At 47.3% G+C, this 49,320-nt stretch carries 53 protein-coding genes, 2 pseudogenes and 2 riboswitches; of the genes and pseudogenes, 49 read left to right on the forward strand and 6 right to left on the reverse strand.

Features of this window, described 5'->3' with window-relative positions; all coding sequences use genetic code 11:
- The 14 genes from A4E54_RS14380 to A4E54_RS14445 form a co-directional block, all read left to right on the forward strand.
- Positions 1–331: ArsR/SmtB family transcription factor (locus A4E54_RS14380; protein WP_286726516.1), on the forward strand; the 331-nt coding region annotated here is incomplete at its 5' end.
- A 1-nt stretch (position 332) separates the two neighbouring features.
- Positions 333–1,397, forward strand: coding sequence for an ACR3 family arsenite efflux transporter (gene arsB / locus A4E54_RS14385; RefSeq protein WP_240083979.1), 1,065 nt, complete (start codon positions 333–335; stop codon positions 1,395–1,397).
- A 246-nt stretch (positions 1,398–1,643) separates the two neighbouring features.
- On the forward strand, positions 1,644–1,874 hold the full coding sequence (locus tag A4E54_RS14390) for a hypothetical protein (RefSeq protein WP_240083980.1): 231 nt from the start codon (positions 1,644–1,646) through the stop codon (positions 1,872–1,874).
- Between the two features lie 36 nt (positions 1,875–1,910).
- A complete protein-coding gene (locus A4E54_RS14395; protein WP_286726519.1) occupies positions 1,911–2,705 on the forward strand; it encodes an arsenite methyltransferase in 795 nt (264 codons plus the stop codon).
- 375 nt (positions 2,706–3,080) lie between these two features.
- On the forward strand, positions 3,081–3,497 hold the full coding sequence (locus A4E54_RS14400; RefSeq protein WP_286726520.1) for a SoxR reducing system RseC family protein: 417 nt from the start codon (positions 3,081–3,083) through the stop codon (positions 3,495–3,497).
- A 334-nt stretch (positions 3,498–3,831) separates the two neighbouring features.
- Positions 3,832–4,131, forward strand: coding sequence for a PadR family transcriptional regulator (locus A4E54_RS14405; RefSeq protein WP_248286008.1), 300 nt, complete (start codon positions 3,832–3,834; stop codon positions 4,129–4,131).
- Positions 4,132–4,180: 49 nt separating this feature from the next.
- A complete protein-coding gene (locus A4E54_RS14410) occupies positions 4,181–5,101 on the forward strand; it encodes a permease (RefSeq protein ID WP_240083983.1) in 921 nt (306 codons plus the stop codon).
- A 24-nt stretch (positions 5,102–5,125) separates the two neighbouring features.
- On the forward strand, positions 5,126–5,317 hold the full coding sequence (locus tag A4E54_RS14415) for a hypothetical protein (protein WP_240083984.1): 192 nt from the start codon (positions 5,126–5,128) through the stop codon (positions 5,315–5,317).
- A gap of 485 nt (positions 5,318–5,802) precedes the next feature.
- Positions 5,803–6,090, forward strand: coding sequence for a hypothetical protein (locus tag A4E54_RS14420; protein WP_240083985.1), 288 nt, complete (start codon positions 5,803–5,805; stop codon positions 6,088–6,090).
- 219 nt (positions 6,091–6,309) lie between these two features.
- Positions 6,310–6,777, forward strand: coding sequence for a C-GCAxxG-C-C family protein (locus tag A4E54_RS14425; RefSeq protein WP_286726547.1), 468 nt, complete (start codon positions 6,310–6,312; stop codon positions 6,775–6,777).
- 162 nt (positions 6,778–6,939) lie between these two features.
- Entirely contained in the window at positions 6,940–7,146 is a 207-nt protein-coding gene (locus A4E54_RS14430) for a 4Fe-4S dicluster domain-containing protein (protein WP_240083987.1), read from the forward strand.
- A 146-nt stretch (positions 7,147–7,292) separates the two neighbouring features.
- Complete coding sequence (locus A4E54_RS14435) at positions 7,293–8,636, forward strand: aminotransferase class V-fold PLP-dependent enzyme (RefSeq protein WP_240083988.1); 1,344 nt, start codon at positions 7,293–7,295, stop codon at positions 8,634–8,636.
- 34 nt (positions 8,637–8,670) lie between these two features.
- Complete coding sequence (locus A4E54_RS14440; protein ID WP_240083989.1) at positions 8,671–9,072, forward strand: iron-sulfur cluster assembly scaffold protein; 402 nt, start codon at positions 8,671–8,673, stop codon at positions 9,070–9,072.
- Positions 9,073–9,470: 398 nt separating this feature from the next.
- Positions 9,471–9,869, forward strand: a complete 399-nt coding sequence (locus tag A4E54_RS14445; RefSeq protein WP_240083990.1) for an iron-sulfur cluster assembly scaffold protein — start codon at positions 9,471–9,473, stop codon at positions 9,867–9,869.
- A 115-nt stretch (positions 9,870–9,984) separates the two neighbouring features.
- Here A4E54_RS14445 and A4E54_RS15960 read toward each other — a convergent pair whose 3' ends face one another.
- On the reverse strand, positions 9,985–10,305 hold the full coding sequence (locus A4E54_RS15960; RefSeq protein ID WP_240083991.1) for a 4Fe-4S binding protein: 321 nt from the start codon (positions 10,303–10,305) through the stop codon (positions 9,985–9,987).
- Between the two features lie 101 nt (positions 10,306–10,406).
- Here A4E54_RS15960 and A4E54_RS15830 point away from each other — a divergent pair, with 101 nt between their 5' ends.
- The 3 genes from A4E54_RS15830 (at position 10,407) to A4E54_RS15970 (ending at position 12,475) form a co-directional block, all read left to right on the forward strand.
- A complete protein-coding gene (locus tag A4E54_RS15830) occupies positions 10,407–10,529 on the forward strand; it encodes a DUF2922 family protein (protein ID WP_312038098.1) in 123 nt (40 codons plus the stop codon).
- A gap of 151 nt (positions 10,530–10,680) precedes the next feature.
- A complete protein-coding gene (locus A4E54_RS15965) occupies positions 10,681–11,853 on the forward strand; it encodes a Tn3 family transposase (protein WP_286726523.1) in 1,173 nt (390 codons plus the stop codon).
- A 31-nt stretch (positions 11,854–11,884) separates the two neighbouring features.
- The gene (locus A4E54_RS15970; protein ID WP_282442351.1) at positions 11,885–12,475 is read left to right on the forward strand and encodes a Tn3 family transposase; all 591 of its coding nucleotides are present in this window, start codon (positions 11,885–11,887) and stop codon (positions 12,473–12,475) included.
- A 189-nt stretch (positions 12,476–12,664) separates the two neighbouring features.
- Here the strand turns inward: A4E54_RS15970 and A4E54_RS14475 are convergent, their stop codons facing one another.
- Positions 12,665–16,228, reverse strand: coding sequence for a Calx-beta domain-containing protein (locus tag A4E54_RS14475; protein WP_240083992.1), 3,564 nt, complete (start codon positions 16,226–16,228; stop codon positions 12,665–12,667).
- 233 nt (positions 16,229–16,461) lie between these two features.
- Positions 16,462–16,547, reverse strand: a riboswitch (cyclic di-GMP riboswitch).
- Between the two features lie 197 nt (positions 16,548–16,744).
- Here A4E54_RS14475 and A4E54_RS15840 point away from each other — a divergent pair.
- The gene (locus A4E54_RS15840) at positions 16,745–16,918 is read left to right on the forward strand and encodes a sigma factor G inhibitor Gin (protein ID WP_353681847.1); all 174 of its coding nucleotides are present in this window, start codon (positions 16,745–16,747) and stop codon (positions 16,916–16,918) included.
- Here A4E54_RS15840 and A4E54_RS14480 read toward each other — a convergent pair.
- Positions 16,870–17,154: a hypothetical protein gene (locus A4E54_RS14480; RefSeq protein ID WP_240083993.1), complete on the reverse strand. Its 285-nt coding sequence runs from the start codon at positions 17,152–17,154 to the stop codon at positions 16,870–16,872. The two genes, A4E54_RS15840 and A4E54_RS14480, sit on opposite strands and share 49 nt — an antisense overlap.
- 276 nt (positions 17,155–17,430) lie before the next feature.
- Between A4E54_RS14480 and A4E54_RS14485 the strand changes: the two genes are divergently transcribed.
- The 6 genes from A4E54_RS14485 (at position 17,431) to rsmI (ending at position 22,809) form a co-directional block, all read left to right on the forward strand.
- Positions 17,431–18,888, forward strand: coding sequence for an aminotransferase class I/II-fold pyridoxal phosphate-dependent enzyme (locus tag A4E54_RS14485; protein ID WP_240083994.1), 1,458 nt, complete (start codon positions 17,431–17,433; stop codon positions 18,886–18,888).
- A 33-nt stretch (positions 18,889–18,921) separates the two neighbouring features.
- Positions 18,922–19,602: a dTMP kinase gene (locus A4E54_RS14490; protein WP_502687946.1), complete on the forward strand. Its 681-nt coding sequence runs from the start codon at positions 18,922–18,924 to the stop codon at positions 19,600–19,602.
- Positions 19,603–19,689: 87 nt separating this feature from the next.
- Positions 19,690–20,715 (forward strand): DNA polymerase III subunit delta', encoded by a 1,026-nt coding sequence (gene holB / locus A4E54_RS14495; RefSeq protein ID WP_240083996.1) that lies wholly within the window; start codon positions 19,690–19,692, stop codon positions 20,713–20,715.
- Positions 20,706–21,581, forward strand: a complete 876-nt coding sequence (locus tag A4E54_RS14500) for a PSP1 domain-containing protein (protein ID WP_240083997.1) — start codon at positions 20,706–20,708, stop codon at positions 21,579–21,581. The genes holB and A4E54_RS14500 overlap by 10 nt, the downstream gene beginning before the upstream one ends.
- Positions 21,582–21,923, forward strand: coding sequence for an initiation-control protein YabA (locus tag A4E54_RS14505; protein WP_240083998.1), 342 nt, complete (start codon positions 21,582–21,584; stop codon positions 21,921–21,923). It abuts the gene before it with no gap.
- 25 nt (positions 21,924–21,948) lie between these two features.
- On the forward strand, positions 21,949–22,809 hold the full coding sequence (gene rsmI / locus A4E54_RS14510; RefSeq protein ID WP_240083999.1) for a 16S rRNA (cytidine(1402)-2'-O)-methyltransferase: 861 nt from the start codon (positions 21,949–21,951) through the stop codon (positions 22,807–22,809).
- Positions 22,810–22,917: 108 nt separating this feature from the next.
- Here rsmI and A4E54_RS14515 read toward each other — a convergent pair whose 3' ends face one another.
- A complete protein-coding gene (locus A4E54_RS14515; protein ID WP_240084000.1) occupies positions 22,918–23,172 on the reverse strand; it encodes an AbrB/MazE/SpoVT family DNA-binding domain-containing protein in 255 nt (84 codons plus the stop codon).
- A 299-nt stretch (positions 23,173–23,471) separates the two neighbouring features.
- On the opposite strand from A4E54_RS14515, the gene metG reads away from it, so the two are divergent.
- The 6 genes from metG (at position 23,472) to A4E54_RS14545 (ending at position 29,364) form a co-directional block, all read left to right on the forward strand.
- Positions 23,472–25,022 carry a methionine--tRNA ligase gene (gene metG / locus A4E54_RS14520; protein WP_240084001.1) on the forward strand — a complete coding sequence of 517 codons (1,551 nt, stop codon included), beginning with the start codon at positions 23,472–23,474 and terminating at the stop codon, positions 25,020–25,022.
- A 6-nt stretch (positions 25,023–25,028) separates the two neighbouring features.
- Positions 25,029–25,814 carry a TatD family hydrolase gene (locus A4E54_RS14525; RefSeq protein WP_240084002.1) on the forward strand — a complete coding sequence of 262 codons (786 nt, stop codon included), beginning with the start codon at positions 25,029–25,031 and terminating at the stop codon, positions 25,812–25,814.
- A 38-nt stretch (positions 25,815–25,852) separates the two neighbouring features.
- Complete coding sequence (gene cobO / locus A4E54_RS14530; protein WP_286726528.1) at positions 25,853–26,386, forward strand: cob(I)yrinic acid a,c-diamide adenosyltransferase; 534 nt, start codon at positions 25,853–25,855, stop codon at positions 26,384–26,386.
- A 280-nt stretch (positions 26,387–26,666) separates the two neighbouring features.
- Positions 26,667–27,650, forward strand: a complete 984-nt coding sequence (locus tag A4E54_RS14535; protein WP_240084004.1) for a resuscitation-promoting factor — start codon at positions 26,667–26,669, stop codon at positions 27,648–27,650.
- 198 nt (positions 27,651–27,848) lie between these two features.
- Positions 27,849–28,733, forward strand: a complete 885-nt coding sequence (gene rsmA / locus A4E54_RS14540) for a 16S rRNA (adenine(1518)-N(6)/adenine(1519)-N(6))-dimethyltransferase RsmA (protein WP_240084005.1) — start codon at positions 27,849–27,851, stop codon at positions 28,731–28,733.
- Between the two features lie 160 nt (positions 28,734–28,893).
- Entirely contained in the window at positions 28,894–29,364 is a 471-nt protein-coding gene (locus tag A4E54_RS14545) for a ribonuclease H-like YkuK family protein (protein WP_240084006.1), read from the forward strand.
- A 171-nt stretch (positions 29,365–29,535) separates the two neighbouring features.
- On the opposite strand, the gene A4E54_RS14550 is transcribed toward A4E54_RS14545, so the two are convergent.
- Positions 29,536–30,339, reverse strand: coding sequence for a glycosyltransferase family 2 protein (locus A4E54_RS14550; RefSeq protein ID WP_240084007.1), 804 nt, complete (start codon positions 30,337–30,339; stop codon positions 29,536–29,538).
- 133 nt (positions 30,340–30,472) lie between these two features.
- On the opposite strand from A4E54_RS14550, the gene yabG reads away from it, so the two are divergent.
- From yabG to A4E54_RS14640, 18 genes and pseudogenes are all read left to right on the forward strand, one after another.
- Positions 30,473–31,366 (forward strand): sporulation peptidase YabG, encoded by an 894-nt coding sequence (yabG, locus tag A4E54_RS14555; RefSeq protein ID WP_240084014.1) that lies wholly within the window; start codon positions 30,473–30,475, stop codon positions 31,364–31,366.
- A 72-nt stretch (positions 31,367–31,438) separates the two neighbouring features.
- Complete coding sequence (locus A4E54_RS14560; RefSeq protein WP_240084008.1) at positions 31,439–31,930, forward strand: hypothetical protein; 492 nt, start codon at positions 31,439–31,441, stop codon at positions 31,928–31,930.
- Positions 31,931–32,826: 896 nt separating this feature from the next.
- Entirely contained in the window at positions 32,827–33,474 is a 648-nt protein-coding gene (locus A4E54_RS14565; RefSeq protein ID WP_286726530.1) for a hypothetical protein, read from the forward strand.
- Between the two features lie 70 nt (positions 33,475–33,544).
- Entirely contained in the window at positions 33,545–34,429 is an 885-nt protein-coding gene (locus A4E54_RS14570; RefSeq protein ID WP_240084189.1) for a prenyltransferase/squalene oxidase repeat-containing protein, read from the forward strand.
- A gap of 35 nt (positions 34,430–34,464) precedes the next feature.
- Positions 34,465–35,394, forward strand: a complete 930-nt coding sequence (locus tag A4E54_RS14575) for a prenyltransferase/squalene oxidase repeat-containing protein (protein ID WP_240084190.1) — start codon at positions 34,465–34,467, stop codon at positions 35,392–35,394.
- An 806-nt stretch (positions 35,395–36,200) separates the two neighbouring features.
- Positions 36,201–36,605 carry a hypothetical protein gene (locus tag A4E54_RS14580; RefSeq protein ID WP_240084191.1) on the forward strand — a complete coding sequence of 135 codons (405 nt, stop codon included), beginning with the start codon at positions 36,201–36,203 and terminating at the stop codon, positions 36,603–36,605.
- A 25-nt stretch (positions 36,606–36,630) separates the two neighbouring features.
- Positions 36,631–37,023, forward strand: a complete 393-nt coding sequence (locus A4E54_RS14585; RefSeq protein WP_286726531.1) for a transposase — start codon at positions 36,631–36,633, stop codon at positions 37,021–37,023.
- A gap of 1,341 nt (positions 37,024–38,364) precedes the next feature.
- Complete coding sequence (locus A4E54_RS14590; RefSeq protein WP_286726532.1) at positions 38,365–39,354, forward strand: zinc-dependent alcohol dehydrogenase family protein; 990 nt, start codon at positions 38,365–38,367, stop codon at positions 39,352–39,354.
- A 138-nt stretch (positions 39,355–39,492) separates the two neighbouring features.
- A complete protein-coding gene (locus A4E54_RS14595) occupies positions 39,493–39,666 on the forward strand; it encodes a hypothetical protein (protein ID WP_286726534.1) in 174 nt (57 codons plus the stop codon).
- Positions 39,663–41,327 (forward strand): recombinase family protein, encoded by a 1,665-nt coding sequence (locus A4E54_RS14600; protein ID WP_286726536.1) that lies wholly within the window; start codon positions 39,663–39,665, stop codon positions 41,325–41,327. The genes A4E54_RS14595 and A4E54_RS14600 overlap by 4 nt, the downstream gene beginning before the upstream one ends.
- Positions 41,327–41,923, forward strand: coding sequence for a chymotrypsin family serine protease (locus A4E54_RS14605; protein WP_286726537.1), 597 nt, complete (start codon positions 41,327–41,329; stop codon positions 41,921–41,923). The genes A4E54_RS14600 and A4E54_RS14605 overlap by 1 nt, the downstream gene beginning before the upstream one ends.
- Positions 41,924–42,011: 88 nt before the next feature.
- Complete coding sequence (locus tag A4E54_RS14610) at positions 42,012–42,422, forward strand: hypothetical protein (protein ID WP_286726539.1); 411 nt, start codon at positions 42,012–42,014, stop codon at positions 42,420–42,422.
- Positions 42,423–42,449: 27 nt separating this feature from the next.
- The gene (locus tag A4E54_RS14615) at positions 42,450–42,839 is read left to right on the forward strand and encodes a hypothetical protein (RefSeq protein WP_286726540.1); all 390 of its coding nucleotides are present in this window, start codon (positions 42,450–42,452) and stop codon (positions 42,837–42,839) included.
- Positions 42,840–43,105: 266 nt separating this feature from the next.
- A riboswitch (cyclic di-AMP (ydaO/yuaA leader) is annotated at positions 43,106–43,310 on the forward strand.
- 5 nt (positions 43,311–43,315) lie between these two features.
- Positions 43,316–44,323, forward strand: coding sequence for a CAP domain-containing protein (locus A4E54_RS14620; protein ID WP_286726541.1), 1,008 nt, complete (start codon positions 43,316–43,318; stop codon positions 44,321–44,323).
- 181 nt (positions 44,324–44,504) lie between these two features.
- Positions 44,505–46,049, forward strand: a complete 1,545-nt coding sequence (locus A4E54_RS14625; protein WP_240084200.1) for a DUF3794 and LysM peptidoglycan-binding domain-containing protein — start codon at positions 44,505–44,507, stop codon at positions 46,047–46,049.
- 27 nt (positions 46,050–46,076) lie between these two features.
- Entirely contained in the window at positions 46,077–47,195 is a 1,119-nt protein-coding gene (locus tag A4E54_RS14630; protein ID WP_286726543.1) for an SPOCS domain-containing protein, read from the forward strand.
- Between the two features lie 129 nt (positions 47,196–47,324).
- A pseudogene (locus A4E54_RS14635) lies at positions 47,325–47,636 on the forward strand (YbaB/EbfC family nucleoid-associated protein); the annotation flags it as partial.
- Positions 47,637–47,671: 35 nt separating this feature from the next.
- Positions 47,672–48,268 carry a hypothetical protein gene (locus tag A4E54_RS14640; protein WP_286726545.1) on the forward strand — a complete coding sequence of 199 codons (597 nt, stop codon included), beginning with the start codon at positions 47,672–47,674 and terminating at the stop codon, positions 48,266–48,268.
- Positions 48,269–48,463: 195 nt separating this feature from the next.
- Here A4E54_RS14640 and A4E54_RS14645 read toward each other — a convergent pair whose 3' ends face one another.
- Positions 48,464–48,727, reverse strand: coding sequence for a hypothetical protein (locus A4E54_RS14645; RefSeq protein ID WP_286726546.1), 264 nt, complete (start codon positions 48,725–48,727; stop codon positions 48,464–48,466).
- A gap of 377 nt (positions 48,728–49,104) precedes the next feature.
- Here A4E54_RS14645 and A4E54_RS14650 point away from each other — a divergent pair.
- Positions 49,105–49,320 (forward strand): annotated as a pseudogene (locus tag A4E54_RS14650) (CRISPR-associated endoribonuclease Cas6); the annotation flags it as partial.

The following is a 49,320-nucleotide window of genomic DNA, read 5'->3' on the forward strand; positions in this document are numbered from 1 at the left end:
GGGGGCATGTGAGATTATTCAGGCCATCGGCTTGTCGCAGCCGGCCATTGCGCACCATTTAAAAATCTTAAAACAGGCGGGGCTGATTAATAGTGAAAAGGAGGGAAAAATTGTATTCTATACTTTGAATAAAGATGGTATCAGGGAATTTTATAAGCAGTTGGACTGTTTTCTTGATGAGCTTTCTTGTTTTTCCTGTTCCCTGCCGAAACCATCGCAGCTCAGACAAAATCCTAATCTTTGCACAGAAATGGGTTTCGACCCCGAAGTTTGCGAAAAAATGATTGATGAAGAAAAAATCATAATAAAGAGAAGAGGAGGTAAACAGTAGTATGTCGGAAAAAGCCTTAGGAAGGCTCTCCTTACTCGACCGCTTTTTAACAGTGTGGATCTTTCTGGCTATGTTTTTTGGCGTGGGATTGGGCTATGTTATGCCGGAAGTGGCGAACCTGCTAAGAGAATTCCAGGTTGGCACCACTTCGATTCCCATTGCCGTCGGCCTAATTGTGATGATGTACCCGCCACTTGCCAAGGTAAAGTACGAAGAAATCGGCAATGTATTTAGAAACGTCAAGGTTCTGGGACTCTCTTTGCTGCAGAACTGGATTATCGGGCCGGTGTTGATGTTCTTTTTAGCAATCATCTTTTTGCAAAGTTATCCGGAATATATGGTGGGCATTATTATCATCGGCTTGGCCCGGTGCATTGCCATGGTTATTGTCTGGAACTCCTTGGCCAAAGGGGATGCGGAGTACGCAGCCGCGCTTGTGGCCCTAAACTCAATCTTCCAGGTGCTTTTCTTCTCGGTTTACGCCTACTTCTTTGTCACTCTTTTGCCCCAGTGGCTGGGGATTAAATCAATGGCCATCCATATTTCCATGGGTGAAGTGGCTAAAAGCGTGATGATATACCTCGGTATTCCTTTCTTAGGTGGTGTGATTACCAGATTTACCTTGATGCCGGCCAAGGGCAAAGAATGGTATGAGAAAAAATTTATCCCCAAGATTAGCCCACTTGCTTTGATCGCCCTATTATTTACTATCATCGTGATGTTTTCTTTGAAAGGCAACTATATCATAACCTTGCCGATGGATGTGGCTAGAATCGCCGTACCACTACTTGTTTACTTCGTTATAATGTTTTTCCTGTCATTTTTCCTTAGTAAGTCATCCGGAGTCAATTACGGTCAGGCCACGACGCTCGCCTTCACGGCCGCCAGCAATAACTTTGAGCTGGCTATAGCGGTGGCCGTGGCGGTATTCGGCATTGATTCCGGCCAGGCTTTTGCCGCGGTCATCGGGCCTCTTATTGAAGTACCTGTAATGATTGGGCTGGTTAACATTGCTCTTGGGTTCAAACGCAAGTATTTTGCAAATGAAATGCAGGGGGCAAGGTAATTACCTAAAAAGATTCCAATGAACTGCAAAATAAATACATAAGTGTGGTTTTCATGAAGATCTAACCTGTCCAAATAGTGATGGACATGCTTCCGTCTCAATTTGCCAAAAATATTTTATTAATCATGGAGGGATTTGACAATGAAAAAAGTCAGTGTAGCCATATTCGGAACTAATGCGCCTATGCCTTCCGGCGGCTGCTGAGACCCATCACCGGAGGCCGCATGTTGCGGTCCTACAAAGACAATGCAAGAAGAAGCTGAAGATTTGAAAGAATCTCTTGTGAAAAATTTTGGCGAGGCCATCCAATATACTTACGTGGATGTGCAAAGTAAAGAGATGAAGAATTATCCCGATATTACTAAGATCTTGGATAGAGTAAGGCTCCCTTTGACTGTGATTAACGGTGAACCACGCTTCCATGGTGGATTTTCAATAGCTATGATTTCGGAAGTAGTAAGCGAACTTGTAGAATAACAAGAATTATTCATTAATGATTAATGGGGTGTAAATATGCCGGATAATAATGAAGAAATTAGAGAATTTATTCGGAAGAATTATGCTGATGTCGCGTTAAAAAACGCAGGTGGGGGCTGTTGTGGTGGCGGATGCGGTTGTGAAAGCATTCCATTGGACGTGAATGAAGCGTCTATTGACATCGGCTATACGGAAAGCGATTTAAAAAATGTACCGCCTGAAGCGAATATGGGATTAGGATGCGGTAACCCTATTGCAATTGCCGGCCTTAAAGAAGGTGAAGTCGTACTTGATCTCGGCAGCGGCGGAGGTTTTGATTGTTTCCTTGCCAGAGCGCGCGTGGGTGAGGCCGGGCTTGTGATCGGCGTGGATATGACACTGGAAATGATTAAATTGTCGAGAAAAAATGCTGAAAAAAGTGGCTATGCCAATATTGAATTCAGACTAGGAGAAATTGAGCATTTACCAGTAGCCGACGCATCTGTAGACGTGATTATATCAAATTGTGTAATCAACCTATCTCTTGATAAAATGCAAGTATTTAAAGAAGCTTTCAGGGTGCTTAAGCCCGGTGGAAGGCTGTCAATATCAGATGTTGTGGCCACTAAACAATTAACTCAAGAAATAAAACAGGATTTGGCTTTGATTGCGTGCTGCGTTGGTGGAGCTGAATACGTGGAAGACATACGAGCAAAACTTAAAAGCACAGGTTTTAAGGATATTAAATTACAGCCGAAAGATAACAGCAGAGAAATTATAGAAAAATGGATGCCTGGCAAGCATATTGAAGACTACGTCGCTTCTTTTATTATAGAAGCAAAGAAAGAATAAAGCTAACTGGTAAAGTAGTCTAAATGAGGTCATAAAGTAAGTAAAAGTAAATATGGTATCGTAGTTTTTTAGTTAATAATATGGCTAACAGTCATACTTGGGAAACATTGATTTTCCAGGTATGACTACCTTTTTCATAATCCCTTGATTCGTTAAATTATGCTGCAATTTATATTTTTGAGTTCTCCTACTTCTTTTGTACGTCACTCATCTAGGAAGGTCATTCGTAGTCTTACTTGCATAACAACTTTTTAAAACGGTCTCCATGCTCAGTGCCGTATAATGCCAGGTAATATCTAGTACGCTAGGATCAATATTGGAGATGGTACATTAGATACAAATATAACAAAAATTTTATTAAAGGATGGCGGGCAAGTGAAAAAGGAAGCAGAAGGCATCGTTATCGCTTTAGATGGTAGAATAGCGAAAGTAAAAGTGGGCAGGGACAGTGATTGTGAATGCTGCGAGGCATGCCTCGTAGATAGAGCCTCGGTCACGGATGTTTACAATCCGGTTGATGCTACAGTGGGTCAAAGGGTTATTATTGAGATACCTGAAGACAATATGTTAATAGCAGCCTTTATTGCCTTCTTGTTACCTCTACTAACAACGTTTATGGGTTTCTTGATCGGTGTATTGATTTCGCAAGAGTTTGGATTTCCAGCGTTATTATCTGAGGTTAGTACGAGTATCGTTGCATTTATTCTGACACTTTTATATATAAAATATTATGACAGGTCTATCAAAACCAAAATGATTCCGGTCATTACAGATGTTATATCTGAAAAGTAAACATCAAGACTGGGAACCTGAAGAACCCAAATTATCATATTTATCGGAAGAGGACTCATGCCGGGATAAAACTATTATCGTATATTTATCAATATGCATTACAACCTTGAAAATATTGTTTACAATACCTCACAGAGTCTCCAAAGTGAAGAGGATAAAGGTTTAGAGTGAGCTTTTATCTTAGTAATTTTCTTACTTCTTAACATATTTTTATTGACAAAAATTAATGCATAACCGTATAATGCATTTAGGTTATATGTATAGCCCTATTATTCATGCGGAGGTGTTTAATATAAAATACGAATGCCAGGAATACTGGGAAAGCTTAATTAGAATGAGTCTTTCCCGTTTCTTTATCTTGCAGGTACTTCATCGGCAACCACTACATGGTTATGAGATTACCAAACAAGTGTCTTGTCTTACTGATGGATGCTGTGCGCCTACTGAGGGAAGCCTTTACCCAGTCTTACGGGAGTTCACGGATAACGGATTAGTTGAATTGACTACCCAAGTTGTTTCCGGTCGCGAAAGAAAGATTTATACCCTAACACCTAAAGGAGAGAATGCTTATCAAGTAGCAGCTCAAGCCTGGGGGGTAACAGCTAAGTACATTCTTGAGGCTATAAAACAATAGCTTTCGAAAAGCAATCCTTGGTGTGTTTTATCAGAACGGGGGTGTCTTAATGTTTCAGTTAAATAATCTAATCACTGCCGGAAAGTATTTTCTTGTGATTTGTGGTGAACTGCTGGCATTATTCGTCGGTATCTCTTTCCTTATTGCCTTGCTCCAAGAGTTTATCACCGAAGAAACTATTCGGAAGTATCTTGCAAAACCCCAAAAATGGCTGGGGAATATCCTCGGAGCAACTTTAGGGGCAGTTACACCTTTTTGTTCCTGTTCCACTATTCCCATACTAGTTGGTTTACTAAATGGAGGAGCGCCTTTTGGTGCGGCTATGTCCTTTCTTATCTCTTCACCTCTTCTCAACCCCGTTATACTTACCTTATTTTTAACTATGATGGGATGGAAATTTACAATACTATACGGGATATTGACTTTTGTCGCATCAGTGTTTTTCGGTGCATTATGGGAGCGAGTGGGGCTAGCCAGCACATATAAAAATGTGCGGATACAATATGGTTGCTGTGAGGAAACTGAAAAAACTGATGGACCGTTAACCAATAAGGGAAAGGTAAAACGTGCCAGTTTACAAACATGGGGTTTATTTATACAGGTTGTTCCTTATTTAATTATAGGTGCCGGTATCGGTTCGTTTATTTACGGCTTTGTGCCTGAGGAATTTATTATTAAAGTTGCCGGACCAGGCAACCTATTTGCCATACCGGTCGCTGCCGCCATTGGGATTCCAATGTATATTCGAGTTGAAACCATGATTCCCATTGGTACGGTGTTGCTGGCGAAAGGCATGAGTTTGGGAGCGATAATGGCATTGATAATCGGTGGTGCCGGGGCCAGTATTCCTGAATTAACATTACTGGCATCCATTTTTAAACCGAAATTGGTAGCTACTTTTACAGTCACGATTCTCGTTGTAGCCATACTGTCCGGATTCATTTTTCAAATTCTGCAACCAATATTATAAAACGAAAGGGGGTAAGGTGTATAAATGGGCAAAAAATGTTGTGATCCCGATGCTCCCAAGATCTATAAGCTGAACGTTGGTGGTATAGTAGTGGGATTGACCGGAGTTGAACAGGCTTTTCTGGATGTAAGGGAGCTTAATTTAATGGGTCAAGAAGTTGCTGAAAAACTGTTGGAAATAGTGGAAGCGAAGAAATTATGTTCCGGAAAGTGCTGAAATTGAATACAGGGTAGCTCTCCTCAAGAATATAAAAACTATATAGCTAGAGGCTAATAACAAGGCGAACGCCGGAGGAGTTTTGAAAATGAGTAAAGAAAAAGAGGAAAAGAAAGGGTCGTTTGGCTTTTTAAAAAATCTTAAGTCATCTTCAGGATGATGTGACATGAAAATTGTCCAGGTGGACAAAGAAGATAATAATAAAAATGTTTCTAAAGATGACAAGGTAAAATCAAATTGTTAAAATAATCAGCTTATACTAGTATATAAAATAAGAATTAAAAAAGGATAGGATCAATACATGGGCAGTTGTTGTAATCTAGACGCATCAAAAGTTTATAAACTAAAAGTTGGCGACGACATGACGAGGTTGTTAGGGCTGGAACAGGTATTTTTGGACGTTAAAGAACTTAACTTAATAGATAAATAATGGCTGGATATTCCTTTAATTTGACATTTTAAAAAGAAGGGGGGGATAATCAGATATGAGCAGTAGTGTTCCTAATGCATCAAAAATATTTAAGATAGATGTCGGTGGAGATATGATAGGATTGGCTGGAGTAGAACGAGCTTTTCTTGAGGTATTGAAACTTGGCTTAAAGGGTGATCAAGCTTCTAAAAAACTATTGGAAATAGTCGGGAGAACAAACTATATCCCTAAAAGTGCGGAAAGGCAATACGAGTGGGCTCTATATTTGGCATATAGAAACTATATAGCTGATCCATCTACAGTGAAAAAGGCCATGGAATTTGATCAGAGCCTAGTATGTTGAGACACATGATAATAACCTCTTCTGTTTTGGTAAAACAGAATAAATTTGTTTGAGTGGTTTCGCTCAGAAAAAATAATCACAATAAGAAAGCGGTTTTCTAAGAAAAAAACTGTAGGGGACAGCATCACTCCTGCCTCATACAGTTTTTTAACAACCCGTAATATTAATTAACGGTAATTAATATTACAACTAAAAATAACAAAATTACAACAACCGAAGATTTTTTTTAGGAGGGTTTATTTTACGAGTAGATTAGAAACAGCTTTATCACTTTTTAGTAATGGATTTCAATGTTCTCAGGCTGTCCTTGCTTCATTTGCTCCACAGTTAGGTATGGAGGAAGAAAAAGCTATAAGGGTAGCCGGCGCTTTTGGGGGTGGAGTAGGCCATACAGGCGGCACATGCGGTGCTGTTAATGGCGCCTTCATGGTAATAGGGCTAAAATATGCGGACATAAACGCAAAAAATTATAAAGCTATGAAAAAGTCTTATGCTGTTGCGCGGGAATTTATTAAGAGATTTGAAACACTAAACGGATCTACAATTTGCAAGGATTTAATAAAATGTGACATTAGTACTTCTGAAGGGATAAAGTATGCTATAGATAAGAACCTCTTTACCTCCGTGTGCCCTAAATTCGTACAGGATTCTGTTGAAATCTTGGAAGAGTTACTTAAGGAAGACTGAGATCTTGGAAAGTTTTTGCGTAGCATTTGCAGCCACAAGCGTACATTCAGACCTACACATCAAGTCTGCCGATAAGGGGGACAAAGTAAGGTTATTTTTATGCCGAGGTTAACAGTAATAAAGGTTCAAATTGGTAAGGGCAGAAAAAGGGAGGTCAGCAATATGCCGCATGTTTGGGGTTACAGCATTTATCCAGTTGTAAATGGTGAGACGTGTATTGCTTGCGCAACATGCTATGAATTGTGTCCGGCAGAGCCCAAGGTATTTGAAATCAAAGAAATTTCGACAGTTGTCTACCCCGATGCCTGTCTTGATTGCGGCGCATGTGAAGAAAGTTGCCCAACTAACTCAATAATATTAACCGAGTAGAACATAATTAAATTACACAGCAACTGTGGGTTCCTTGGAACTCGCAGTTGCTGTAAGGGGCGGGGTGATACAGACTTAATGGCATCGCCCATCATCAGAGATCCTTCTATATAATTATCAAGAGTTACCAGGACGAGGTGGAAAGCATGGATAGCAGAAAATCCATTGAGGAATGTAGAGAAGACTTTCCCTCACTTAAGAGACAGCGAAAGGGGAAACCTCCCATTTACCTGGATAATGCATGCACAACCTTGGTGCCCAGACAGGTCATTGAGTCAATTCAAGAGTATTATATGGAATATCCCTCATGCAGCGGCACAAGAAGCCGTCACTGGTTTGCCCAAGAGGTTTCCGAACGAATTGAAGGAAATCCCGGAAAGGGCATAAAGGGCTCACGACAGATTATAGCCGAGTTTATCAACGCCGGTTCTGAAAAAGAAATCATCTTTACCCTCAATACAACTCATGCCCTCAACACGGTGGCGCTTGGTTTCCCGTTCCAGCCCGGGGATGTTGTTTTACTGACCGATAAGGAACACAATTCGAATTTGCTTCCCTGGCTGAAGTTGCAGAAAGCAGGACGTATCAAGGTTGATTTTACATTACCCAATGATCAGGATAACTTTGACCTCGATGCTTTCGAGCGGAAGATGAAAACTGGCCGGGTCAGATTGGTCAGTATTTCCTACACGTCAAACGTAACCGGTTATACCATTCCTGCAAGAGAAATAACCAAAATAGCACATCAATACGGTGCCCTGGTACTCCTTGATGGCGCTCAGGCCGTGCCCCACCAAACGATTGACGTTCAGAACCTGGACGTCGATTTCCTGGCTTTTTCACTTCATAAGATGTGTGGGCCACGAGGGGTGGGTGTGCTTTATGGGAAAAAAGAACTTCTTGGACAGAATCCCCATGAAGAGGATGAGGCAGATCATGTGGTCGCGCCTGTCATCCTGGGCGGTGGAACGGTCGCCGATTCGACATATCATTCCTACGCCCTTATGCTTCCGCCGTATAGATTCGAAGCAGGAATCCAGAATTACCCCGCCCAGATTGCCTCAGGAATAACTGTCCAATACCTGCAGCAGATTGGAATGGACAGGATAAGGGACCATGAGGCCGGTTTGAACCGTTTTCTGACCGAGGAACTGATGAACCGTTATGGGGATACGGGATGGTTCAGAATCGTCGGCCCACAAGATGCGTCACAAAGGGGCGGAATCTTGACCTTCGAGGTCAAACGGCCGAATGCGGTGGGGATGGCCGTTGATCTCAGCGAAAAGAATAACGTTATGATCAGGGACAGTGTTTTCTGTGTGCATTCCTATTTTAACGAGAAGTTCGGACCGGAATGGACCCGCCCCATATCACACAGTGAGCATAGAATGGTGTACCGGGTTTCCTGCTACTTCTACAATACCGTGGATGAGTGCAGGATATTCTTGGAAACGCTGGATGAGATATTCAAAGAGCGCGGCTATATCTAAGATTTAAGTCAAGTGAACAAAGGAGGAGAACGAAATGCACGAAAATATTATAGCGTATAACCAGAGATTAATAAAAACGGGATCCGAGTATACCGGTAGACTCGAAAATCCATCTATATTCCTGCGAACTTTAGGAGATGTCAGCGCCGCTTGTGGTGCAAGCACGGACGATTTCATGGATCTTTATATCCAGGTGGTCAACAACCTCATTTCTGATATCAAGTATCAGTGTATCGGTGATCCAACAACCAACGTAGCCATAGAGATTCTTTGTACATTGTTGAAAGGGAAGACTTTAGACGAAGCTGCCCTAATAAAAGAAGATGCGTTTTCTCGAATTCTGGGGTGCGAGGACGAAGGAATGCAAGAAAAAGCCAAGTTTTTGCTGGAATTACTCAACGAGGAAATCCTTCGCTATAAAACACAAGCAGAATAGATTTGATCAATTGCCCTGAAGCAATTTCTCATCTGCAGCATTTCTTAAGGGAAATATAGAAACTTTGTTCAAAAAGTCATTCGCTGATGAGCCCCGATGCGTAAACCGATCCCGGCATCAACACGTATAGCGGGGACAGGAAAATTCCTGGTATAGACGCCACATTCCATGCAGGCATTGAAATCGGTAGTTCGTCTATGCTGAAGCGGTTGATGGGTATCAACAGGAGTTGCATTTGCTGCAGCTCCTGCTCTGTTATATAGTTTTTGCTAAGGTTTCCTGCTACTTCTACAATACCATGGATGAATGTCGAATATTCCCAGAAACGCTGGATGTGATATCCAAAGAGCGCGGCTATATCTGAGATTTAAGTCAAGCGAATAAAGGAGGAGAACGAAATGCACGAAGCAGTTATGACTTATTACCATAGATTATTAAAAACGGGATTTGAATATATAGGTAAACTCGAAAATGCATCCATTTCCCTGAAAACTTTCGGAGAAGTCAGCCCCGTCTGTGGAAATACGGACGATTTCTTGTATCTCTATATCCAGGTGGTCGATAACCTTATTTCTGATATCAAGTATGAATGTATCAGCGATCCAACAACCAACGTAGCCATAGAGATTCTTTGTACATTGGTGAAAGGGAAGACTTTGGACGAGGCCGCCCTTATAAAAGAGGATGCGTTTTCTCAATTTCTGGGATGCGAGGACGAATTAATGCGAGAAAAAGCCAAGTTCTTGTTGGAATTGTTCAACGGGGAAATCCTTCGCTATAAAACACAAACAGAATAGATTGATCAATTGACCTGAAGCAATTTCTCATCCGCAGCATTTCTTAAGGGAACTATAGTAACTTTGTTCAAGAAACCATTCGTTGATGAGTCCCGATGCGCAACCGATCCCGACATCAATAGCGGGCAGGCAAATTCTGGCACAGGTGCCACATTCCATGCAGGCATTGAAATCGGTGATGTGTCTTATTTTTTACGAGTGGGAAGACCTGGTGTGGACAGACCTCTAAACACCAGCCACAGCCAATACATTTCTCTGGATACAACTCCAGCGTGGCAACATTGTGCAGGTAGCTGAAACCTTTAATAAATCTTCCCACCAGATCAATTTCCTTGACAAAACAAAGATCGCACTGACGATAAGAGCACACCCCATAGCCGGAATCGCGATCCGCATCTCGTTTTTGACCACGGAGCTTGAAGTGTAGGTCGTGCATCCGGTAAAATTGAGTGTATAAAAGGCGCTCACCGCCGGAAGTGCCAGGCGGGAACCCGGACCACCATTTCGCTGGACAAACCCAAGAATACCCTGACCGAGGTGGAGGTGGTGGCCGCGATGGACCTGATTATTGCCAAAAACATTTTCGGTAACGCCGACGGCGATCTGGTGTCCAAGTACAACGATCAAACAAAGAATAACAAAGCTTATACCACAACTTAAGTATATTAGGCAGTTAAATCTTAACTTCGATACCAAGGGGATTCACCCTAACCGTCTGCGTCAGTTGTCCCGGCTTGGGGCAAGGTATGAACCATTTCTTTTCCGGAGGTTCAAGGACTCTAAAAAATATGCCATGTTGGTTGCATACCTGATGGATTTAAGCCAGGATCTGATTGACCAGGCTTTTAAAATTCATGATAAGTTAATATCAAACCTTCAGAAGAAGGGCAAAAAAACTCAGGATGAAATACAAAAGAAAAATGGTAAATCCATCAATGAAAAAGTGGTTCACTTTGCCAACCTGGGCGATGCATTGATAAGGGCCAGGAATGAGGGAACAGATCCGTATGAGGCATTAGAATCCGTAATGCCCTGGGATAACTTCGTATCCTCGGTTGAGGAAGCCAAAAAACTGTCGCGGCCTATTGATTACGATTTCCTTGATTTATTGGAGAATAGTTTTTCCTACCTCCGGAAGTATACTCCCACTCTATTAAAAGCTTTGGAGTTTCGTTGCACGAAAGCTACAGAACCTTTACTTAGAGCTCTCGACGTGATCCGGGAAATGAATGAAACAGGGAAGCGCAAGGTTCCGGAAGACGCACCGTTAGATTTCATATCCTGCAGTCGATGGCAGAAACATGTTTATGATGAAGACGGGAACATTAACCGCCGTTTTTACGAGATGGCCGCGCTCACGGAGTTGAGAAATTCAGTCCGTTCCGGAGATGTTTCAATCGTGGGCAGCCGGCAGCATAAGGACTTTGATGAATACATTTTCTCACGGGAAGAATGGGAGATAGCCCGCACTGCCGGCACCAGGCTTGCTGTTAGCTTATCAGTTGACGAATATTTAGAGGAACGCACCAACGCTCTCCTAAGCCGCCTGAACTGGATGAGCAAAAACATCAAGGACCTTGAAGGAGTAAGTTTGGAAAAAGGCAAGATCCATGTTGAAAGGCTGGAGAAAAACGTTCCCGATGAAGCAAGGCAGTTCAGTTTAAGCCTGTACGGGATGCTTCCACGAATCAAGCTGACTGAACTGCTCATTGAGGTATCCAGTTGGGCAGGCTTTGAGAATCAATTTATCCATGCTTCCACCGGCAAGCCCCCTCATGAGGAAGAAAAACCGGTACTTATGGCTACTCTCATGGCCATGGGAACAAATATAGGGCTGACTAAAATGGCCGAAGCCACACCAGGCGTTTCATATCGCCAGATGGCCAATGTAGCCCAATGGAGAATGTATGAAGATGCGATGAACCGGCACAGGCCACGTTGGTCAATTTCCATCATAAGTTGGCCCTACCTCTTTTTGGGGTGATGGAAGCACATCGTCTTCTGACGGAATGAGAATGCAAATTGGTGTGTCGGCGCTGCGCGCCGATGCAAACCCTCACTACGGATCGGGCAAAGGTGCCACCATATACAGATTTACCAGTGACCAATTCTCCGCTTTCTACACAAAAATTATTAATACCAACGCCCGGGACGCAATTCATATTATTGATGGGCTACTGCACCACGAAACGGATGCTCTACAAGAAATGGGCTGCATTGAAAAGACTATTTTCATTCTCGATTACATTTCCAGTGAAGCCATGCGTCGGCGGATACAGAAAGGCTTAAACAAAGGCGAAGCCATGAACGCCCTGGCTCGGGCTATATTCTTCGGGAAACAAGGTGATTTTCGCGAACGTGCCCTACAGGATCAATTACAAAGAGCCAGTGCCTTAAATATACTGATTAATGCTATTAGCATTTGGAATACGGTTTATCTCACAGAAGCGACTAAGCAGTTAAAAACAGACGAAAGGGTTAAAGAACTACTGCCGCACGTTTCCCCTCTTGCATGGGAACACATTAACTTCCTGGGAGAATACACCTTTGATTTACGAAACACAACAACGCTGGATTCGTTGAGGCCACTGCAGACCACTATATAAAAATGGTAATATATATCTTAGAGTAAAGAAACCAGCGATTTAGCTGGTAATTTATGTCTTAGAGTATATTCTCGTTAAAATGTTGGCGATACCCCGATATGAGCTGCATGAAAGTTTAAAACCTGCCGTTCCTATTAGGAGCCGGCAGGTTTTACATTTTCAAAAACCAATTTCATAATATACTAATTGTTAGAATTCTATCTCGCCAGTTGCCGAGTCGTCGTTGGTAATTCTTAATAGCGCTGTTTTTTGGGAGCCGAGAGCGGCGCCCCCGGCTGGCCTGCTCAAGGTGAGCTTGACCGTTTCCGTAGGCTCATTCAAGTCGTCGTTATTAATATCTACCTCAAACGTCTGCGAAGTCTCTCCGTCGGCAAAATTCAGGGTGCCGTTGGCCGCCGTGTAGTCCGCGCTGGCGCCGGCTTTGGCCGTTCCGTTGCTGGTGGCGTATCTTACCGTGACCGCCCCGTGGTCGCCGCCGATCCGGTTGACTGTAATCGTTGCGTATCCGGTCGCTTCGTCTTCCGCCACCGTGTACGAAGCGGCGGAAAATTCAAACTGACCGTTGGACTCGTCGTCGTCGGTTATGCTCAAAACAGCCGTTTTCCGGGCTCCCAGAGTGGCGCCGTCTGTCGGTCTGCTCAAGGTAATCTTGACTGTTTCCGCAGGCTCGTACAAGCTGTCGTCTATAATAGGCACGTCGAATGTTTTGGAAGCCTCTCCGTCGGCAAAGCTCAGACTGCCGCTGGCGGCCGTGTAGTCCGCGCCGGCCTTGGCTGACCCGTTGGTGGTGGCGTAATTGACTGTCACCGCTCCGCTGGTGCTGCCGCTCCGTTCGACCGTGATTGCAGCCGTTCCGGCATCCTCCGCTGCTGTGTATGCGGCGTCGGATAATTCAAGTTCGCCTTTGCAGTCGTCATCAGTAATATTCAAGACAGCCGTTTTTTGGGGGCCCAGGATGGCGCCCCCGGTCGGGCTGCTCAATTTGAGCTTGATCGTTTCCGTCTTTTCATACAGGCCGTCGTCTGTGATAGACACGTCAAATGTTTTTGCGGCTGAATCTCCGTCGGCAAAGGTCAGGGTGCCGCTGGTGGCGGTGTAATCCGCGCCGGCCCTCGCCGTTCCGTTGGTGGCGGCGTAATCAACCGTCACCGCACCGCTGTCGCCGCCCTCCCGGTTGACCGTGACCGTCGCCGTTCCGGTGTTTTCCGCTACTGTGTACGTGGCGGCGGAAAAAGTAAGCTGGCCGTTGGAAGCGTCGTCGTCGGTAATATACAACACGGCCGATTTCAGCGCGCCGAGGATGGCTCCACCCGCCGGGCTGGTCAAGGAGAGTTTGACCGTTTCCGTTGATTCACACAGGCCGTCGTTTGTAATAGGCACGTCGAACGTTTCAGTAGTATCGCCGTCGGCAAAATTAAGAGTGGTGCTGGTAGCCGTATAGTCCGTGCCGGCCTTGGCCGTTCCGTTGCTGGTATAGCATACCACGGACACATCGCCGTTGGAGCCGCCGTTCCGGCTGACCGTGATCTCGGCTGTGACAACGTCCTCCGCTACTGTGTACGTGGCGGCGGAAAATTCAAACAGCCCTTTGTTATCGTCGTCGGCAATGTTCAAGACAGCCGTTTTCTGGGTGCCTAGGGTGGCGCCCCCGGTTGGATTTCTCAGGGTGAGCTTGACCGTTTCCGCCGGCTCGTAGGTGCCGTCATCTATGATAGGTACGTTAAATGTATTGGTGGTCTGTCCGTCGGCAAAATCCAGAGTGCCGCTGGCGGCCGTGTAGTCCGTGCCGGCCTTGGCCGTTCCGTTGCTGGTGGCGTAGTTAACCGACACCGCGCCGCTGGAGTCGCTCCGGTAGACCGCAATCGCAACTGTTCCCGCGTTTTCCGCAAATGTGTATGAGGCAGCAGTGAACTCAAGCTGGCCGGGAGACGCGTCGTCGTTGGCAATGTTCAAGACAGCCGTTTTCTGGGCGCCGAGGGTGGCACCGCCGGTCGGGCTGCTTAAAGTGAGTTTGACCGTTTCCGTCGGCTCATAGACGGTATCGTCTGTGATAGGCACGTCAAATGTTTTTGCGGCCGTGTCACCGTCGGCAAAGGTCAGAGTATCGTTGACGGCTGTGTAATCCACGCCGGCCTTGGCTGTTCCGTTGGTGGTGCCGTAATTAACCGTCACCAGCCCGTTGGAGCCGCCGGTCCGGTAGACCGAGACCGTTACGGTTCCCGCGTCTTCCGCCACGGTGTAGGCGGCGGCGGAAAATTCAAGCCGTCCGTTGGACTCATCGTCGTTGATGATGTTCAAGACAGCCGTTTTCTGTGAGCCGAGGGTGGCGCCGCCGGTCGGGCTGCTCAAGGTAAGCTTGACCGTTTTGGTCGGCTCATAGGTGCTGTCGTTTAAAATAGGCACGTCGAATGTTTTTGCGGCCGTATCACCGTCGGCAAAGGTCAGAGTATCGTTGACCGCTGTGTAATCCGTGCCGGCCTTGGCCGTTCCGTCGCTGGTGGCGTAGTTAACCGTCACCGGGCCGTTGTCGCCGCCGTTCCGGTTAACCTCGACGGTTACGGTGCCCGCATCTTCCATCACATTGTACGAGGTGAGGGAAAACTCCATCTCGCCGTTGGAAGAATCTTCGCTGGCGATCCGCAAGACAGCCGTTTTTGGGGAGCCGAGGGTGGCGCCGCCGGCCGGGTTGCTCAGGGTGAGCTTGATTGTTTCCGTCGGCTCGTAAAATTCATCATTTGTAATAGTAACCTCAAACGTCTGTATAGTCTCGCCGTCGGCAAAGGTCAGAATATCAGTGGCGGCCGTGTAGTCCGTGCCGGCTTTGGCCGTTCCGTCGCTGGTGGCGTAGTTAACCGTCGCCTCCCCGCTGGAGCCGCCGTTCCGGTAAACCTCGACGGTTACGGTTCCACCTGATACGTCTTCCGCAACCGTGTAAGTGGAAGCGGAGAATTCAAACTGACCGGGAGACGCGTCGTCGTTGGTAATGTTTAAGACAGCCGTTCTCATGGAGCCGAGGGTGGCGCCGCCGGTCGGGCTTTTCAGGGTAAGCTTGACTGTTTCCGTCGATTCATAGGCGGTGTCATTTATAATAGGTACGGTGAATGTTTTTGCAGCTGAATCACCGTCGGCAAAGGTCAGCGTATTGGTGGCGGCCGTGTAGTCCGTGCCGGCCTTGGCCGTTCCGTTGGCAGTGGCGTAGTTAACCGTTACCGCCCCATGGGAACCGTTGTTCCGGTTGACTGTAATCGTTGCGTATCCGGTCGCTTCGTCTTCCCCTACAGTATAGGCGGCGGCGGAAAACTCAAGCTGTCCGTTGGACTCGTCGTCATTAGTAATATATAAGACAGCCGTTTTCTGAGAGCCGAGGGCAACGCCGCCGGTCGGGTTGCTCAAGGTGAGCTTGACTGTTTTGGTTGGTTCCTTGGCGTCGTTATCTATAATAGGCACGGTGAAAGACTCATTGGTATCACCGTCGGCAAAGGTCAAAGTGCCGCTGGCGGCCGTGTAGTCGGTGCCGGCCCGGGCTGTTCCGTTGCTGGTGGCGTAATCAACCGTCACCGGTCCAGTGGAGCCGCCGTTCCGGTAGACCGTGATCGTCGCGGTGCCCGCGTTTTCCGCTACCGTGTACGTAACAGCTGAAAATGACGTCTGCGTAGCTGCGAACAACGGTTTAATTTGAAAAGGATTCAACCAGGCAACGCAGAACAAAAAGAAAAATAGTATGTTTTTTATAAGCTTCAGTTTTGGAATCATTCTTTTCAAGCCTCCTCAAACTTGGTAAAATAATTCGCTAATCAAATAGACCCTATATATATTAGTTCGTCAACTAATAAGCAATCCTTAAGGTCAAGTTTTCAAAGTATTTAGCAACGCTTTTATTAGATTATGGGATTGTTTGGCAATCCCCGAACTTGGTTAGATTGGAGATATATAATAAAGCCTCCGCACCGGTGAAGGATAAGAGGCTTGATCAGCTTGGATTATGTCACAGCAGCCTGGCAGTCATAGCCTTACCAGCCTTAGACCCATAGCTTTGCGCCCCAACTTTTCAATCGGTTTGCCATTTTATACTATAAATTGTATTATATCATATGATAGTGGCGGATAGTGTTGTAATATGTCGAAGCGGTTGTTTTTTTACAAAATTTACTTTTCTTATTTGCAGGCGACCTTAATAAGGTCACCCCGAAATGATTGAGCGCATAATCTAATGTTGAAATCTTTTAAAAAAATATTAGGTGATGAAGAAGGGTGAGCAGCATTTTTCCAGTGTGTATCATTTGCCGGCGGGCGCTGCAAGAGGGAGAGCAGGCGCTTTGGGTCGCCGGCCATAATATCTGTTGCGACTGCGAAAATAAAATCTTGGCTTTATCCGCTGATAACCCTGATTATGATTATTTTATTACAGGGTTGAAAAAAATTTGGTGTTTCCCAAGGGCTTGAGCTTCCGCCAGGGCTTGTTTTTTTTTGGCAAGCCGGATCCGCCTGTGGAGCATTTCGATGTCCTGCTTGATTAAATAGATGGTGGAAAGCTTGACACCGGTTCTTTCGGCAATTTCTTGATCGGAAAGACCGAGTTTAAACGCCCTGATTAATCTGCCGACATTAGTGCGATACTTTCTTGACAGGGATTTTTCATCGACCTTCTTATTAATATTTCCGGCCGTGGCTGTCCACACCCTTTCTTTAAGTATTCAGGAGTCAGGAGTCAGGAGTCAGGAGTCAGAATAATTCGGGACGAAAAAGTTCAATTACTGACTCTTGCATAAAAATATTTTGACCAGGAATCGGTTATCTATGAGTTAAAACTGCTGGCAATGACAATGCCTAAACTTGGTAGGTCGATGTCAGGTATGATAAAATATTTAATTAGTATAACTTGCATTTTTCTGAAATATAATGGACTCGATCTTGCCTAAGCAATTTATGGCATTTTAAAATAATGAGTCTGGAGGTTGCCGGCGATTACCAGACAGTGTGACGCTCCCCTTTTTAAGATGCTGCAAAATTATGCCGGGAAATGGGCGGCAAATTTTCATGTGCCGGGGCACAAGCAGGGCCGCGGTCTGCCCGTGGAATTGTCGTCTCTCGGCGGACAAGCTTTGTTCGCGTTGGATTTGACAGAAATACCGGAACTGGACGACTTGCATAACCCGCGGGGGGTGATTGCCCGCGCCCAGGAACTGGCGGCCCGGGCCTATGGAGCCGCCAAGAGCTTTTTTCTGGTAAACGGTACCACGGCAGGCGTGCATGCTTTACTGCTGGCGGTGGGAGGCCGGGGGAAAGTAATTGTGCCCAGGAACGCCCACCGTTCCGTAATGGGCGGTTTGATTTTGTCCGGCGCCGACCCTGAGTATGTCGCTCCCTGGACAATCAAAGAATTTGGGATAGCTGGGGGCGTTTCACCCGGGCAGGTACGTCGGGCGCTTGAAGCGAACCCCGGTGCCGGGGCTGTCCTGGCGGTCCGGCCGAACTACTACGGGGTGGCGGACGAGCTGGCCGGGCAGGTCCGGGCGGCGCATGATGCGGGCAAACCGCTTCTTGTTGATGAGGCGCACGGCGCCCACCTGCGGTTTCACCCCGGATTGCCCGGTGACGCCATGGCGGCCGGTGCCGACGCCTCCGTGCAGAGCACCCACAAAATGGGCGGCTCTTTGACCCAGAGTGCCCTGCTGCATCTGAGCGGCGGACTCCTTGACCCCGGCGCGGTGGCCGGCGCGCTGGATTTATTGCAGACAACCAGTCCGTCTTATATTCTGATGGCCTCTCTTGACCTGGCCAGGCGGCAGCTGGTCCTGACCGGCCAGGAATTGCTGGAAAAGACTTTGAGGCTGGCGGGCGAAACAAGAAAGCGGCTGGCCGGCGTCAGCGGGCTGAAGGTTCTATCGGAAGAACACCTGTCCGGCGGCAGCCGGGCTCTTGATTTGACTAAGCTGGTCGTGTCGGTTGACGGTTTGGGCCTGACCGGTTATCAGGTAGGCGAATTGTTGTTCAGCCGTTATAATATTGCTATTGAAATGGCCGACTTGGTCAATATTGTGGCGTTTTTGTCAACCGGCACCACCCAGGCGGAGTGCGACGCCCTGGTCTTCGCCTTGCGGGACATAGCGCGGCGGGACAGGCTGGCCGCGGCGCCTGTCCCATTGCCCGAAATACCGGCTTGCCCGGTGAAAAGAATGAAGCCCCGGGACGCCTGGTTTGCTTCTGCCCGGCGGGTCGCGCCGGCAGAAGCGCGCGGCAGGATATGCGCCGAGATGGTGGCGGTTTACCCGCCGGGTATTCCTGTATTGTGCCCGGGCGAAGAAATAACTCCCGCGGTTTATGAGTACCTGGCCGCGGTGGTGAAACTTGGATTGACCTGCCAGGGATTGTCCGGCCGTACGTTAAAAAGTATAAAAGTTGTGGTAGAATAGCATATGAGGAAGCAAGGGGGCTGTGCGGGAGCAATTATGAGAGGAAAACTCATTGCTTTAGAAGCGGGTGACGGAAGCGGCAAGGGCACCCAGGCCGAAAAACTGTACAAACGGTTGGCGGCCGAGGGGTATCATGTGAGAAAAGTTGAGTTCCCGAATTACGGAAGCGCATCTTCGGCCTTGGTTAAAATGTACTTGAACGGTGAATTCGGCAGTGAGCCAGGTGATGTAAATCCCTATGTCGCATCCACATTTTATACTGTCGACCGGTATGCTTCCTATAAAAAGGAATGGAAAGAATTCTATGAAAACGGCGGCATTATTGTCGCTGACCGCTACACGACGGCGAACATGGTTCATCAGGCGGCGAAAATAACCGGCGATATGGAAAGAGAAAATTATATCAACTGGTTGCTGGATTTCGAGTTTAACTTGTTTCAGCTCCCGGCGCCCGACTGCGTTATTTTTTTGGACATGCCGCCGGAGCACAGCAGGAAGCTGATCGACGGCAGGGTTAACAAGTCAGGCGAAGATAAAAAAGACATTCATGAGCGGGATTACGGATTTATCGTAAAATCTTACCGTAATGCCCGCGAGATCGCCGACCGGCACAAATGGCGCCGGATCGATTGTGTGGCCGGCGGGCGGCTGAAAAACATCGGGGAGATTCACGAAGAAATCTATCAAGTGGTCAGGGATATTGTTTCCGATTAGAATTTAAAATATATCAAGACAATTAACCATTCTTTTATTCTGACTTCTGACTACTGACTACTTTATTATGGTAGGAGTTTTATTTAAATGCGTCTCTTGAGGGAAATCGCCGGGCACGAACAAATTATCCGGGCTTTGCTTAACGCTCTGCTACATGACCGGGTGGGCCACGCTTATTTATTCGCGGGGCCGGAAGGGGTGGGCAAGGCGACAACCGCTCTGGCGTTCGCAGGGGCGCTGCTCTGCGAAGGTGCGGACCGGGGAGACGCCTGCGGGCGGTGCCGGGCATGCCGCCAGTTTGAGCACGCCAATCACCCTGACTTTCATTGGGTGCGTCCGGCGGGCTCGTCAATAAAGATTGAACAGATTCGCGGCATTCAGCGCAAGGTAATGTTTCGCTCATATCAGGGCGGCCGGAAAGTAATTATCATTGAGCAGGCTGAAGCCATGACGGCCGAAGCTGCCAATTGCCTGCTAAAGACCCTTGAGGAACCGCCTGACGAAACCGTTTTTGTATTGCTGACGGCGCTGCCGCAGGCATTGCCCGCCACCGTTTTGTCGCGCTGCCAGCAGTATATTTTCAAGCTGATTCCTTTTCATGAGCTGGCCTCGCTCCTGAACAAGCAGCATGGACTGGCGCGGGAGGAAGCCAGGCTGCTGGCCGCTCTATCCGGCGGCAGCCCGGGCAAGGCGCTTGCCTATGTTTCAGGTTCTTTTCAAAAAAGGCGGGACGCCGCTGTCCGGTTAACCGTTTTATTGCAGGAAGCGGGCGCCCTGGAGGCGTTGGCAGAAGCCGAAAGGATGTCCAAGAATAGGGATGAGGCTCTGGGTTTATTGGAAATGCTGGCCTGTTGGTACCGGGATCTGCTCATTTGGCAGGAAACGGGCGAAGCAGGACTATTATTTAACCCCGACCAGATTAATGCGTTAAAAAAAGGGGCTGGTTATTTTGAAACCGGGCGTCTTGTGGGAATAATAGAGATTATTGCCAAGGCCAAAAACAAGATCCTGGCCAATGCGAACATGAGACTGGTCCTTGAGGTGTTATTCCTGCGCCTGGCCGGCGGTATGAGCGGCACACAAACAGATTTGGAGGTTAACCAATGGGACTGATAGTGGTAGGGGTGCGCTTCAAAAAGGCTGGAAAAGTTTACTTTTTTGACCCTGACGGGCATATGTTGACCCTGGGTGACGGCGTAATCGTAGAAACTGCCAGAGGTATAGAGTACGGGCAGGTGGTGGCCGGTCCCCTCGAGGTGGAAGAAGATGAGATGGTTGCGCCCTTGAAAAAGGTGATCCGTAAGACTACCGACGCCGACCTGCACCAAGTATCGCTGAACAGAGAAAAAGAATGCAGGGCTTTTCAGGTCGGACTGGAGAAGATAGCCGCCCATAAACTGCCAATGAAACTTGTGGGTGTTGAGCAAACCTTTGATGGAAATAAAATAATTTTTTACTTTACCGCCGAAGGAAGGATCGACTTTCGGGAACTGGTTAAGGATTTAGCTGCTGTTTTCCGGACCCGGATTGAGCTGAGGCAGATCGGTGTGCGGGACGAGGCGAAGATGGTCGGCGGACTTGGCTGCTGCGGCAGGGAACTCTGCTGCTCGGCCTGGCTGTCTGATTTTGTGTCGGTATCGATCAGGATGGCGAAGGACCAAAACCTGTCTTTAAATCCGACTAAAATTTCAGGTATCTGCGGCAGGCTGATGTGTTGCCTGAAATATGAAAATGAGTGCTACGAACATGCCAAGGAGGAGTTCCCGGAAATTGGGACATGGGTTATAACCCCTGATGGCGAAGGAAAAGTGGCGGCCGTTAATATTATCAAAAAAGGCCTGAGCGTGGAATTAAAGGAAAGCAAAATAGTGAAGGAATACCAGAGCGAAGAAGTAACGTTGAAAAACAGTCCCGCCTGCAATTGCCTGACGGATGAGCAAAAGGAGAGCGCCGGAACACCGGGCGAGGAGAGTGTTTAGTTGCAATCTTTTTTTAAAATAGCGAAAGATATGGAAGCCAAACTGCATGCCCTGTTAGCGGAAATGCAGGATATAAAAAATAAAGCGCGTCAGCTGGAAGAAGAAAACGCCAGGCTGAGAAAAGGGCTGGCCGACGCCTGCCGGGAGAGAGGCATTGCCTGCGCGGGGCAGGGTGAAACGGGGAAAACGGGCGAGGGCTTCATAAATCTCCTGGAGCTTTATGATCAGGGTTTTCATGTGTGCAATTTAAACTTCGGGAGCAGGCGGACGGTGGATTGTCTGTTTTGTATGGCTTTTTTGAGAAAGGAGCATGAGCCGCGCGCGGAGCGAACGGAAGGCTGAACTGCCGCAGAGGTGAATTTTCACTATGGAACAAAAAGGGACGCTGTATCTTTGCGCCACTCCCATCGGCAACTTGGAGGATATCACGTTAAGAGCCTTGCGGGTGCTGCGCGAAGTTGACCTGATAGCGGCCGAGGATACGCGCCATACCCGCAAGCTGCTGAGCCGTTACGATATCCACACCCCGCTGACCAGCTACCACGAGCACAACCGTCAAAAAAAGGGAGGGTATCTCCTTGATCTGCTTGCTTCAGGCAAGCAGATCGCGCTGGTGACCGATGCCGGCATGCCTGGAGTCTCGGACCCCGGCACCGAACTGGTGGTGTCGGCGCTGAAAAACAATCTGAAGGTGGTTCCGGTTCCCGGCCCCAGCGCGGGTATCACCGCGCTAGTTGTGTCGGGGCTGCCCGCCGGCGCTTTTGCCTTCGAAGGTTTTTTGCCGGCGGCCCGAAAGGCGCGGCGGGACAAGCTGGCTGCTTTGTCGCGTGAGCCGAGGACGCTGATTTTTTACGAAGCGCCACACCGTTTGACGGCAACACTGGCTGATTTGCAAGAGGTTTTTGGAAACCGCCTGATGGCAGCCGCGAGAGAACTGACCAAACAGCACGAAGAGGTGGTAAGGGGTACGGTTGCCGAGGTGCTGGAGCATTTCCGGGGAAAAGAGCCCAGGGGGGAATTTTGTCTTGTTCTGGCCGGCGCCGCCGGTGAGCTGTTGGAGACGGCTGAAAAGACGGAGGTTTCCCTGGAACCGGCTGAGCACGTTGCCCGGCTGGAAGCGGAGGGCGCCGGACGAAAAGAGGCCATCCGTGCGGTCGCCCGCGCGCATGGCTTGCCGAGAAGGGAGGTTTACCGCGCCGTGGTGCTGAAAAAACAAAAAAGCAACTGAAAAGAGAGAGGTTTCTCTTTTTAGTTGCTTAGTTGTTAAACAGCTTGTACCATGAATAGGTATAGATTCGTTGAATAATTCCGCAGTTAAAGTATTGTTTCCCGGTTCTTAGATGGCCTTGGTGTTTTCGAACATGCTTACCGCACATTCACGGCAGACCAGCTTGCCGCGGTAATGCTGCACGTCAGACGCGTTGCCGCAGAAAACGCAGGCAGGCTCGTACTTTTTCAGGATAATCTTTTCCGCGTCGACATAGATTTCCAGCGCGTCTTTCTCGTCAATCCCCAAAGTACGCCTTAATTCGATAGGAATAACCACCCGTCCAAGTTCGTCAACTTTCCTCACAATCCCCGTAGATTTCATTGCTACCTCCTCCTTTTTTTCTATATAATGCAATAAAAAATAAAGATTGCATAACTAAATGGTACCAATGATGTCATTAAAAGTCAACTAAAAATTTATAATTTTTTACAATTTTTTTGCTTGGCGCCAGCATTGGCGCAAACTTGACAAATTGCTGTTCATCCTTTAAAATCAGTATAAAAATTCCGCCCTTGTCGTCTAAACGGGGTGCGGGTTTTTTTGTCGCCGCTCAGAGCAATAATATGTAGTATATGACTCATCAGGCGAATTAGCTATTGGAGAGTCAGGGAGGAAGGATCATGGGAAAAGGAACATTTTATATCACCACGCCAATTTATTATCCTAGTGACAACCTGCACATCGGCCATGCATACACCACCGTGGCCGCGGATGCGATGACCCGTTTCAAAAAAATGACGGGTTATGACGCCAGATTCCTGACGGGATCCGACGAACACGGCCAAAAAATTGAACGGGCAGCCATGGCCAAGGGGGAGACGCCTCAGGAATATGTGGATAAGATTGTCGCTGGATTTAAACGCCTCTGGAGCCGGCTGGAGATCAGCAATAACGACTTTATCCGCACCACCGAGCCACGCCATAAAAAAGTAGTTTCAGAGATATTTCAAAGGCTTTACGATCAGGGTGATATTTACAAAGCCGGCTATGAAGGGTGGTATTGCACCCCGTGTGAAACATTCTGGACGGAAGCGCGGCTGGTTGAAGGCAATTGTCCCGACTGCGGCCGGCCGGTGGAGATGGTCCGCGAGGAAAATTACTTTTTCCGGATTTCCAAATACGCTGATCAATTGCTTCAATATATTGAGGCGCACCCTGATTTTATCCAGCCGGCCTCCCGGCGGAACGAGATGGTGAGTTTTATCAAGAGCGGCCTGGAAGACCTTTGCGTATCCCGGACAACCTTTGACTGGGGCATTCCGGTGCCTTTTGATCAGAAAAATGTCATCTACGTTTGGATCGATGCTCTCACCAATTACATTTCCGCCCTCGGTTACGGGACTGAGGACGACAGCTTGTTTAAAAAATACTGGCCGGCGGATGTGCACTTGATGGCCAAGGACATCATCCGGTTCCACAGCATCATCTGGCCGGCAATTCTCATGGCGTTGGGGATCGAACTGCCGAAAAAGGTGGTGGGCCACGGCTGGATCCTTTTGGAGAGCGGCAAAATGTCCAAATCCAAGGGCAATGTGGTTGACCCGCTGGCGCTGATTGACAAATATGGCGTCGACGCCATCCGTTATTACCTGCTCCGCGAGCTGCCGTTCGGTTCGGACGGGTACTACAATGAGGATTTGCTGGTGGAGCGGATCAACAAGGACCTGGCCAATGACTTGGGCAACCTGGTCAGCCGGTCCGTGGCGATGGTGGAAAAATATTTTCAGGGAACGGTTCAGACGCCTGCCGCGCCTGAAGAACTGGACAGGGAACTGATCGACTTGGCTGAACAGACCCCCGCGGTTGTTGAAGAGCTTATGGACAAAATGGAGCTGTCCAACGCGCTGGCCGCAATTTGGCGTCTGGTCGGCAGGGCCAACAAGTACGTGGATGAAACGGCTCCCTGGGGATTGGCCAAGGACCCCGCCAAGCAAGAGCGGCTTGCCACGGTATTATACAACCTCGCCGAGAGCCTGCGGTTCATTGCCGTCATGCTCTCTCCGTTTATGCCGTTGCTGCCGGGGAAGGTCTGGGCGCAGCTTGGCATTGAGGACCGGCCTGAGCTGACGACTTGGGACGCGCTGGTCTGGGGCAAACTGCCTGTAGGTGCGGCGGTCCAAAAGGGGCAGGCTTTGTTCCCGCGCATCGACGTGAAAAAATTAAAGGAATGATTGTTTATGATCTTGTTTGATACGCACGCCCACATAGACTTTGAAGATTTCGACGCCGACCGGGATGAAATGATCGGGCGGGCCCGCGCCGCGGGAGTGGTGAATATCGTCAATGTCGGGTTTGAACTCGATTCTTCCCGCAGGGCCCTGCGCATGTCGGAAAAGTATGATTTGGTTTACGCGGCGGTTGGAGTGCATCCCCATGCCGCGGGCGAGACGGCGGCCGATTACCTTGAGCAATTGGAGAAGCTGGCGGCTCATCCAAAAGTCGTGGCGTTGGGTGAAATGGGTTTGGATTATTTCCGGAACCTTTCCCCGGTCCCGGAACAAAAAAAAGTGTTTAGAGGTCAACTGGCTCTTGCCAGGAGGCTTGACTTGCCCGTGGTCATTCACGACCGGGAAGCCCACGGCGACATGATGGATATTTTGCGCAACGACGGCCCTTTCCCCGCGGGCGGGGTTATCCATTGCTACTCCGGCAGCTGGGAGATGGCCAGAGAGTGTATGGCGATGGGGTTCTATATCTCCATCGCCGGGCCGGTGACTTTTCCCAAATCCGCGAGGCTGAAAGACGTGGCCGCGCGCGTGCCGCTGGACCGCCTCCTGGTGGAGACCGACGCGCCTTATCTTACCCCTGTGCCGCACCGGGGAAAACGAAACGAGCCTGCTTACGTAGGGTTTACATTGACGGAAATAGCCGCTCTGAAAAAGATGGAAGCTGACGAACTAGCCAAGATTTGCGTTGAAAACGGCCGGAGATTATTCCGTTTAGAGGAATGTCCCCATTTATAAGTATTAATTAAGTCCATTGCCGGAAGGGGATTTTAATAATGGACAGGGGGAAAGGGCTGCTTCTGGTTAACACCGGCGACGGCAAAGGCAAAACGACCGCCGCGCTGGGGCTGGCGCTGCGCGCCTGGGGTCAGGGCATGAAGGTGCTGATCCTCCAGTTTATCAAAAGCGGCCGGCAGTCGGGGGAGAGCAAGGCGGCGGAGAAGCTTGGGCCGGGTTTTGAAATACGGCCGATGGGGAAAGGGTTTATTCGCGGCGCGGGTGAAGAGTCTCCGGACCGGCACAGCCGCGCTGCCCGGGAGGCGTTGAACGCGGCGGCGAACGAAATTAACGCGGGTAAATACGACTTGATCATTCTGGATGAAATATTATACGCGCTGCATTACGGCCTGCTCTCCATTGAAGACGTGCTGGCCTTGGTCGCCGGAAAGCCGGAGCGGTTGCATCTGGTGCTTACCGGACGTCACGCGCCTCCCGAGATTATCAGACAGGCTGATCTGGTTACTGAAATGAAGGAAATAAAGCACCCCTTTACAGAAGGGCTCTACGCCCAAAGGGGTATTGAGTTTTAAAGTATAAATTTCCTTATGGAGTATAAATTTACTTAATATAACAAAAATAAGAAGTGGAACCACTGGGCGGATAACCCGGTTTTTTTGGCATTATTAGCTATAATCTTACAAAAAATAAATCTATCCAGGGCTTACTCCATATAGTAAAATAATACATGGCAAAATAAATTATATTGGAAAAAATAATCATGGCTGTCGCGGACGGCGTGCCGCAATCTGATAATGTTTCCAGCGTTTAAGGTCTGCATTATTGCCATACTATAAAAAAGGGAGGCAATTAATGAGTAGTAAAGAGAAAGAAGTAAACTATGACCGGGGGGCTTTGTTCAAGTGGCCTGTTTTGATTGCCGTGGCGGTTGTGTTCCTGTTGGGCTGTTATGCCTGGGCGAAGAAAACAGTGGTTGTGGATATTGACGGCAGCCAGACGGCAGTGACAACCTTTTCCCTAACGGTTGGAGGTTTGCTGAATTCGCAAGATATCGCCCTGCTGGAAAAGGACGAGGTGACTCCTTCTCTTGATTCCCGGTTGAAAAAGGGCATGGTGGTAACGATAAAGCGGGCCACGGATCTGACGATTGCCGTGGACGGAACCGAAATTGCCGCTAGAACGATGACCCGGAAAGTTGAGGACGCGCTTTTAGAATACGGGATCAGCCTGGGTCCGGAAGATGAGGTTGAACCGGCCAAAGACGACCCGGTCAGCCCCGGGATGACTGTAAAAGTTGTCAGGATTAAAACTGAAAATCAGGTGTGTGAAGCTCCAATTGATTACGAGACGAAAAAACAGTACACTATTTTGATGCCGGGCGGAGCCAGCCGCGTGGCGCAGGAGGGCAAAGAAGGGAAGGAGCGTCAGACCTGGCAGGTTACTTTTAAAGACGGCCAGGAGATTGACCGGCAGTTAGTTTCCCGGGAGGTGCTTGAACCGCCGACAGACAAGATAGTCGTATACGGGAGCACCATGGCTGTGTCCCGTGGCGGCGAAAATATCCGGTATTCCCGCGCCATGGATATGCTGGCTTCAGCCTATACCTACACCGGCAGCAACACTGCTTCAGGCGCCGCCCCGCATTACGGCGTCGCGGCTGTAGACACCAGCGTGATTCCGATGGGGACCAGATTATATGTTGACGGTTATGGTTATGCCACCGCCCTTGACCGGGGAAGCGCGATAAGAGGAAACCGCATCGACCTGTTTTTCGGATCATATGGCGAAGCTATGGGATGGGGCTTGAGGCGGGTAAAAGTATATGTGCTGGATTAGCTATATTAAAAGGCCGAAAGGCCTTTTTGTTTTATTTATATTAGGGCATAATAAAGAGGAAATAAATGTAGTATGTCGAAATTATGCTTTAATGGTTATTCGAGGGCTCACTCGTTCTTTGCATAATGGCTTAAGAAATCGCCCTCTAGGTAAGCGCCACGTCATCCTGGGCTGAGAGTTAACGCGGGAGGAGCCAGTTTGAAGGAAGTTGCGTCACCGGCGGTAGTGCGGGATCTGCTTAAGCGCAATAAATTATCCTGCCGGAAGAGTTTAGGCCAAAACTTTTTGGTAGACTCCAATATAATTGATAAAATTATCGAAGCGGCCGACTTGTCGGCCGGCGATCTGGCCGTGGAAATCGGCCCCGGGCTCGGCGCTTTGACCACGAGAATTGCCCGCGAAGCCGGCAAGGTGCTGGCGGTGGAAGTGGACCGGGGATTGCTGCCCGTGCTGGCGGAAGTAGTGGAAGGCGCCGGAGATGTGGAAATTATTCACGGCAACGCTCTTGAAATTGATTTTGACAAGCTGGTTCACGAAAAAACCGGTGGAAGATTTGGCCGGGGAAGCGGGCAGTACAAGCTTCTCGCCAACCTGCCCTATTATATTACCAGCCCGCTGTTAATACATATTCTACAGGAGCGCTATAATTTATCCCGCATAGTTGTGATGGTTCAGTCCGAAGTGGCCGCCCGGCTCGCCGCCGCGCCCGGCACCAAGGATTATGGCGTGCTGAGCGTGGCCGTGCAGTATTTTACTGAGGTAAAAGTTCTTTTCCGGGTTCCCAGAACTGTTTTCTTCCCGTCGCCGGCGGTGGATTCCGCTGTTGTGCGGCTTTTACCGCGGCCGCCGCGTGATCCTGTTCAGGATGAGAAAACCTTCTTCAAGGTTGTGCGGGCGGCTTTTGGCAAGCGCCGCAAGACATTGCTGAACTCTCTGGCGGATTCGGGATTTGGTATTGAGAAGGAAGTGTGGAAGGCGGTGCTGGAGAGTTCTGCTATCGATCCGGGACGGCGGGGTGAAACTTTGTGCCTGGCCGAATTTGCCCGTTTAACCGGTTGCTTGCAGAAGATCCGGGGGAGTTGAAAGTTAAGCCGCGCGGTATTTAGAAACAATATGTTTAGATATGATTATTATAGAAGTAGAGTAATCAGTTTATCGTCTTGAATTGTAAAATAGCGTAACTGCTTAAGGGTCAGGAAGCCCGAATGGGAGTCTTGAATTTGACAGGTGGGGGTTGGTTGCCATGTATTTTGTAAGCCCTTCGAAGGGCCGCATGGACTTTGATGAAATGATGAACGACATAATTAATTATATTAAAGGCATACCCACCTCGTCGTATAAAATCATTATCGGTTCGGATTCCCAGGTTAAAAGGGAAACTTCCTTTGTCACCGCCGTAATTGTGCATCGTTTGGGTAAGGGCGCCCGTTATTATTACCGGAAAAAAACACACCGGAAGATCAAAAGCCTCCGGCAAAAAATTTTTTACGAAACGGCGCTAAGCCTGGAACTGGGAGGAATGGTCAATAAATACTTCAGCAACAGCGGTTTTGATGAATTGAACGTGGAAATCCATATTGACGTGGGCAACCACGGTGAAACTAAGAGTCTCATCCGCGAAGTGGTGGGCATGGTCACGGGAAGCGGTTTCCGGGCAAAAATCAAACCAGACGCTTATGGCGCTTCCAGCGTGGCTGATAAACATACGAAGTGAACTCGTTTAGCTTCCGCTTAACCCCGCTTCCGCAAACATTCTTGCAGTAAATAGAATTCGGGCATACCTTCGCCGGTATTACCCGAATTGTTTTCATTGGCGTGATTGCGGCCGTTGATTTCCCTATTCCCCCCCCTGCCATTATAGAGATTAATTAAATTTATATGTTTGTCAATATAAACAAGGAGCGGCGGTGAATCCATCCAGGATGTCGAAGCGTCTTTCCAGGTGGTAGCCCGTATATTCAATACCCCCCCTGATTCTGCCCCGTTTTTTATTATTAAAGGCGCAGAAGGCTTCGATACAGTCCCCGATGATGGTTTCGGCGATGAGCCTGGAATGGTGCTCGTCTTTTTCGGGTGAGCCCAGGTATTTATGGCCGATTGTCGTGCCTATGTCAATTGTTAAATTGTTTTTTGCCGCCAGCGCCAGGGAGACCGGGGGAATCGCCAGTTCCCGCAGCGGCACGGTGTTAAGGAAGCGCCGGGACACAGCGTGCGGCCCGTGGGAAGGTGAAGCGGCGCCGACTTTTTTTTCCAGGCCGATTTCCCGGTTTAACCTGCGGCGCTCTTCCAGCAGGTGGGATGCCAGGGTTGAAAGGCCGTCTTTGCCGGTGGCCGGATAACAATCAGTTAACGACATGTCAAGACGGTGAGAGTTTACGCTTTCCAGCAGTTCACATATATTTTTTGATATATCTCCTTCCATGTCGCCATCCAAAAAAAGTATCGCCGCGGCGCCTTCGTCATATGCTATTTTAGCGCCTGCCGCTCTTGGCACGTCAATACCCAGCGGTTCAATAAAATATAGCGGCATTACCCGGGGGGACTTGAGCCGGCTGATGTAAGAAGGGGAATTGTCAGTGCATCCGTTAAGCACTGGGATAATCAGATCAACGGGTGTGTTTAACAGTGTGTCAATGGCTTTGATTAATCGCTTCTCTTCATTGCGGGCCGGCACTACGGCAGCAAGCATTGCTAACTCCCTTTCAATTTATTTAATCTAACATATGGAAGAAGCCGGGGAAAGTTGCTAGCGAATCACAAGTCACCTTGCAGCTGACATATTATATACCAAAGACACATGAATATTGAGGAGTCCAGGTATGATGGGAGAAATTAAACAAGGTGATATTGTAGGAAGAAAGTCCTATAATTCCGATGTTTTTTTTAAGGTAGTGGATCTGTTCAGGCACGAGGACGGCCGCAAGCTCGCTTATTTAAAAGGGCTGCATCTCAGGCTCTACGCGAACGCGCCGCTGGATGACCTGATCAAGGTCGAACCCGGTGTCCTCGCCAGGCACTTGATGGAGCAGGCCAAGAGCAACAGCGAACACATGAAGCGAATTTTCAGCCGCCGGGTAAAAGAACGGGAAATCATCCTGGGCAGGGCTGTTCCAGGGGACCGGAGCAAAGAACCGGAACAGGGTAAAATGGACGGTTATGATATTCCCGGCACTGTTTTACACATTGACGGCGACAATGATTACCTGGAGCTTTGTTTAACAACATACAAGCAGTTGAGCATCCCCGCCAACGGTTACTGCATTGATGAAGACAAACAGCCGGCGTTTGTGGAGGATTTGCTTAAAAAACACAGCCCGGATTTGCTTGTGCTCACCGGGCATGACGGTTTTATCAAGGGCAAGGTTGATTTTAGGGACATTGACAATTATTACTCGTCAAAATATTTTGTTGAGGCGATCAAGGCGGCCCGGCGCTATGAAAAAAGCAGGGATGACTTGGTTATTTTCGCGGGGGCCTGCCAGTCGCATTACGAAGCGATCCTGACCGCCGGAGCCAACTTCGCCAGTTCTCCGCAACGGGTATTAATCCACGCTTACGATCCTGTTTTTGTCGTGGAGAAAATCGCTTACACCTCAATTTATGATCCGATTTCAATCAAGGATATCATTGCCGGGACGGTAACCGGCTTCGAAGGCATCGGCGGGATGGAAACCCGCGGGAAATATCGCATGGGAATTCCGAAATCACCTTATTAAGACGGTTTAGTGCCCTCTGATTATTAGCCTGCATATCATGTTGTAGGATCCAAAGGAGGGATTGACGAAAACATGGATAGGTATTTTAACGCTTTTAAAAAATATCGCGGAAAATTGTTGGGCTTAAAAAATGTCGTGGGTGTCGGAATCGGCTACAAAAATGCCGGAGGAAATGATACCGGAGGTCCGGCTTATATCGTTTATGTGGAAAAAAAAGTGCATACGTCGAACCTTGCCCGCAGTCATATCGTGCCAAGGCGAATTGACGGCCTGGATACCGACGTGGTCGAAATCGGCACCGTCAGGATGCTGGACGTGCGCACGTCACGCGAGCGGCCGTGCCAGCCGGGAGTGAGCATCGGTCATTACCAGTCCACCGCGGGCACTTTGGGGGCGGTGGTCAGAGACAAGAGAACCAATGAATTGATGGTGCTGTCCAATAATCACGTCCTGGCAAACGGCTCCAGTGTTCAGGAGGCCAGGGCCAAGACGGGCGATCCTATTTTACAGCCCGGCGGTTGTGATACTGCATGGAAAGGAAAATGGGATTTTATATGCAAATAAAAAGGATTTTTGATAACATGATATAAAGTTTTACTGGCTGAGTTGGAGTAGCGCTTGCCAACGGGCTCATATTCGCCCCTTAAAATTGTATGAACTCATGAGCCTTCGGGCTCGGTCAAACTCGCTCGCTTCTCTCGCTCAGACAGTTCCCTCGCTATTTCGAAGGCGGTTCTAATATAATAGGTTTGACTTGCAATGGCGATACAGTAGAAACGCTAATATCATAAAGTGGCTCTCGCCATTGCCGTCCTCAAAATCGCTTCCTAATGGCAAGCGCTACTCCAACTACGTAACAGTATTCTCAATAAAGTGAACGTAGAGAAAAAGGATAGAGGGAGTATATTAAGGGAGTTATTTATAGTGACCATTGAGATGGGAGGTTGTTCTAAGATTTTATGTTTTTTAATAGTTTTCGTCATAATTAGACATAATTATATAATATAATATAATATATTGAGGAATATGTTGACATATGAAGAAATTTATGATATCTTCTGTATATTAAATTATCGTTTAAGGGCTTGTGATTAATTGAAAAATGATGAATTAACTGTTATAGTTAATTATTTAGATAGTGAGACGGTAAAAGCTCTTAATAAATTCTTAAGGGATACAAAATATGGAAACTTTACTTTAATTATTAAAAATAGTAAAGTGGTTGGGTATGATTTTCTGATTAGAAAACGGAATAAAGAATAAAATGTTTGGAGCTGACCGAAGGACGGAAGCTAAGAACCAAGATTTATTTGGTTTTTGCTTCCGTTTTTTAATTGTGGATTAGTGTAAACATGGGGGGTGAATCCAATGGATAATTAAATTAGTATGGGTTTTGTTAGGTAAAGCCCGATTAAAGTCATTGATTTTATCAATATTAAAAACAGGGAGGAATTAAGATTATGCGGGTTAGGAAGGTCGTTTCATTAATTCTTTGCATAGTATTTGTATTTACTTTTGCCGGAACTGCTTTAGCAAAAAATTCATCGGGTGATAGGCAAATCTTGCTTAATAAGAATGGAAACAAAGTGATTGTTCCCGGACCAAATGTTACTGACAAAGCATTATATAATCCCAATCCAGAAGGGCAAGGGTCCCCTAAAATTTTAAGTAGCCCAGCATCACTTTCAGATAGTTATGACAAAAGCATCACTCCACCTGGAGGATCTTCTGGACGCATTTTAAACTCATTCGATTCAAGTGTTAGTTATCCAGAGTATGAGACTAGCGCAACATACTCTGGGAGCTCAAGATCATCTTGGGATGGTGAAGATCCGTGGAATGCAGATACGGTTAAGCATGGTGATAAATGGTGGGTATCAGGCATAGGTATATCGGTAAGCTTTCCGTCCGGTGTAGGTATTTCAGGTTCTGGCAATTCTGCTAGCTGGGAAGACTCTGTAAGTAATAACTGGCAAATATATCATGAATTTTCTAACATAACATTCTATGGAGCGTGTATATACAGAGTATATGAATCTTCAAGTGGCACATTCAAATTTGGCACAAAATTTTATACAGTTTCTTCCTCAGATAATGCGTATATCTAAAGATAACGTAAAAAAGTAGGGTAGCGCTGTTAAGTGCTACCCTCAACATTCTTGAGAAAGGTGATATTCTATGCTCAGCAGATCGCTAAATAAAAAAATTACCATAATAGCAACCATTCTTGCTATTATTATAAGCTTTACATTTTTATCGTTTACCTGGCAGAAGCCTTTATGGGAAAGCGATAGCTGGCAGAACAATACATATAATAAAGTGGAAAGTACATTCCGTTACTATAATAATAATGCTGGAGCTTATGCTGAGTTACCATCGTTATCTATTCAAGACACAGCTGATTTATATTCCACTGTATGGATAATAAAAACACTCTCACTTATTGATATGTCGCGTACAGAACAAAGTAAGCAATATATTGTGAAATGGCTTCACTCTTTACAGCAAGAAAACGGTCTTTATTCTTACCCAAACAACCCTGGACTTCCTGATTTATATGTGGCGTATCTTGTAGTAGAAGGACTTGATGCTCTGGGTGAAAAGCCTACTAATAGAAATGCCTTAGGGATGGCATTAACTAATCTACAAGACAGTAACGGTCTTTTCTCATGGGACAAAAAAACTACCTCAGATTATACCGCCACAGAAACTGCATGCCAAATACTTACGTCCCTTGGCATCACAGAGCATACGACATCAACAAAACGTGCGTTATCCGAAGCCTTCTCCAAAGATGAACTGTTTAGAGATTCTAATCTAAACGAATTTCTAAATTACGGGGCACCTATAATAAATGCAATGCAGTCACTAGGAGTAGATAGCTCTGTTTTTCCAAAAGAATTAATAGATAAGCGTATTCGTTGGCTTGATACTATAGGGAGGAATATTTTAAGTATGCCGGTACATCGGGACCATCACTCACTACCCTCCAAGCCTTTATTAAGGCCAGGCACTTTTTTGGAACAATTGTACCCCAAAAAGATTCTTACATTAAGTTACTAATGGATAGTCAACTAGAAAACGGTGGGTTTGCTGCTATGGATAAATACAAAATTTTTGACCCTCAGGCGACCTTTCAAGTGGCGGAGATCCTATTGTATTGGAAACAAGGGTTTCCGAAAAAGGACGCTTTGATTAGCACTCTTGACTTAAATCGTAGTCATGATGGCGGATGGATAAGTCAGGTTGCAGCGCCCCCAACCCCCAAAGCCACCTATTACGCTTTATCTATCCTTAATAGTATAAATGCGAAACCAACTCATGCGGCTGAAATAGATTTGTGTATAAAGGAATGGCTAAATAAACTCCATGATGATTCTAAGAGTATAACTTTGTCGGAACAATTAATAAAAAATGAGTCTCTATACTATACAATCAAGAGTGCTGAACTCCGTAAAATCGATATTGATTCAAAAATAATTAACGATATACTTGTGCAAAATACAGCTATGGAGATTTGGGATCGCCCAGAAACGCCCATTTCTGTAATTACTCATTTTGTTAAGTTATATCGCAAGTATCAAGGCGTTCTACCAGGTAATCTTGAAGAAAAATTTACTAAGCGCGTAGTTGAGGCTCTTAACAATAAAAAACCTGAAAGCGAATCCGGCTTAAATCCAGCAGTCGTACTAGATGCGCTTCAATTATCACAAGAACTCAATAATGATAAACTCGATAACAAGTCTATTAAAATTGCTTTAGGACAAATGCAGTCATTTTCTGTTAACCAGGGTACATTCAAAAGAAATACCAAGGTAAGTATTGCGGATATATTAGCTACTTATTATGCTCATGAGACATATGAGCTTGCTAATGAAAAACTAAATAGTAATAATTTAAAAGATTTCTTAAATGGTGCTGTAAACCCATTAGGGGGATTCTATCTGTATCCACGAGGTAAAGTAGAAACTAATGATCTTACATTAGAAACTACATATATGGGAATTATGCTAGCAAAATCGCAATAGGGTGAATAGTATAACAATTAATTTGGTGGGTAGTAATAAGTTTTACTAAAGGTGGTAGATCGATGAAAATATTTAGGTTGTTTTTAACGACTTCTATTGTCATGTTTTTTATTAATTTCTTCTTTCTCCATTTGTGCGGAGTTTTCCTTCGAAAGGTAGTATGAAGCTTTCAAAAACCATCTGGCCAGTGGAATGTCGGTACATTTTTTCGCCTCCAAGTGCAAGCTTTTTGCATAAGCTTATTTTCCTTGTATAATAATTCGACAATAGTACCGGTAATCCCTTGTTACTACTGGAAATTTGGGCTATTCAGCAAGCCCTACGTAAATTATAATGCTAAAAAAGTGGCATTCATCAACAGGTCCTTTATTTTTTAAGAAACTGTTTTAATTTTTCGCTTCAAAGGTCAAAGATGGTCGTTTTCATATTACAATAGACGCCCCGGATGGTCTATTTTTACCAGCCGGGGTGTGTTCAACAGAACATGGATAATTAAATGCCCTGACTATGCATCCTTTTTTAAATTATTAAGGGTCTCTTCTATTTTCCGTATTCTTCTTTTTAAATCCTTAAAATAGCGAACTATAATTATTATTCCACATGTTGAACAGACAAAAAAAATAAATGCCGCCACTAAAAGTATTCTCATTTTATCAACACCCATTTCTTTTAAAATACTTTAATATCATCTTATTCCACCCAGTGGTGTAATTTCCTTTTTTTATCTTAGCTTATATTTTATTTTACAGAGAAGATTATACAACTATAAATATGGTTAATAAGTATTTTTATGCTTCGTTTAAATTGTGCAAAAATTCAATGCGCAAGAGCGGCTGAATGCTATCCACAACAGAGTTATTCGCTGGCTGGACATCCGGTTTCCAGAGTTTACAGGGGTATTTAAGAAATGGACAGGAAAAACAGCGCTTCTGACACTTCGAATGTTTCCAACACCGGCCAAGGTTTTGGAGGCGGGTGCGGAAAAAATACTGGCTACATGGAGGACAGTTGTCAAGCGATCCATAGGTATAAAAAGAGCGCAAGCGCTGGTAAAAGCAGCGTCCAACAGCATCGGCAGAACAAACGGTCATGTAGCTTCAGAAGCCGGCCTGCAGAACCTGCTTGCAGAATACGAATTGTATCATGCGCAGCATGAACGATTGGAACAACTGATGTGGGAATTTGCTGCTTCAGGTACCGAACGCAGTTAAACTTCTAGGTATCAAGGGAGTTGGGTTGGTTACGGCAACAACCTTTGTCGGTGAAGCCGGGGATATCCACAGGTTCGAACATCTGCGCCAGATACAAAAACTGGCCGGTTGTAACCTGGTAGAGAACAGCTCCGGCAAACATAAAGGAAAGACCACTATCAGTCACCGGGGACGGAAGCGATTACGGCATGGGTTGTTCATGGCCATGATTGCCATCCTGGGTAAAAACCCTGAGTTCCAGGAACTGCATTACCGTAACCAGACAAGGGAAAATAACCCGCTAAACAAGATGCAATCCATTATTGCTCTCTGTGGCAAGCTAATCCGGATATTCTACACCATTTTAAGTAAGGGAGTTGACTACAATCCGGAGAAGATGATGGGCGATATTCAACAGTCGGCTAAAAAAACCGCATAAGGTTACCGGTGGCACCTGACAAACGATGTAGAGCAACAAAAACACATTGTCGCCGAGTGGAAAGTGCCGCAGCCATCCAGGCGAAGATGTGAATGTCTCAAATAGTAACTTGAAGGTTTTAAACGTTCTTTGAAAACGGAGAGCACAGTCAGGTTGAATTTTACCATGAGGGCATAGACCCGGTCTAGGAGCATTACTGACGTTCCACCTCTTGGATAGGCATGAAGAGGGTATTTAGGGCAAGACCCAGGAAGATGTGGGAGTTGCGCCTTGAAAGCTCAATACTACCTTGCAATCTGCAATGGTTGCCGTAGTAAGACTTAACCAGTAGGGAAAGCCTACTACATGGGGAAGCGGTTGGCGGGTACTGAATCTATCCATGGAAACATGAGCCTCATACGCGATGCTGTGAGTCAATTTCCGAAGAGCCCGGTGCGGGAAATCTGCACGCCGGGTTCCGAGGGGGTTGGGCCACCGAGTGGTGGCCTTTCTACCCGGAGTTTGCTGCCAGGAGACGATGTGGAATCCCATTGGCCATGATACAAAAAATCACGCGGTCTTGGTTTAATTCATACATCGCCATCCATAATTACACATTGATGTAAATAACAAGAGTAAGGCTATCCGACCATAATGTGAAAAACTAAGAATGAGGAAGATATTTAAAGATAATCGAAGTATATTAAGGGAGGGAGTTCCCTTTACATTAGAGAGACAAAGACTATTTTTTATGTCTGCATATCTCTAATATAAGGGGAATTATCCTTATGTTAGGATATCTCAATTGTGATTAAAATTAAACTTCTAAAAAAAATTTTATGGACAAAATATTGGTAAATAAAGTAAATTTTATACTAAATAAAAGTATCATTTCAGGTATATATTGAAGGTAATTTTACCTGAATATGGAATAACATATATAACTTATGAAGTGGTATATATAAACATGGAAAAAATTACAAATAGAACGAGATAAAATAAGACTCTGTTTAACACGATGGGAGGTTAAAATAGTTGGGGAATTTCGAAAGCAGTATTTATATTATTATGGTATATTTGCCATATGTATTTGCAATTATAGCCATAGCTTTTTTAATTAAAGGTTTTTACTTAAAATCAAAAAAGAAAAGTAGTAAAAAATATTATACTATTTCTTTAATATGTTTTATTATAGGAATATTTATACTTTTATTGCCAGTAATTTTATTATTGATCATTTAGGATAGGGTGGGGTAGTTAACCACCAATTTTCCTATACCATCGAACGTAATGTTACCAAATCCCATTGTATGACGTTAGATATGTAAAGATAATCGAGGTATATTAAGAGAGGTGGTAGCAATGCTTGCGATGATTTTGAAAGCGCCGGGTCGGCCTTTGCGCGCTGTTGAGGTGCCGGTGCCCGAGCCCGGGCCGGATCAGGTTTTGATTAAAGTGAGCGCCTGCGGATTGTGCCGGACCGACCTGCATATTGTGGACGGAGAATTAAAGGAACCCGTGCTGCCCCTGATCCCCGGCCACCAGATCGTGGGCACGGTGGCGGCGGCCGGCGAGCGCGCCGGGCAATTTGCCGCGGGCGACCGGGTGGGGGTGCCCTGGCTTGGTTATACCTGCAGCCATTGCCGCTATTGTGCTTCCGGACGGGAAAACCTGTGCGGCGAGGCGCGGTTCACCGGGTACCAGATCAACGGCGGCTATGCCGAGTATACCGTGGCGGACCACCGGTTCTGCTTTCCCATTCCTGAAAACTACCCGGATCTGCAGGCCGCGCCGCTGCTTTGCGCCGGCCTGATCGGCTACCGGTCTCTGATGATGGCGGGTGAGGCCATGCACCTCGGCATTTATGGTTTCGGCGCCGCCGCCCACATCGTGGCCCAGGTGGCCCGCTACCAGGGCCGTCAGGTCTATGCCTTCACCCGCCCGGGTGATCTCGAAGCCCAGCGGTTTGCCCGCGGCATGGGCGCCGTCTGGGCCGGGGACAGCCGGGAGACGCCGCCGGAGGAACTGGACGCGGCCATTATCTTCGCCCCGGATGGCGCGTTGCTGCCGGCCGCGCTGCGCGCCACGGCAAAGGGTGGGGTGGTGATCTGCGGCGGGATTCACATGAGCGACATCCCCGCGTTTCCTTACGAAATCCTCTGGGGCGAGCGGTCCGTGCGGTCCGTGGCGAACCTGACCCGCAGGGATGGAGAAGAGTTTCTGGCTTTAGCACCCAGGATTCCGGTTCACACCGAGGTGCGGCCTTTCCCCCTCAGCGCGGCCAATGAAGCGCTCGACGCCTTGCGCGGCGGCAAAATCAGCGGCGCTGCCGTGCTGGTGGTGGATGAATAGAAGATCGCCATATGGATGGCCTGGTTTGCTCCGGCGCCCTTTCAGATTATATCCTGAGGGTGCCGGGGTTTTTTATTTTCCCGCTTGTTTTCGGACAAGGCCCTGTTTGAATAAATTTAGAATAAGGAGGTGCATCTCGTGGAGAAAAAACTGATCATTGAAAACCGTGAGCGGCTTTCGGTGCTGAATGACAAGGGGAAAATTAACGATATGGTTGTTTTTCTGGCGTACAGGAGGCTTAGAAAAATGCTTGCCGCCGCTTCTTCATCCGCTGATCCGGATAAAGTCGTTGAAAAGTCGCAGGGGAAGTGATCCGGTTGGACCGCGAGTTTACCAGATCACCCATAACCGGAGCCGGTGCCGGGACCAGGAAAAAACTGGTGGCGGTATACGCCAGGCTTAGTGTCAATGAAAACGGGGAACGAGACGAGAGCCTGGAAACGCAGTGCGATTTGTTGAACGGTTTTGTTATAAAGAATAAATTCGGGAAATCAAAGCTGTATGTGGATAATGACGAATCAGGGGTGTATTTCGACCGCCCCGGCCTGATTCAGTTAATCAACGATATTAAGGACAACCTTGTCGGAACAGTGGTGGTGAAAGACCTGTCCCGGCTGGGGAGAAACAACGGCGAGACCTTGACTTTCCTTGATTTTCTTATCAGTAACAATGTGCGCCTGATTGCGATTGTTGACAATTACGACAGCTTCGCGGACGATGACGAGATTGTCGGCATCAAGACGTGGGCTAACGAGCACTATTGCCGGGACATTTCGAAAAAGGTGCGCGCAAACTTAAGAAGAAAAAAACAGAACGGTGAATACCTGGGCAGGCCGCATTTCGGCTACTTGAAATCCACAAGCGAAAAAAACAAGCTGGTAGTCGACGCGCGCTACCAAAAGGTTATTCAAATGATTTTCGATATGTACATCAACGGCTGGGGCTACCGGGCGCTGGCCGATTATATTCAAAGCATGAATATACCGACACCCAGCCAGGAGAAAAATTACCCCGGGGCGAAGCAGTCCGCCCGCTGGAATGAGCAGCACATCAGGCGGATCATCACCAGCCGGGTCTATTGCGGCGACACGGTCCAGGGCGTGAGCGAAAAGGTATCCTTCAAGCTGCGCAAGACCCGGCGGCTGCCGCCGGAGAGGTGGGTGGTGGTGGAAAACACTCATGAAGCGATAGTTTCCAGAGAGACCTTCGAAATGGCGCAAAGAGTGCGTATAAAAAGGTGGCGGGAAGGGGAAGGAAGAAAAAAGAACAAGTCGGACGGGCAGCATCTCTTCTCCGGTTTTTTGGTTTGCGCCGCGTGCGGGGCGTATCTGGTTCATAAAAAGAAGAAAAACCGTCCCGCTCATTATGTTTGCGGCCGGTATAATAATTTCGGGCGGAAAGAAGGGGGCTGCGCGAGCCATCACATACTGGAAGACAAATTGATCAATTGTCTCATTGAAGATATTGAGCAAATGGGCGGGGAAACAGATCTTCAAAACCTGCTGGCGGATGCGTATGACAAAAGTTTAAAACTGTCCGCCGCGCAAATTAACGAAGAGGCAAAGCGGCTGAAAAATAAAATAACTGAAAAGAAACGGCAGCGGAAAACGGTTTATCTTGACAGGGTCAAAGGAAATATCCGCGAAGAACTTTATCTTCAGGCCGCCGCGGAGATTGAGAAAGAAATAGCCGTCCTGGAGGCCGGTATGGTCAGGTTGGATGAAAAGCTAATGAATGCCGGTCGGATAGAAGATAATATGCGTAAAATCAGTTCTATGCGGATGCAAATAAACGCGGCTGACCTTGACAGGTTTTTTTTGGAGAAGTTTATTAATAAAATTATTATTATTGAAAACGGCGAGGAGATTAATGAGCATGTCAGAGAAAAATACGGCCTGGCTTCAATTTTTACCGGAGAGCGATTGAGTGGGATTGCGCATAGGAAAATCAAGCTGATAATATTATATAATTAATGATCCTGTTCCATGCAGTGGCACAGCCCGGGCCTTATGACGGAGGCACGCTGAAGGATCGCATCGGTGTGCTGCAGCGTTATGTGCCGCTGTTAAAAAACGTGGCGAAATCCGACTGCCCGGTGGCTTTGGCCCTGGCCAGCGGGGGCACCAGGGTGCTCAACCTGGTCAAACGGGATTATGAAATACGCTTTTACAAAAATTACACGGCTGAAAACACCGTGGATTGCGCTTTGGCCAAACTTGATTCGGCCGATCTGGTCAAACCTGCCATTCTGGAAATTGGTGAAATAAAAGGGATAAACGATATCAAGCCCGGCCAGAAGGTGCAAAAGAGCGGCAGAACCACCGGCCTGACCAGCGGCGTGGTAAAATCTATCGGCACTACGCTGCAAGTGGAAATGAAAGAGGAGGAAAAAGTCTGGTTTTCTGATCAGGTAGTGACTGATATGCCTTCCCAACCGGGAGACAGCGGGGCGTTAATTCTGAATGAAAAGTGCGAAGTCGTGGGTTTGCTGTTCGCCGGTTCGGATAAGCTGACCATATTTAACCGGATCAGCAATATTGTAGAGCGGCTTGGCATTGAGTTCGTTTAACTTTGGCTGCGGTTTGTTTGATGTTAGCTGATCCTCCTCACCTTTGTTTCAGCCGAACCATATATTGATTACCGGGGAGGCTTATCTTATGGTACTGAAAGCGGTTGTGTCCGGTGATGTGGCGCTGGCTTTTTTGGGAGAAGATATCCCGGCAATCGGTCCGAGTTTTCATAACAGGGAAGAAGCCATGAAAGCGGCTCAACAATATCTTGATAAGATCAACGAGTTATCTGTTCGTGACCAGAACATGCCGTTTCAGATTGTCCTGAACAAACAGGCGGACGGCCGGTATTCGCTTGTTGTGGACAGCTCGCAGCAAATGGTGAGCACCTTGAGCAACCTTGATGAGTTGATCGTGAAACGGTTTCGCAAAGGTTTGAAAAAAAAGTTATTTATCTTGACTTGTTTTGTGGAAGGTGTGGATGGGCTGGAATGTCTGGTTCTTACTGAAGGTCTGGGGGCGGTGTTTTACGCCCCTAACGCCGTGGGTACATATTAAGGGAAAATTAGTGAAAGGGCAGGAGCCATGGGCGAAGAAAAAAGCGGGAAAAATGAACAGTTTTGGACCCGTGGTCGGCAGGAATCATACCATACCAGCAAGGATTTTGGTTATCATTTAGGTTACAACCTGGGTTTTGAGTCAGGGTTTGAAAAAGGATATACCGAGGGAAGCTCGTTAGGCTATAATAATGGATTTCTAGCGGCACTGAGACTTAGTGAAGGGACCGGGGCCGAGGAGCCCCCCGGCGCCGGTCCGCCGCACGGCAGAGCCTACCAGGCCATCCGGAAACTTATCGAAGGCGGTCAAGTAAGAATTCTCCTTTCCGGATGCGCGGCCAGGGAAGCGGAAACCTTGTTTAAACTGTTATTCATAGACGCTCATGTAGTCGCCAGGGATCTTGACAACTGTCGTTAGCCTCAATTTTGGCCGGGAAGCCCGGCCTTTATTTGTTAAATTTTTGCCGCATCTTGACAATGGACCCTAATTTGGAGGCCATCTGACAACGCCGCAGGATAATCCCAAAAAAGTTAACATTACGATGGATGTTCTTAAATTACCCGTTTTGCCATGAGACCCCATTCGCCGGTATATTAAACTTGTACAAGCCCTTTTATGAATGCTTCTTTAAACAGCCGTCTTTTGGCGGACGTCAGACGTCAGACGTTAAGGCAAAGCCAATTAAATACAAGCGGCCGAATCCCGGAAAATATCCGGGTACGGGGGAACCGGTTTATGGGGTGAATCCCGGTAAAGTCATCAGCAAGACCCAGACATAGGGCATTTCCATGTGATATGTCATGTCTTGTATCTCATGACTCGAATGGGTAGGGTTTTGTCTTTTACCGAACCCGTCAGCTAACCCCGGAGGCTCAAAAGAAAGGAGTAAATTTATGCGGCGTTCCAGGAACCTGACGTTAGGTTTGGTTGTTACCTTGTTTATTTTCGCGTTGGTACTCTCAATGGGAGCGGCGGCCCCGGCAACGGCTGACGCCAGCCTTGCAGCTACGGCTGATGAACAGTCGATGGCTGACCTGATTGATCAGGCGCGTCATGACGCTGGCAAAGCTTCGCTGACTGTTGACCCTGTCCTGTCAAATCTGGCCAGGATTAAGGCCCAGGATATCGCTTCCAACTGTTATTTCGGGCATAACTCGTCTACTTACGGCTCTCCCAATGACATGCTAAAAATGGGTGGTGTGCAATATAGCCGCGCCAGGGAAGTCCTGGCCAAGGCTTGCACAGTTAACGCGGCGTTTAAGGGAATATGTGCCGCCAGCAGCCGGTCGACCATTCTCAGTTCATCTTATGACCGGATCGGCGTTGGAATAATCATGAAAAACAACAATAAAATTGTCGTTTTGTTGTTTGCCGGCGGTCAGAAAGTGACTACTCCGACACCGGCACCGGCACCCACACCGGCACCGGCACCCACACCGACACCGGCACCCACACCGACACCGACACCAACACCGGAACCGGCTCCAACACCGGCACCGGAACCACAACCCGTTAACGGGTTAAATGCCGACGAGCAGCAGATGCTCGATCTGGTGAACCAGGAACGGAGCAAAGCAGGCCTGCAGCCCCTGCAAATGGACCCGGCCTTGGTAAAGCTGGCCAGAATGAAGGCGCAGGATATGATTGATAAAAATTACTTCAGTCATACATCGCCGACATACGGCTCTCCCTTCGATATGATGAAATCGGCCGGCGTGCAGTACCGCTACGCCGGGGAGAACCTGGCCGGAGCTTCAACTGTTGGCAGCGCGCACACCAACCTGATGAACTCGTCGGGACACCGGGCGAACATACTAAATGCAAATTATACCAAAGTGGGCATTGGCGTCGTCAGCGGCGGTCCGTACGGGAAAATGTTCGTGCAGATGTTCACCGGTTGATTGACGGCAAAATGAGCATAAAAAGTTAACAATAAAGGCGAAAAAAATATTAGTAAAATAAGGTAGAGGACCCAGGTCCTCTTTTTTTTTCGTTTTTTGCATGCTGACTACCTTTATTGCACATTTTCGTATGTTTCTCACATATATTAGTACAGAAAAATTTTGAAAGGAGGAAACCATCATGGCTGGAACCGAACGCCTTAAGGTTAATTTGGTCCAGGGTGAAAATAGAGTTCAGACCGTGGTAAAAGGTCGGATTGAAATTCCTGACACCAAGCCGAGTGTGGAAAAGATTTTATCAAAAGAAACAACTGCCAAAGTTAGAGACGTCAGCATCGTTCCGGACAAAGCCATCATTAATGGGACCCTGACTTTGCAAGTGATGTACGTCGCCTTTGAACCTGATCAATCAGTTCACTCATTGCATGGTGATGTCAATTTTACGACCTTTGTCGATGTGCCTGGCGCCGAGCCCGGGATGGATTACGTTGTCGATTTTACTGTGGAGGATGTGAGTCTGACTCCAAGTAAAGACAGCGCATGTAAATTTGATGTGGCGGCTGTGCTCAGCACTTTTGCAAAAATAATGGATGTTGAAGAAATGGAAGTGCTTACAACAACCCCGGCCGGGAATGAAGCTCTGGAAACCCAGGACCTCACTGTTGAACACATGATTGGCGACAAAGAAACCAAGCAGGTTATTATCAGCGATGCGTTCGAAGTGCCGGAAGAAAAGCCGGACGTGGAAAAGATCCTGAATATCAAGGCGGAAGTGGAAATTACAGATAAGCGGGTCCTTGCCGGCAAAGTGATTGTGGACGGTGAAGTAGAGCTTCAGGTTTTGTATGTGTCCATGACTCCCGGGCAATCCGTTCATGACCTGCACCGTATCATCAAGTTCAGTGACTTCGTGGAGGTTCCCGAAGCCCAGCAGGGAATGAACGTCCATGTGCGGGCGGAAGTGGAAAACGCCGATATCGCGCCGGTAACTTGCCCGAAGCTTTCAGCTGATATCATTGTCAAACTGATTGTCTTTGTTTCCGAAACCAGGACGCTTGAAAATGTTCCCACCGAGTTGAAAAATGAGGGAGACTACGACAGGGTAAAGCTGAAGATCGACCGGGAAATCGGCTCCGGAGAAACTCAGGTGGTTCTGAGAGAAACCACTGAGGTTCCCCAGTCCAAACCTGATGTCATGAAGGTGTTGGAGTCACGGGTAGACAATATAAAAGTAACGGAAGTAAATATTCTCAATGGCAAGGTCCTGATCAGGGGTCACGCCGATGTGGAAGTGGTTTACGTCAGCACCAAGCCCGACCAGGCTGTCCACGCGCTGCATCAGCGTTTGAATTTCCGCACATTTGTGGTAGTGCCCGACGCCGAGCCTGATATGAGGGTCAAGGTTAAGGTCAGTCCGGAATATGTCAACGTGGATCAGCAATTGCAATGCGCGGATTTGCACACCGAAGCTGTTTTGAAAGTCAAAGCCACGGTGACCGATTTAGCCCAGCTGAATGTTTATGTGCCCGCGGTCACACCGACTCCCACGCCTACCACCTGTGTTCCGACCGATTATACGGTTCGGGCGGGTGACACGCTCACTACCATTGCCGCGGCGCATGGAACGACAGTCGCCCTGATCCTGGCCGAAAACCCCGAGATTACCAACCCGGATGTCATCAGCGTCGGACAGGTGATTAAGATTCCATGCGAAGCAATGGGTTGATTAAAAATTATTAAGGAGGTCTAAAAAATGCCCGAACAATACTATTACACGGAAGTCCAGCCGGTCAAATGTATTGAAATAAGAGTGCCGCTGGTTATCGAGTCTGTAGATGTGGAAGCGGTGATTGACAATGTGTTAACCTTACCCGAACTGGCGATCAAGGTCGACAAAATCAGAGCTTCTGTCCGCGATCTGACCGCCACGCCGGTATTTGTTGACGAGGCCCATCATGGCCATGGCTATCATGACTATGACGGCTACCATGATGGTAAGCACGGCAAGTACGGCAAGCACGACGAATACGTTCTGGTGCATCACGACAGTCACCATCCGCACAGGGATTTGTTCCTTAAGAAAATTATTGTAAACGGTATTTTACACAAACAAATCTTTTACGTAAATAAAAATAATGAAGTCAAGCATACAGCCGAAGAACTGTCGTTTTCCAAGTTGGTTGAACTGGATGAACCCGTGCTGATTCGCCATAAACATGATGTTTTTATCCAGTTCCGTCATGTTGATGTGGATATGAACTGGGAACTGCACCGTGCCTGCCGGATCCACGAGACTGCTGTCATTCAGGCTACCGCCAGGGTGTCGGAAGACCGTAAGATCTTTGTGCAGACCTGCCCGTCCCCGGATGAGTCTCCCGTCGGCAACCTGCTCAGGGACGGCGGTCTCGAGGCCTGGGCCAGCCCTTACGCCCCGGTCTTTTGGGGCGCGAGCAATGTATCCCAGTGCAGTACGGCTCATTCCGGGTCGTTTGCGGCGGAAATCGGGTTATTGAATACCCAGTTGCCCGGGGCGCTGTTCCAGATGATCCACAAGAAAATTGTCGGCGACCGCCAGTACCGCCTCACCTTCTGGGTCAGGGAAGATGTCCTGGGTGCGACCAGCGATTTCTCCTTAACCGCTGAAGTAGTATTTTATGATCAATACGGCACTCAGATCGGTATCGGCACGCAAACGCTAAGCAGCACCGGCATACCGGATAACTCCTACACCCAGGTTCAGTTCGCCACGCCGGTGACAGACGAAAGTGTTGATTCAATCATGGTCCGCTTCAACTTCATGCCCGGCACGGGCAACACCAATACCGTCAAAATTGACGATGTTGTGCTGGAATGCATGCGCAAGCGCGGTTAGGCCATGAATAAAAAAAGAAAGCTGTTGTGAAACAGCTTTTTTTTTGCCTTTTATAAACTTTTTTAGCGCGGGGCGAATATATTTAATAATGAGTCATTGCGGCCATAAGGCTGTGAAGGGAAAGGGGAAAACAACCGGATGATGAATAATATGGGCGCGATCGTTGCTGAGATGCAAAAGCTGCAGCAGGAGCTGAAAAACAAAACCGTGGAAATCAGCGAAGGTGAAGGAATGTTCAGCATTGTGATGAACGGCCAGCAACAAGTGCTGGGAATCAAATTCAGCCCGGGCGCGTTGAAACCGGGTAATGCCAAGGCGCTGGAAGGCATGGTGGCGAACGCGTTCAACAAAGCTGTCGCCGAATCAAAAAATCTGTTAAAAAATGAAATCTCCAAGTTGACCGGCGGGATGGAGCTTCCCAGTATACCCGGATTGTTTTAACATGATGGAAAATTTTCTCCGGGGAGGTGAGTTGATTGGCTGAAGATGTCAAAGGAACCGCCGTGTTGGAAGAGGCTGTCGCAAGGGTGCTGGAGCTGCAGTCAAAGTATGGAATGGACCAGGAAACAATGTTGATCTACATGTGTTCGGTCAACCTTACCAGTATCTTGAATCTGATTGGAAAGCGTTATCACGGCAGTTCCAGCGGATACATACAATCTCCGGTAACAGCGCCGACGACAGTACCAGCGCCGGCGCCGGTCAGCGCCACTGGAGGGAACCCGTCTCCGAACGATCTGGCGGGTATGCTGACAAGTTTGCTGGGCGGTCAGGGCGGCAGCGGCGGCCAGGGATTCAACCCGGCCATGCTGATGAGTTTGCTGAGCGCCCTCGGCGGGCAGAATATGGACTTGGGCAACCTGATGAACATGCTGGCGGGTTTGATGGGAACAGGCTCCAAGAACAATACCAAGACTGAATCCTCAAAAGGCAAGCCGGCGGCATCCAAGGATGCGTCAAATGCGGCAGGCGCGGCTAAAAACGACCAGGGCGGGGAAAAACAAACCGTCCGGGAAATGCCGAAAATAATGAAATGGGATAACCTTGATCAACGCAAAAGAGCGCAAAGCTAAAAAGATGATCATACCGAACCATGTGATCGTTTGTTGCCGCTTGAAGGCAGTTCATGCTGCCCGGGAGCGGTTTATTTTATATATGGCGAAAAATAACGCGTTAAAAAAACGGGCTGATATTTATAATACCAGCCCGGTGGGGAGAGTCCCGGTTTAAAAAGAAACAGCCTTCTTCCAGAATAAAAGAATGCATGACTAAACCTCGAAATCGCCTGCTTCTTTTTGTCCCGGCGCATCATATTTAGGCTGCGCGGGCGGGGGAGAACTGGTTTCGTTGGTTGCCGATCCTGTCATAAAGGGCATCATCGCCGCATGAAAAGTATCGATACCACTTTTAATGCTTGACACTGTATCTTTTGTAGCCATGATAAAGGAATTCAGAGTATCTAGTTTCTTTTCCGACTCAGGGCTGACAGCGAGCATAAACAATAGAGGGAGCAAGCGGTACAAGCTGTTCACAACTCCTTTCTTTTGGTTGTTATCCTGCCTTGTCGTCATTTTAGTTTATGTTTATCGGGGGTATTCTGTTACAGAATGGCGGAGGGTGGGTGGCGGGGAGGCTAAATTAAGTTCTATTTGATCGCTTATATGCGTTACTTCCCGTGGTACCGTTGTATATACTACAATGTTGTTGTTGGAAAGAGTATTATTTATTGTTCTATCTTGTAGATATATGCAAATTATGGTGATATAATTAAGTAAATGTAATTAATTAATGCAAAAAGTCGATTAAGAGCCAAAATAATATAAAAAACCTTATACTTTACGATAAATATTAATTATGCCCAGATGATAACATAGTATTAAGAATTTGGTTTACTTAGGAGGGTTTTTCTTTGCATGCTTATATAAATATGAAAATAGATCCGTCTTCACCGGCCCTCCCTATCCAATATAATTATTTCGTTCAGTCGGCTATTTACGCGGCACTACCCAAAGATGTCGCCTCCCGTATTCATGACGAAGGTTACTCTGCGGGGAATAGGCGTTTTAAGATGTTTTCCTTCTCGCGAATTATGGGCAAGTTCTTCATTGACAGAACAGCAGGAACT

The organism is Pelotomaculum sp. PtaB.Bin117 (assembly GCF_002067195.1).
Lineage (GTDB): Bacteria > Bacillota > Desulfotomaculia > Desulfotomaculales > Pelotomaculaceae > Pelotomaculum_D > Pelotomaculum_D terephthalicicum.

Coding starts and splice junctions, on each gene's coding strand:
- A4E54_RS14625 (WP_240084200.1), top strand. CDS start 44,505: ATGGCTGGAACCGAACGCCTTAAGGTTAATTTGGTCCAGGGTGAAAAT.
- A4E54_RS14435 (WP_240083988.1), top strand. CDS start 7,293: ATGGATAGCAGAAAATCCATTGAGGAATGTAGAGAAGACTTTCCCTCA.
- A4E54_RS15970 (WP_282442351.1), top strand. CDS start 11,885: ATGCAAATTGGTGTGTCGGCGCTGCGCGCCGATGCAAACCCTCACTAC.
- A4E54_RS14605 (WP_286726537.1), top strand. CDS start 41,327: ATGATCCTGTTCCATGCAGTGGCACAGCCCGGGCCTTATGACGGAGGC.
- A4E54_RS14525 (WP_240084002.1), top strand. CDS start 25,029: ATGATCTTGTTTGATACGCACGCCCACATAGACTTTGAAGATTTCGAC.
- rsmI (WP_240083999.1), top strand. CDS start 21,949: ATGGAACAAAAAGGGACGCTGTATCTTTGCGCCACTCCCATCGGCAAC.
- A4E54_RS14390 (WP_240083980.1), top strand. CDS start 1,644: ATGCAAGAAGAAGCTGAAGATTTGAAAGAATCTCTTGTGAAAAATTTT.
- A4E54_RS14630 (WP_286726543.1), top strand. CDS start 46,077: ATGCCCGAACAATACTATTACACGGAAGTCCAGCCGGTCAAATGTATT.
- A4E54_RS14575 (WP_240084190.1), top strand. CDS start 34,465: ATGGATAAATACAAAATTTTTGACCCTCAGGCGACCTTTCAAGTGGCG.
- A4E54_RS14405 (WP_248286008.1), top strand. CDS start 3,832: ATGAGTCTTTCCCGTTTCTTTATCTTGCAGGTACTTCATCGGCAACCA.
- A4E54_RS14535 (WP_240084004.1), top strand. CDS start 26,667: ATGAGTAGTAAAGAGAAAGAAGTAAACTATGACCGGGGGGCTTTGTTC.
- A4E54_RS15965 (WP_286726523.1), top strand. CDS start 10,681: ATGGATTTAAGCCAGGATCTGATTGACCAGGCTTTTAAAATTCATGAT.
- A4E54_RS14550 (WP_240084007.1), bottom strand. CDS start 30,339: ATGCTTGCTGCCGTAGTGCCGGCCCGCAATGAAGAGAAGCGATTAATC.
- A4E54_RS14500 (WP_240083997.1), top strand. CDS start 20,706: ATGGGACTGATAGTGGTAGGGGTGCGCTTCAAAAAGGCTGGAAAAGTT.
- A4E54_RS14410 (WP_240083983.1), top strand. CDS start 4,181: ATGTTTCAGTTAAATAATCTAATCACTGCCGGAAAGTATTTTCTTGTG.
- A4E54_RS14475 (WP_240083992.1), bottom strand. CDS start 16,228: ATGATTCCAAAACTGAAGCTTATAAAAAACATACTATTTTTCTTTTTG.
- A4E54_RS14590 (WP_286726532.1), top strand. CDS start 38,365: ATGCTTGCGATGATTTTGAAAGCGCCGGGTCGGCCTTTGCGCGCTGTT.
- A4E54_RS14565 (WP_286726530.1), top strand. CDS start 32,827: ATGCGGGTTAGGAAGGTCGTTTCATTAATTCTTTGCATAGTATTTGTA.
- A4E54_RS14440 (WP_240083989.1), top strand. CDS start 8,671: ATGCACGAAAATATTATAGCGTATAACCAGAGATTAATAAAAACGGGA.
- A4E54_RS14620 (WP_286726541.1), top strand. CDS start 43,316: ATGCGGCGTTCCAGGAACCTGACGTTAGGTTTGGTTGTTACCTTGTTT.
- A4E54_RS14415 (WP_240083984.1), top strand. CDS start 5,126: ATGGGCAAAAAATGTTGTGATCCCGATGCTCCCAAGATCTATAAGCTG.
- cobO (WP_286726528.1), top strand. CDS start 25,853: ATGGACAGGGGGAAAGGGCTGCTTCTGGTTAACACCGGCGACGGCAAA.
- A4E54_RS14395 (WP_286726519.1), top strand. CDS start 1,911: ATGCCGGATAATAATGAAGAAATTAGAGAATTTATTCGGAAGAATTAT.
- A4E54_RS15960 (WP_240083991.1), bottom strand. CDS start 10,305: ATGCACGACCTACACTTCAAGCTCCGTGGTCAAAAACGAGATGCGGAT.
- A4E54_RS14615 (WP_286726540.1), top strand. CDS start 42,450: ATGGGCGAAGAAAAAAGCGGGAAAAATGAACAGTTTTGGACCCGTGGT.
- A4E54_RS14420 (WP_240083985.1), top strand. CDS start 5,803: ATGAGCAGTAGTGTTCCTAATGCATCAAAAATATTTAAGATAGATGTC.
- A4E54_RS14545 (WP_240084006.1), top strand. CDS start 28,894: ATGTATTTTGTAAGCCCTTCGAAGGGCCGCATGGACTTTGATGAAATG.
- A4E54_RS14430 (WP_240083987.1), top strand. CDS start 6,940: ATGCCGCATGTTTGGGGTTACAGCATTTATCCAGTTGTAAATGGTGAG.
- yabG (WP_240084014.1), top strand. CDS start 30,473: ATGGGAGAAATTAAACAAGGTGATATTGTAGGAAGAAAGTCCTATAAT.
- A4E54_RS14560 (WP_240084008.1), top strand. CDS start 31,439: ATGGATAGGTATTTTAACGCTTTTAAAAAATATCGCGGAAAATTGTTG.
- A4E54_RS14445 (WP_240083990.1), top strand. CDS start 9,471: ATGCACGAAGCAGTTATGACTTATTACCATAGATTATTAAAAACGGGA.
- A4E54_RS14515 (WP_240084000.1), bottom strand. CDS start 23,172: ATGAAATCTACGGGGATTGTGAGGAAAGTTGACGAACTTGGACGGGTG.
- holB (WP_240083996.1), top strand. CDS start 19,690: ATGCGTCTCTTGAGGGAAATCGCCGGGCACGAACAAATTATCCGGGCT.
- arsB (WP_240083979.1), top strand. CDS start 333: ATGTCGGAAAAAGCCTTAGGAAGGCTCTCCTTACTCGACCGCTTTTTA.
- A4E54_RS14570 (WP_240084189.1), top strand. CDS start 33,545: ATGCTCAGCAGATCGCTAAATAAAAAAATTACCATAATAGCAACCATT.
- metG (WP_240084001.1), top strand. CDS start 23,472: ATGGGAAAAGGAACATTTTATATCACCACGCCAATTTATTATCCTAGT.
- A4E54_RS14610 (WP_286726539.1), top strand. CDS start 42,012: ATGGTACTGAAAGCGGTTGTGTCCGGTGATGTGGCGCTGGCTTTTTTG.